The sequence below is a fragment of the Streptococcus mitis genome (genome assembly GCF_009496285.1).
In the GTDB taxonomy this organism is placed as follows: Bacteria; Bacillota; Bacilli; order Lactobacillales; family Streptococcaceae; genus Streptococcus; species Streptococcus mitis_BP.
Genome location: NZ_WIJK01000004.1, coordinates 57,672 through 102,423, shown reverse-complemented (window position 1 = coordinate 102,423; position 44,752 = coordinate 57,672). Strand labels below are relative to the sequence as shown.

Genomic DNA, 44,752 nt, shown 5'->3' with positions numbered 1-44,752 from the left:
TTATAATCAGGTTTTTCTTTGTGAAACATAGGGATTACCTCACAACTCTTCTTACCTCTATTATACGACTTTACACAAAGAAAAGCCCTTAGAAACTTGACTTCCAAGGACTTTGTCTTCAATCTGACTCTTTATCAAGACAACCTTGATAAAGAGTTTTTGTGACAAAATTTTATTTTTTAATCTAGGGAAGATTCATTGTTAGTGGGTTGCCCCACCCACTAATTTTATGTCCTTATCTTTATAATCTACGATAGCACCAATCGCAGCTTCGATACCTCTGACGATATCAGGTAAACTCATAGATGCTGTATTAGGTTTATTGATCACCTGTTCTGTCATATAAGGAATATGCATAAAACCTGCTCTCATATGTGGAAACTTTTTATCTGCTAAATAGAGAGCCTGGTACATCAAATGATTACAAACAAAGGTTCCTGCTGTATTGGACACTGTAGCTGGTAGCCCTTCCTCTTTTACAGCTTGTACCATTGCTTTAATAGGGAGTGTGCTAAAATAGGCAGCTTCTCCATCTAGTCGAATAGGTGTGTCTATCGGCTGATTTCCTTGGTTATCTGGAATTCTAGCATCATCTTGATTGATAGCGACTCTCTCAGGTGTTAGACTCGCTCTTCCACCTGCCTGGCCGATGCAGAACACTACATCTGGCTGATATCGTTCAATTTCTGTTTCTAAAATCTCTGCTGATTTATAAAAGACCGTTGGGATTTCTGCCCAATAAACCTCAGCCCCATGGATTTCTTTCGGTAATAATTTAACAGCTTCCAAGGCTGGATTAACCTTTTCACCACCAAAAGGATCAAAACCTGTAACTAATATTTTCATTTTATTTCCTTTGCTAAAATGCCAAAAAGTACATCAAAAATACATGTATGATAATCATGATAATAGCTACTCCTACTTGCGCTTTGATAACGCCATTTGGATCTTTCATATCCAAAAGTACTACAGGTAAGGTATTGAAATTGGCAGCCATTGGGCTTAATAAAGTTCCACAACAACCTGCTGTCATAGCAAGAGCACCTGCCACGATTGGATCAGCTCCCAAGGCAAATACAAAGGGAACACCAATTCCAGCAGTAATAACAGTAAAGGCAGCAAAGGCGTTACCCATTATCATGGAGAATAGAACCATCCCAAGGACATAAGCTACCACACCCATAAAACGACTGCCCGATGGAACTAAACCACTTATCAAGTGAGAAATCAGGTCTCCAACTCCTGCTACGGTAAATATTGCCCCTAAAGCACCTAAAAGTTGAGGCACAATCCCACTGGTTGAAACTTGTTGCACCATGCGATTGTTTTCTGCTAACAAACTTCTAGGAGAACTCTTAGTAATCAATAAAAGAGAGATGGTTGCGAAAAATGCAGCAAGACTGATAGCAATCTTACTAAACTCAGGGATCATTTTTGCTAATACCAAAGCAATCAAAGCCATTAACATGACTGGAATAAAAATTTTATTCTTTAGTCGTTTAGCTTCAATATTTGCCTTGACTTCATCCAGAGACGGTAAGGTGCCGATACGAACCTGTTTAAAGAGAGTTAGCAGGGCTAATAGCACTACGATAACTCCAATACAGACAGAAGGTAGATAGGAACCACCGATAAAACTGATGCCCAATAAAGCCCAAAACCCAGCCGTTCCACATCGAACTGGGTTTGTTTTGTCTTTATAGCTACAATAGGCCGTGTGAAGGAATTGACAACCAATCACAATATAGGTCAACTCTAATAACTGTCTTGCTAGATTGGTCATTCTTCTTTCCCTTTACTAACCTTATTTGCTAGCAGTTTTCTATCAAACAGGTAATTGTAAATCCCAACTATAAATAGGGCAATTCCTGCAACTATAAGCGAAGCTGAAGCAATTCCTGCATAATTACTTTCGTAACCTAATTGGTCCAGTGTGCCCCCTATCAAGAGGACACCACCTGCACCAACGAAAGTGTTTTGAGCAAAGAAATTTGCGAAATTATCATTTGCTGCTGCACGCGCTTTTAGCGCTTCGCTCTCCTGCTCCGTTAATTTTCTACCTAATTGTGACTCTGCTGCTGCTTGTCCCATGGGTTCAACCAAAGGCCTTACAAACTGCGAATGTCCTCCTAGACGAATGGCAAAGAAACCATCGAGTTCCCGAAAAAAGAAATACACTGTATAAAAACTTCCAACTGTTAGTCCCTTTATCTTTTGAATCAAGTCAATCGAACGTTGCTTGAGGCCAAAAGTTTCAGATAAACCTACTAGTGGCAAGGTTACCATAAAAATCGTCAGAACTCGTTGATTACTAAATTCTTTTCCCAAAATTTCCAAGAACTCAACAAGAGAAACTCCAGAAACTAGAGCTGTAACTAAACTAGCTAAGACTACCGTTGCAATGGTATCTAATTTATAGACAAAACCAATCACAATGATAAATATCCCTATTAGTTTAATCCATTCCATATAGGCCCCTTTATTCCAAAAGTACTAGTCTGTTTTATTTGACATGACTTTCTAATTCTTTTTGGTATTTATTGTTTGATTCCAATTTTTCTTTTTGCCATTTTTCAAGAGCTGCTTGATATTCTTTAGCAGTTACAATCTCTTTTTGCAATTTCATTCCCTTGAAGATGTATGGATCACCCTTAATACCTACTTGTGAGTATGGTTTAGAGAATGGAACGACATTGCTGACAACTGGTGAACCACCTGATGAAGCTGTTGGCATCAAGAGAGAACTATCAGTAAGCCAAGCTTGAGCTTTAGCATATTTTTCATATCTCTTATCTAAGTCATTTTTCTCAGAAACTGCATCATCCAAGAGTTTCTTATATTCGTCCAAACCTAGTTGAGCTACTACTTCCTTGTCTTTTCCTTTAGTAATACCAAGGTGTTTCATAGCGGAACCAGTCTTAGGATCCATAATATTGAGATAACTTGCTGGGTCTTGATAGCTTGGAGCCCATCCAGTACTGTTCAAGTCATAGTCTTTTTGAGCAGGAACACGCGCTTGAGATGTAATGCTTTCCTTCTCGTTATCAGTCATCTGAAGAACATCGATCACGACATTTTCAGAACCAAGAGTTGACTCGATTGATTGCTTGAAGGAATTGCTTTGTTGAACGGCAATGGTATCTGTCTGTTCAACTGGGACATCCAAGTGAATTGGGAAGGTTACACCTTTTGCTTCCAATTCTTTCTTAGCTTTTTCAAATGAAGCTTTGGCTTTGTCAGGATTGTAGATGGTATCTTTTCCGTCTACAAGCTCAACACCTTTCCATTGGTCTCCATAGTTGACCAATTCTTTTTGAGCAATATCACCAAAGTTTTTACCACCAGATTGAACGAAATTGTCTGGTACTAAGCTATTACGAATAATCTTATCTGCACCATCTTCACCGTTAAGCTGGGCAGCATAAGAATGACGGTTGAAGGCAAAGTTGATGGCTTGACGGAAGTCCTTGTTCAACATCGCTTCTTTTGTAGAAGTTTTCTGTTCTTCACTTGTTTTCGCTGTCTTATTGAAAGATTGACGGTTTACGTTAAAGGTAAAGTAGTAACTAGTTGAATCCTGTGGACTATATGTAATTTTATCCCCGTATTGCTCCAAAGTAGAAGCAAAGTTTGAGCTACTTGGGAAGAGGCGAGCTGTTGTGTAAACACCCGAAGAGAAGCTACGGATCAAGGATTCTTGGTCTGATCCATCATAGTAAGTTAATTTAACTTTCTCGATTTTAACCTTCTCTTTATCCCAATAATTTGGATTCTTTTCATATTCGATTAAAGATTTTGAAGTCAATGTCTTCAAAATATATGGACCGTTATAAAGAATACCAGCTGGACTGACCGTTCCATAATTTTTACCAGAAGCTTTGAGGAATTCTTCATTTACTGGCAACATAGTTGCTGAAGTTACTTTTGAATTCCAGAAAGTTTCAGGTGCGTTTAGAGTGTACTCAACAGTATAATCATCCACTGCCTTAACTCCAACTGTTGAGAAGTCGTTCGTCTCACCAGTCATATATTCATTCAAGCCCTTAATTGAGTTTTGAATAAGAGTGACACCGTCTGATTTGCCATCAGCTACGTGTTTCAACCCTGTAACAAAATCATGCGCAGTTACTTCAGCGTATTCTTCACCTTCTGACGTGTACCATTTAACCCCTTTACGAAGTTTATAAGTATAAGTCAAACCGTCTTGTGAGACACTCCAATCCTCAGCGAGGGAAGGAATCAAATTCCCATATTCATCGTTTTCCAACAAACCATCAACAACGTTACCGATGATATCAGTTGTTGAAGTACGAGTTGCGATACTGTAGTCCAAAGATGATGGGTCTACTCCATAGACATAAGAGAAAGTTGTAGGCGCATCTGCTTCCTTGTCAGCTTTACCACAAGCTACAAGAAGGACTGCTGTACTCAGGACCACTCCTGCTGTTAACATCCACTTTTTCGTTTTCATAAAGATCTCCTTTAATAATTTTTAATCTACTTTTACAATCCAACCTTCTGGTGCTTCAATGTCACCAAATTGAATACCTGTCAATTCATCATATAGTTTACGAGTCACTGGACCAACCTCTGTTTCACTGTAGAAAACGTGGAAGTCATCACCATGTTGGATTCCTCCAATTGGTGAGATAACTGCCGCAGTACCGCAGGCACCTGCTTCTACAAATCGATCCAGACTATCAATTGGTACATCTCCCTCAACAGGCTTCAAGCCCAAACGATGCTCTGCCAAGTAAAGCAATGAGTACTTGGTAATCGATGGCAAGATTGATGGACTCAGTGGGGTTACAAACTCATTATCAGCTGTAATTCCAAAGAAGTTTGCTGAACCAACTTCTTCAATCTTAGTATGGGTTGATGGGTCTAGATAAATAACATCTGAGAAATGACGGGATTTAGCCATTTTTCCTGGCAAAAGACTAGCTGCATAGTTCCCACCGACCTTGGCAGCCCCTGTTCCATTTGGTGCAGCACGGTCATACTCATCTTGAATCAAGAAGTTTGTTGGAACCAATCCACCCTTAAAGTAATTTCCAACTGGCATCGCAAAGATGGTAAAAATATACTCCTCAGCTGGTTTTACCCCAATGATATCTCCAACACCAATCAAGAGTGGACGAAGATAAAGGGTTCCACCAGTTCCATAAGGTGGTACATATTCCTCATTAGCACGAACAACGGCTTTACAAGCCTCTACAAACATTTCTGTTGGAACTTGTGGCATCAAGAGACGATCACAGGTACGTTGCAGACGTTTAGCGTTTTCATCTGGACGGAAGAGTTGAATACTGCCATCCTTTGTACGATAGGCTTTCAATCCTTCAAATGCTTGTTGTCCATAGTGAAGGCTTGGAGATGATTCTGAAATATGCAAGGTTGCATCTTCTGTTAATTCTCCTTGAGACCATTGTCCATTTTTAAAATTAGCGATATAACGATAAGGTAGTTTCATATAGGAAAAACCGAGATTTTCCCAATCGATCGTAACTGTCATGACAATCTCCTTTATTCTAATCAAGCTCTGTGTTCTATTCTACACTATTCTCCTAAAAATTCAAGTATTATTTGTAATTTTCTGAAAATTTTACTTATAAAAAATCAGTCACTAGGACCGATTTTTAATTTTCTTTGTCTTCTTTAAAGATTTCTTTGAGATAAGCATCAAAAACTTCTTCATCAGAAATGCTATCTGAGATAAAGCTTCCATTGCTTGTACGTTCTGATAGATTCAAATCTTGTAGGATTGATTCGTAAATCGTTCCATTATTTGATTGAATCACAAGTGTTTGTTCTCCATCTTCTACTTCTGTACTAAAGAGATCTCCAACAAATCCTTGTTCTGAGACCGCTCCAGCCAAGAATACGCGATGGGGTTTACTCTTTAATTCTCTCAAGACTTGAAGGCCACGATTGGCACGACTGGTTGCTGGAATTTCCTCTGTTGAAACACGTTTCAAGCTTCCACGTTGCGTCAAAAGATAGAAAGATGAAGTATTGCAGATAAAGGCTGCTTGTATCACATCATCTGCTTTCAAGTTCATGGCTTTGACACCTGCAGCTTTGGCACCAATAACTGGCACTTCTTCGATGTTAAAGCGGAGGGCATAACCGTTTCGACTGATCAACAGAACATCATCCAATTTAATCGGAGCTACTGCTACAATCTGGTCAGTATCATTTTTCAACTTAGCGTACTTGACAGATTTAGAACGATAGGTTCTCCATGGAGAGAATTCTTTGCGTTCTACCCGTTTGATTTGTCCAAGTCGTGTTGCTGCAAAATAAGTTGTCGCATCATCAAATTGATCCACAACTTCTACATAGAGCACTTCTTCATTGGTTTCAAAGTTTGTAATAGACTGGCTCAAATGCTCTCCGATATCCTTCCAACGAATATCTGCCAACTCATGGACTGGTCGATAAATGACATTCCCAAGCGTTGTAAAGATTAAAAGATGCTGGGTAGTTTTCACATTTTGAACGAATAGCAATCGGTCATCATCCCGTTTACCAATTTCTTCTAAGGTTGAAGCTGCAAAGGAACGAGGGCTAGTACGCTTGATATAACCTGCCCTAGTCACGCTGACATAAGTATCTTCTTCAGCAATCAGACTTGCTGTATCAATCTCAATGACTTTAGCTGTATCTTCTAAAGTACTCAATCGAGGTGTCGCAAATTTCTTCTTGACCTCACGAAGCTCTTTTTTCATGAGATTGTACATAGTTCGTTCATCACCGATGATAGCTGCAAGCATGGCAATCTTTTCACGGAGTTCTGCTTCTTCTTCTTGCAAGACAACAACGTCTGTATTGGTCAAACGATACAATTGCAAGGTAACAATGGCCTCAGCCTGTTCTTCTGTAAAATCATAGCTGACCTTGAGGTTTTCCTTAGCGTCAGCCTTGTTCTCAGAAGCACGGATAAGGGCAATAACTTCATCCAGGATAGAGATGACACGAATCAAACCTTCCACGATATGGAGACGTTTTTCAGCCTTTTCCTTGTCAAAGCGAGAACGCGCCAAAATCACTTCACGACGGTGGGCAATATAGCTAGACAAGATTGGTACAATCCCAACCTGACGAGGGGTGAAATTGTCAATCGCAACCATATTGAAATTGTAGTTGATTTGTAGGTCAGTATACTTGAAAAGATAGTTAAGAACAAGCTCGGTATTCGCATCTTTCTTAAGTTCAATAGCGATGCGAAGACCATCACGGTCAGACTCATCACGAACCTCAGCGATACCTGCCACCTTGTTATTGACACGAACTTCATCGATTTTCTTGACTAAGTTAGCCTTATTAATCTCATAGGGAATCTCAGTGATAACGATTTGTTCCTTACCACCTTTAAGCTTCTCAATTTCCGTTTTGGAACGAACAACCACGCGCCCTTTACCAGTTTCATAGGCCTTTTTGATTTCATCACGGCCTTGGATAATCGCACCTGTAGGGAAATCCGGCCCAGGCAAGAATTCCATCAACTTATCAACCTTGGCAGTCGGATGGTCAATCATATAAACCGTAGCATCAATGACCTCAGCCAAATTATGCGGCGGAATATCTGTGGCATAACCAGCTGAAATCCCAGTTGAACCATTGACTAAAAGGTTTGGAAAGGCTGCTGGTAAGACAGTTGGCTCTTTCTCGGTATCGTCAAAGTTCCAAGCAAAGGGAACTGTCTTTTTCTCGATATCTTGAAGGAGATATCCTGCAATCTCAGACAAACGTGCCTCAGTATAACGCATAGCCGCAGGTGGATCTCCGTCCATGGAACCGTTATTCCCGTGCATTTCAACCAGAATCTCACGGTTTTTCCAATCCTGAGACATACGGACCATGGCATCATAGATAGAAGAATCCCCGTGTGGGTGGAAATTACCCATGATGTTCCCGACAGACTTAGCCGACTTACGGTAGCTCTTGTCAAAGGTATTACCATCTTTATTCATTGAATAAAGAATACGACGTTGAACCGGCTTCAATCCATCACGAATATCTGGCAAAGCCCGGTCTTGAATGATGTATTTGGAGTAGCGACCAAAGCGCTCTCCCATGATGTCCTCCAGGGACATGTTTTGAATGTTACTCATATAGGATACAAAGCCCGTAAAATGCAAAGTGAAAATAGGAAATTCTTAAAGCGAGCGACGCTCTCAAGAGAATTTATCTTTTTCACACAGCATTTAGGGCGTGTTCAACTCCTTTCAAAGAATGTAGAGTAGATTTTATAGAAAAGAATTTCAGTTACTTTATATAACTAAACTATCCTTTCTGTAGTTTAAAGTTATGAATTATGTTCTTTATTTTCTTAGTGATTTAGAAGTTTTTCCTCAGCATACTTAATCATCTTCTCAGCTACTTCCCTATCGTATTCAAAGCCCATCTTGTTAGCAAGATATTGAGCTTCTTGGTGGAAAAATTCCATGGTTGCTAATAAAGACTGAGTGATTTTATCTAAACTTGAGAAATCAAGAAGAGCAGAGAATTCCTTCTCCTTCTCAGCAGGCAAGTAGTTAAAGAGGTACTTGTAGTTCTTACCGATGTCGACTACTCCTCTATCACTTGCTACCTGCCAAGCTAAGATTTTCAAGAGTTCTTGCTGGCAAATATTGTAGAGATGATCCGTTGCATAAATGACTTGATTGCGACAAATGCCCTTGACTACATAGGCAGAAACCCACCAAAATTCATTGCAGGCTTTTTTAAAATCCTTCTCAGTAGCTGGACTTGTCCAGTAACGCTGAGGATTTGAAGAATATGGCGCAAACAAGCCCTTAGTGTCCTCTAGCACCGTGAAATCCGCTTCGCTTTCTACCCACTCCTTGATATGCACTTTAGGACATAGAGTCAAATCAATACGGTTACCATCTTCAAAGAGCATGAGGTAGAGACGACGGTTACCTAGGATATTATGTTGCTCAATGTTACACGTACCAAACTGGTCTATCCAAGATAAATCTGAAATCAACTCGTCCAGATTCTCTACAATATAGACAATATCATAGTCTTGAAATTCATCTTTTGGAGCTTGATCCTCTGTTCTTGAGCCAGACAGAGCCACAGCATCAACCTGTAACTTTTTAGCTATTTGTAAAATCAGGTCAAGCATTTCTGTTTCTGTTCTCATTTTAATACCTTATTAGTTATTATTTTTTGAGTGTTGTAAAAAACATGTCTATAAAGTAGGCTATCTACTAGATTCTTTCATTATCAAATTCTAAACCTATTTTTGATATGAGCTTTATAACTTTTTTCACCTAGCTATTAAAATTTTTCACCTTGTACTATAAACCGATCTAAATATTAAATAATCACTAACAATTAGTTGATTTACTAAGTTAGTAATCATAAAGAAGTATTTTCTCTCGATACAATAACTTGTTAGTCATTAAAAACATGAGAAAAATTAGGAACAATAAAATCACATGAAGAAGATTACGCATTATACGACATTATCTATAACAATATACATATCTATCTTCCCTGGAGTCATTATAGGTTCTTTTCGTTGTTTTCAATAAATTAGAAACTTTTAAGAAAATCAGTTCCGCCATTTCATCACAACACGAAAGCAACTCATCAAGACTTTCTTCTGCTTTATAATAACAATCTTGGTCACAAGCTAATGGGTGAAAGCGTGGCACTATGAAAAAATTATGCTTCTTCAAAAATCTTGTTCTTACATTTAATTCTCCATCGATTGTTTGTAGCATACCGTTTTCAGTAAATCTTTTAGTATTATAACTTGTTATAGAATAATAATCACCATCAGAATAAGCGTAGTCTTTAGCAATACTATTCGATTCGCAATCATCTGCATCCCCTCTTATCTTTGCCGGAACATCTCCATCAACCTCAATCATAATAAACTTATTCCAATACCCTGGAGAATTAAAAGCCACCAATCTGTTGATTTTTAGTTCATAAGATAACGTTGAATTAGCTATTCTCATAAGTATTTTTCCGTCTTCAAATTGTAATCTGGATATATCTTCATAAGAGGATCCTCTGACCTTCCGGATAGGTGAAACTTCTAAATAATTGAAATCTTCAAAGAAATTTGTTAAACGATCAATTATTACTTTTTGGTCATTATATACTTTAAAGTTCTTATTATCACAATCTGGAAAAGATTCATAAAATCTATTATCAAAGAAAATTGAGGAAGCTAAATGGGGGATTGGTTTATCTTTAGAATTAACTTCTACTTGTTTATTATCAAAATTTTGATTTTCTCCTCCTCCACTTACTTCTTTATTTTGAGAGTTAGAATTCACAACTTGATTAGCTTCTATCAGATGATTCATAGTAGCAATGTCAGCTATTGTAAAATTAGACGCTTTTTTAACTTCTTCAATCAAGAGTTTGTTCAATTCATCCATCAATTCAAAAAACAGAACAATATCAAAGTCTTGGCTACCAATCATTGTTTTGAGATGATTTTTAAATTCTTCATAACCCTTATATTCACTATTCAATGTATACCGAATTTTTATAAGCTCTTCAAAAACTTGATTTTCCTTCCAGACTTTGGATATACCATCATAACTCGGATTTTCGCCATGTCTCTCGAATATATATTTTTCAAAATCATTTACTACATTTTGAATTTTTCGGCGTTCAAGTTTTTCATCTATTCCCAGCCCCTCTAAAAGCTTGTCCAAATCCATTCCAGTAAAATCAAAGAAAAAAGATATCAATTTTTGTTTATCCATATATTTTTCTCCCTAAAACACCATCTCCCCACTCTCTTCCAGCGTAAACTTGACATTATCCTCAATCCACTTACGGCGTGGTTCGACCTTGTCACCCATGAGGACATTGACGCGACGTTCTGCGCGTGCTAGGTCTTCAATCGTAACACGGATGAGGGTACGAGTTTCTGGGTTCATGGTTGTTTCCCAGAGTTGGTCCGCATTCATCTCACCAAGACCTTTATAGCGTTGAAGTGTAGCGCCTTTACCAAACTGCTTACGGAGTTCTTCCAGTTCTCCGTCTGTCCAAGCATAAGCCACTTCTTCCTTCTTGCCTTTACCTTTGGACATCTTGTAAAGAGGCGGAAGGGCGATATAGACATGTCCTGCCTCGACTAGTGGACGCATATAGCGATAAAAGAAGGTTAAGAGGAGGGTTTGAATGTGGGCACCATCGGTGTCCGCATCGGTCATGATAATGATCTTATCATAGTTAGCATCTTCAAGAGAAAAGTCTGCTCCAACACCTGCACCGATGGTATAAATCATGGTATTGATTTCTTCATTTTTGAGGATATCTGCCATCTTAGCCTTGGCTGTATTGATAACCTTACCACGAAGAGGCAAGATAGCTTGGAACTTACGGTCACGGCCTTGCTTAGCAGAACCACCGGCAGAGTCACCCTCGACTAGGTAGAGTTCATTCTTAGCTGGATTTTTAGACTGGGCTGGGGTTAATTTCCCAGAAAGCAATCCCTTATCTTTCTTATTTTTCTTACCATTACGACTCTCATCACGCGCCTTACGTGCTGCTTCACGAGCATCACGCGCCTTGATTGCCTTACGAATCAGATTTGAAGCTAACTCACCGTTTTCCATAAGGAAGAAGGTCAACTTATCTGCCACAATCCCATCCACAACTGGACGAGCAAGTGGACTTCCTAGTTTATCCTTAGTCTGTCCTTCAAACTGCAAATGTTCTTCAGGAACTAGGATAGAAAGTACAGCTGCCAATCCTTCACGATAATCTGACCCTTCAAGATTTTTATCTTTTTCTTTGAGAAGACCTGTCTTACGTGCATAGTCATTCATAACCTTGGTAATAGCAGACTTAAGTCCTGTCTCATGCGTTCCACCGTCTTTAGTACGAACGTTATTAACAAAGGACAAGATGTTATCTGAAAATCCATCATTATATTGGAGGGCTACTTCTACTTGGAAACCATTATCTTCGCCTTCAAAGTAAAGGACTGGCGTCAAGGTTTCCTTGTCTTCATTGAGGTAAGAAACAAAGTCTTGTACCCCATTCTCATAATGGAATTCAATTGCTTCATCTGTTCGTTTGTCCGTTAATGACAAGGTTACATTTTTCAAGAGAAAGGCTGACTCATTGAGACGCTCTGAAATGGTATTGTACTTGAAGTCTGTCGTAGAAAAGATACTAGCATCCGGCATAAAGGTCACTTTGGTACCTGTTTTAGACTTAGGTGCCGTTCCAACCTTTTCAAGAGTGGTTACTGGCTTCCCACCATTTTCAAAGCGTTGCTTGTAGACTGCACCATCACGAGTGATTTCTACTTCGAGCCAGCTAGAGAGGGCATTCACAACAGAAGAACCAACCCCGTGGAGACCGCCAGAAGTCTTGTAACCACCTTGACCGAATTTTCCTCCAGCGTGGAGAATGGTAAAGATGACCTCAACCGTTGGAATCCCCATAGCGTGCATCCCAGTCGGCATCCCACGTCCGTGGTCTTGAACCGTTAAACTTCCATCTTTATTAATCGTTACATCAATGCGATCACCAAATCCAGATAAGGCTTCATCGACTGCATTATCGACAATTTCCCAAACAAGGTGATGTAGCCCAGCACCGTCAGTCGATCCGATATACATCCCTGGACGTTTACGGACTGCATCCAACCCTTCTAGCACCTGAATGGCGTCATCATTATAATTGTTAATATTGATTTCCTTTTTTGACACAAGGAACCTCCTATTTGTTCATCTTTTCTATTTTACAGGTTTTCTAAGGATTTTGCAAAATTTTCAAGTTAAAAGCCTATTCACAAGTCCTATTTAGTAAAAAAATCACTCATTCCCGCCCTAAAAAAAGAAACCAAGACGAGAGTCTCAGTTTTCTTTTCCTTTAACTTGACTTGTTGCAATATCTTCACCAAACCATTTTTGGCTAATTTCTTGGAATTTTCCTTCTTGATAGAGTTCCACAAAAGCCTCATTCAAATTGGCTAATAAGGTCTTATCCGCTGGTCTTACTCCGACCGCAAATGACTCACTCTCAAAACCGGCTGGAAAAATCTCATATTGGTCCAAGATTCCTTCCGTTTTAAGATAATAGTTGGCATAAACACGGTCAATTAAAAGAGCATCAATCCGATCATTTTGCAGGTCAATCAAGGCTTCTGTAAAACTTTGATATTGGTTTGCCTTCTTATCTTTTACAATATTTTTTAAGAGTTCCGGTTGAGCTTCAAAATCTATATAACCAGAGGAACCTGCTTGGGCTCCCAAAACCTTGCCTGTCATATCAGACACTGATTGGATATTTTGCGATTTTTTAGAAACGAGAACCTGCTGATTCTCCATATAAGGAATGGTAAAAGCTACTTTCTCACGGCGTTCATCAGTCGCCGAATATCCATTCCAGATTGCATCAATGGTCCCGTTTTGAAGTTCGGTTTCCTTCATATCCCAATCAATGGGTTGAAACTGTACCTTGAAACCAAGTTTCTCAGAAACAGCTTGGGCTAAATCAATATCAAATCCAGCATACTGACCATTTTTTTCTTCAAACCCCATGGGAACAAAGGTATTGTCAAATCCAATGGTTATCGCGCCTTGTTTTTGGTACTTGTCCCAATTATCAACTTTGGGATCACTAGCTTTTTGTGTGCATCCTACTAGGAAAAAAGCAAGTAAGAATACCAAAACAAGTGTGATTTTCTTTCGATTCATAGACACCTCCTACTTAGGCTCTACTTTGAGAATCTGATCTGCAATATTTTCTGCAAACTGGAGATCGTGGGTTACCACAATCTGAGTCATGCCTAGTTCCCGATTTTGTAGAATCAGTTTTTCAACCTCGAGACGCAACTCTGGGTCAAGGGCTGAAGTTGGTTCGTCATAACCAATCACTTCAGGATCTATCATCATAGCGCGTGCTAAGGCAACACGTTGCTTTTGACCACCAGATAATGAGTATGGATAAGCATCTGCGTGAGCTTCGAGCCCCAGACGAGCGAGTAAGTCGGTTGCCTTCTTCTTGGCATCTGCTTCAGACAGCCCCATAGTTTTGATGGGTGACAAAATCAAGTTCTCCATAACGGATAAGTGAGGAAAAAGCTGAAAATCTTGAAAAACAAAACCTAATAAGTGACGCTTTTCAAGTTCATCCAAAGGTAGGGATTCTCCATTATAAAAAATCTCACCTGAATCAATGGTTTCAAGTCCAGCTAACATTCTAAGCAAGGTTGTCTTCCCACCACCAGAAGGTCCAACGATGGCCAAAATCTGCTTTTCAGGAATTGTTAAACTGAAATTGGATAAAATTTCTTTTTTTCCAAATTTTTTGCTGATATTTCTTAACTCTAACATGGATAACCTCCTATCTATAGTAGCTGAACTTCTTCTCAAGTTTCTTAGCTATAATCGTAACAATACCAATCATGAGAAGATAGATAGCTCCTGCTAGAAACATTGGAATCAAGCTGGCATCACGATTGGCTGCAGTACGACTAGCTAGAATCAGATCAGAAATACCGAGCGCATAGACCAGTGAAGTATCCTTAACCAGACTCATAACTTCGTTAAATACACTTGGCAAAACAATCTTGGTCACTTGTGGCAAGATAATATAGCGGACGGTATCGATAGGTTTGAATTTCAAAACCTTAGCTGCCTCATATTGCCCTTGAGGAATGGTTGCAATCCCTCCACGGAATATTTCTGCAAAGTAGGCCGCATAATTAAGCGTGAAGGCAATAATTGCTGCTGGCACACGATCTAGTCGAATTCCGATACTTGGGAGAACATAGTAGATAAAAATCAACTGTAGGAGTAAGGGTGTTCCACGCATCACCCAGATATAGATGTCAATCATGTAATGGAGGGGTTTCCAATGCACCTGTAAGCAAAAAGCAACCAAAATGCCTAAAGGGATTGAAAAAAGTAAGACCAGTGCAAAAACTTGTAAGGTCATTGTCGCACCGCTCAATAAACTTGGTAATATCTCAAATAAGTAAGACATATTCCACCTCCTAAAAATAATTGTTCTCATTATAGCATAAATAAACACAAAATCAAAGAATTTCAGAAACTTTCATGAATTTTTAAAACTTTAACCTTGATTTCCGAACAATAGTGTTCATGAGAAAAATTTTCTACTTACATAAAGAATCAGATGTCACAATTTGAGAAGAGATTCCTTTCCGTTTCTCTCCTATTTCATGGTATAATAGAAGCATGATGACAATAGTATTATTAATTTTAGCTTATTTATTGGGTTCTATCCCTTCAGGACTGTGGATCGGGCAAATCTTCTTTAAGATTAATCTAAGAGAACATGGTTCTGGTAATACTGGAACGACCAATACCTTTCGTATTTTAGGTAAGAAAGCGGGTATGGCAACCTTCGTGATTGACTTTTTCAAAGGAACCATCGCAACCTTACTCCCACTTATATTTCATGTTCAAGGTGTTTCACCTCTAGTCTTTGGCCTTTTAGTTGTGATTGGGCATACCTTCCCAGTATTTGCAAGCTTTAAAGGAGGAAAAGCTGTCGCAACTAGTGCTGGAGTCATTTTCGGATTTGCTCCTCTATTTTGCCTCTATCTAGCAGTTGTCTTCTTCGGCACTCTTTATCTAGGCAGTATGATTTCTCTCTCTAGTGTTACTGCTGCCCTTGCTGCTGTACTTGGGGTGATTCTCTTTCCGCTTATCGGTTTCCTACTGCCAAGTTACGATATATTATTTGTAGTGATTATCCTAGCCCTCGCAAGCTTAATTATCATTCGCCATAAGGATAACATCAATCGTATTCAAAACAAAACTGAGAACCTAGTTCCTTGGGGACTAAATCTTACCCATCAAAAACCTAAAAAATAAAGCGTCAGTTCAAACCGACGCTTTTTTGTTTATTTAGATTTGATATAGTTGATACCATCTGCTTTCGGTGCAACAGCTTTACCAAAGAAGGCTGCTAGTACGACAATGGTCAAAAGATATGGTGCAATTTGCAAGTAAACGGCTGGAACTCCTTGCAAGAAAGGAAGTTGAGAACCGATTACTGCTAAACTTTGTGATAGTCCGAAGAAGAGACTTGAAAGCATAGCACCAACAGGATTCCATTTACCGAAGATCATAGCAGCAAGTGCGATAAATCCAGGCCCAACGATGGTTGTAACTGAGAAGTTAACGGAAATTGACTGAGCGTAGATAGCTCCACCGATTCCTCCAAGGAAACCTGAAATCACAACTCCAAGATATCTCATCTTGTAGACATTAATCCCCAAAGTATCTGCTGCTTGTGGATGTTCACCTACTGAACGGAGGCGAAGTCCAAAGCGAGTTTTAAAGAGGACAAACCATGCTAAGAATGAGAAGGCAATTGCTAGGTAACCAAGTAAACTTGTTGACTTGAAGAAGATATCTCCGATAACTGGGATATTAGCCAAAATAGGGAAATCAAAACGTCCAAATGTTTGCGTTAAGTTATCCGTTTGTCCCTTGTTATAAAGCACCTTCACCAAGAAGACTGCCAAGGCTGGAGCCATCAAGTTAAGTACGGTACCACTGACAACATGGTCAGCACGAAAATGAACTGTAGCTACTGCGTGAATCAGTGAAAAGATAGCTCCGACTAATCCACCAACTAGAAGAGCCAACCAAGGAGTTAATGCTCCCAAATCTTGTGCAAATTCAAGGTTAAAAACAACTCCAGAGAAGGCACCCATGACCATGATTCCTTCAAGTCCAACGTTAACAACTCCACCACGTTCAGAGAAAACGCCTCCGATACTTGTGAAAATAAGTGGTGCTGAGTAAATCAACATTGAAGAAACCATAAGGGTTAGCATTGTTGTAATCGACATCCTTATTTACCTCCTTTAAGTTGTTTTCTTGGTTTGACAAAGCGTTCGATGATGTAGTGAACGCTGACAAAGAAGATAATTGAGGCTGTAACGATACTTACAAGCTCAGATGGTACTTGAGCAGCATTCATACCAGGGGCTCCAACTTGAAGCACTCCGAACAAGAAGGCTGCAAAAAGAATTCCAATTGGTGAGTTTGCAGCAAGTAGACTGACCGCCATACCATTAAATCCGATTGCCAATGATGAACCTTGGACATAAACGTTCTGGAAGGTACCAAGACCTTCTACCGCTCCACCTAGACCTGCAAGAGCCCCTGAGATAATCATTGATAGAATAATGGTGCGTTTAGCTGAAATACCTGCATACTCAGAAGCATTTGGATTGAGACCAACTGCACGGATTTCAAAACCGAGAGTTGTCTTCTTAAGCAAGAACCAGATAACTGCAACTGCAATGATGGCAAAGAAAATCCCAATATTCATACGAGAGTTTCCAGTTAACTCAGCAAGCCAAGGTGTTTGATAAGTTGCGTTTGCACTTACTCGGATAGATGAGTCTGTACTTTGCATGATTTCTTTAGGGAAGTGGTGGATAAAGGCATTTCCCACATAAAGAACAATGTAGTTCATCATGATGGTTACGATGACTTCAGATGTTCCCAGATAGGCTCTTAAAATACCAGGAATGGCACCAACGATTCCTCCAGCCACCAACGCAATGACAACTGTCGCAAGAATCAACAATGGACGTGGTAAATCTGGATTTGAAAGAGCGAACCAGCCACTCATAACCCAACCAGCGAGTGCTTGTCCTGGAAGACCAACGTTAAAGAAGCCAGCACGACTCGCAACTGCAAATCCAAGAGCAATCAAGACTAATGGCCCCATTGCACGGAAAATTTCACCGATTCCACGAACACTACCAAAGGCTGTGTAGAACAACTCTTCATAACCCCAAATAGCATCATAGCCAAAAATCCACATGACGATGGCTCCAAGCAAGATTCCAAGGATAACAGAAATCAAGGGAACCGAAATTTGTTGTAATTTTTTAGACATCACTCTTCTCCTTTTTCCAATTCACCACCAGCCATCAAGACACCAAGTTCTTGCTTGTTGGTGGTTTCTGGCGTTACAATCCCTTGAATCTTACCATCATGGATAACAGCGATTCTATCTGAGACATTTAGAATCTCATCTAGTTCAAAGCTGACTACAAGGACAGCTTTCCCATTATCACGTTCTTGAATCAAGCGTTTGTGAATGTACTCAATGGCACCGACGTCCAAACCACGAGTTGGTTGGCTAACGATGAGGAGATCCGGATTTCGATCAATCTCCCGAGCGATGATTGCTTTTTGTTGATTTCCTCCAGAAAGGGCAGAAGCTGGAACAATCTCACTAGCAGCACGAACATCAAACTCCTGCATTAACTTTTTCGCATAGTCAAGGATATTCGTATAATTTAAAATTCCCTTCTTGCTAAGAGGTTCTTTATAGTAGGTTTGAAGAGCGATATTTTCAGAAATCATCATTTCCAAGACCAAACCATCACGGTGACGGTCTTCCGGAACGTGACCAACGCTCAGTTCAGTAATTTGACGTGGATGCAATCCTACAATGGACTGGCCTTTCAATTCCACACTACCAGACTCAATCTTACGAAGTCCTGTGATAGCTTGGATCAATTCAGACTGACCATTTCCATCAATACCGGCAATTCCGACAATCTCACCAGCTCGAACATCGAGTGAAAGATTTTTAACAGCAGGAACGCCACGGTTTTCATGAACAAGCAAGTCTTTGATGGAAAGAACGACTTCTTTAGGTTGTGGTGCTTGCTTCTCAGTTTTGAAGGAGACAGAACGTCCCACCATCATCTCAGCCAAGTCAGCGTTAGTCGCACCCGCAATTTCAACTGTTTCGATTGATTTCCCACGACGGATAACTGTAACGCGGTCAGAAACCGCACGAATTTCATCCAACTTGTGAGTAATCAAGATAATTGATTTGCCTTCTTTGACCAAGTTCTTCATGATAGCCATCAACTCATCGATTTCTGATGGCGTTAAAACAGCAGTCGGTTCGTCAAAGATGAGAATATCGGCACCACGATAAAGTGTCTTCAAAATTTCAACACGTTGTTGAGCCCCAACAGAGATATCTGCTACTTTGGCAGAAGGATCTACAGCTAGTCCATAACGCTCTGATAATTCAAGAATTTCTCGACTTGCTCGAGCAATATCTAGAACTCCATTTTTGGTTAATTCGCTTCCCAAAATGATATTTTCAGCAACAGTGAAAGCCTCTACCAACATAAAGTGCTGGTGAACCATCCCAATTCCTAGGCTAGCTGCTTTTGATGGCGAGTCTAGTTTTACAACTTGACCGTTAACCACAATTTCACCACTAGTTGGTTCTAGAAGCCCTGCAAGCATGTTCATAAGAGTGGACTTACCAGCTCCATTTTCTCCTAAAAGTGCATGAATTTCACCTTTACGAAGTTCAAGGTTAATCTTGTCGTTAGCGACAAATTCACCAAAAACTTTGGTAATTTCACGCATCTCAATGACATTTTCGTGTGCCATGTGCTCTTCCTTTCAGAGTTTTATTTTGTTTCAATAAAACCTGCTAAAGAAACTTAGCAAGCTCTATTGAGACAAAACAATTTGTCTCAATTCTTAAAGAAGCGGCCACAGGCCGCTCCCCTAAGAAATGACTTTCATCCATTATTTTTCAGGAACTTTTACACTTCCATCAAGGATTTTAGCTTTTGCATCTTCAACAGCTTTTTTACCTTCTTCAGAAAGGTTAGTTGTTACTAGATCAACCCCTTTATCCTTCAATGAGTAAACGATCACTTGACCGCCAGGGAATTCACCTTTTTCAGTTTTGTTTGCAATATCTTGAACTGTTGTTCCGACTTGTTTCAAAGTAGAAGCAAGTACGAAGTTTGATTCTTTACCATCTTTAGAAGTATATTTACCTTCTTCAACTTGGTCACGGTCTACACCGATAACCCAAACTTTTTCGCCTTCGTTTTTGCTTTCATTCAAAGATTTAGCTTCTGAGAAGACACCTGCACCAGTACCACCAGCTGCTTGGTAGATTACGTCTGCACCTGCAGCGTATTGAGCTGCAGCGATTGTTTTACCTTTAGCGGCATCACCAAATGAACCAGCGTAGTCTACTTGTACTTTGATAGATGGGTCAACTGACTCAACACCAGCTTTGAAACCAGCTGCGAAACGAGAAATAACTTCAGATTCCATACCACCTACAAAACCAACTTGTTTTGTTTTAGTAGTTTTAGCTGCTGCTACACCTGCAAGGTAAGCTGCTTCATTATCAGCAAATGTTACACTTGCTACGTTCTTTTGATCTTTAATCACATCATCAATCAAAACATAGTTCAAGTCTGCATGTTCTTTCGCTGCTTCTTCAACCGCATTGTGAAGGGCAAAACCAACACCATAAATCAAGTTGTAGCTTCCTGCTGCTTGGTTCAAGTTGTTAGCGTAGTCAGCTTCACTTGTTGATTGGAAGTATGTGTAGCCTTTATCTTTTGCAAGATTGTGCTCTTTACCCCAAGCTTGAAGACCTTCCCAAGCTGATTGGTTGAATGATTTATCATCAACACCACCAGTATCTGTAACGATAGCTGCTTTAGTCTTCAAATCAGAAGATGAAGATGCTGCGTTACGAGAAGAGCGATTACCACATGCAGCAAGTCCAAATGCTGCTACTGCAACTAGACCAAGGCCTAGCCATTGTTTCTTGTTCATTACTGAACCTCCTAAATAAGATGCGCAACGAAGTTGCAAGTATGGATTGATTGGTCACAAGGACCTTGTCACTCAGAGAGTGACACAGACTATTGCAAGTCTGTAAATGAGTATGGAAGTAATTCCCCGACCGTCATCTCGACCGTCGTTTTATCTTTGGCGACTAGAGTCACCTTTAGATCTGGTTTAAAAAATTCGACCATAACCTGTCGGCAAGCACCGCAAGGCGAAATAGGTTTCTCAGTTTCCCCATAAACAATCAATTCTGAAAACTCTCGTTGTCCTTCAGAAACTGCCTTAAAGATAGCTGTCCTTTCGCCACAGTTAGTCAAGGGATAGCTAGCATTTTCAATGTTAACCCCTGTATAGATACTTCCGTCCTCGGCTACCAAAACAGCGCCAATCGGAAAATGTGAGTAGGGAACGTAAGCTTTTTTACTAGTTTCAATCGCTAAATCAATCAACTCAGTAGTCGCCATCTGCTAACTCTCCTTTTAAGATTGCTACACCAGAAGATGTTCCAATACGAGTAGCTCCAGCTTCAACAAAGGCTACTGCATCTGCATAAGAACGTGCGCCTCCAGCAGCCTTAACCCCCATATCAGGTCCAACTGTCTGGCGCATTAATTGAACATCTGGCAAAGTTGCTCCACCTGTTGAGAAACCTGTAGAAGTCTTGACAAAGTCTGCACCAGCTTTTTGAGCAAGTTGGCAAGCCAGAACTTTTTCTTCATCCGTTAACAAACAAGCCTCAATAATAACCTTAACCAGTTTGTCTCCACTTGCTTCAACAACTGCTCGAATATCTGACTCAACTAAATCAGCATTCCCAGACTTGAGTGCTCCGACATTGATAACCATATCAATCTCATCAGCACCATTTTGGATAGCTTCTTTGGTTTCGAAGGCTTTAACAGCAGATGTTGTGGCTCCAAGAGGGAAACCTACAACCGTACAAACCTTGACATCAGTATTTTCTAGACCAGATTTGGCATGAGCAACCCAGCACGGATTGACACAAACACTGGCAAAATCATAATCTTTGGCTTCAGATAACAAACGATCAATTTGTTCCACTGTTGCATCTTGTTTTAAAAGCGTATGATCAATGTATTTATTTAATTTCATTTCGGTTTTTCCTTAAATTAGGAGATGATTTCGATAATTTCACGCGATTTTATCACTTCATCACTTATTTTAATTTTAACATATTTTTGGAAATCTGTAACTAGTTCCGGAGAAATTTTGCCATTTGTATATACTTTTGCAACAATTTCACCCTTTCTGACAAAGTCTCCAACTTTCTTCTCAAAAACAATCCCTGTCTCATAGTCAAGGGCGTCTGTTTTCACTGCACGACCAGCACCCAATCTCATGGCAAAAAGACCAAACTCCATGGCTGGAAGTTCTGCGATAAGTCCGTCTTCTTGAGCAGGAATATCAACTATATGGTCAACTTTTACTGGACGATAGAGGTCTTCTAAATCTCCACCCTGAGCTACAACCATCTCTTCGAATTTCTGGAGTGCCTTACCATTTTCAAGATGTTCCCTTACTTCCTCGACTGTTTTTTCAACATTTGCTAAAGATAGCATAATCTGGGCTAACTCGCAGATAAAATGACTAATATCTTCACGTCCCTTACCTTGAAGAATTTCTAGTGCTTCTAGGATTTCCAAGCGGTTTCCAATGGCACGTCCCAAGGGTTGACTCATGTCCGTAATGACTGCTACTGTCTTGCGACCTACAGCTTTACCAAGATTTACCATAGTTTGAGCCAATTCACGGGCCTCGTCCACTGTTTTCATGAAGGCACCTTCACCAACAGTAACGTCAAGTAAGATGGCGTCAGCTCCAGCTGCAATCTTTTTACTCATGACTGAGCTAGCAATCAAGGGAATAGTATCAACCGTTGCCGTCACATCACGAAGGGCATAGAGCAATTTATCAGCCTTAACCAGTTGATCAGACTGGCCAATAACTGAGACCCCAATCTCTTGAACTTGTTTGATAAATTCATCCTGACTTCGTTCAATCTGAAAACCTTTGATGGATTCTAGCTTATCAATGGTCCCACCAGTATGACCCAGACCTCGACCACTCATCTTAGCCACTGGAACATCAAAACTAGCTACCAAGGGTGCTAAAATTAAGGTAACCTTATCTCCCACTCCACCAGTAGAGTGTTTATCAACCTTTATTCCCTCAATAGCTGATAAATCAAATTCTTGACCTGTCTTCACCATGTTCATAGTTAAGTCAAAAATCTCATCGATAGTCATTCCCTGAAAATATACTGCCATAGCAAAAGCCGCCATCTGGTAGTCAGGGACGATTCCAGATACATAACCTTCAATCAGCCATTGGATCTCACTGGAGCTTAGTTCTTGGCCGTCTCTTTTTTTCTGGATTAGATCTACTGCTCTCATTCTTTCACACTTCTAAGGATATAATATCCCTTATCTTTCTTTACAACCTCACAATTGCCAAAAACTTCTTCCATCTTACTTTTGGCACTAGGAGCTCCTTGTTTTTTCTGGATGACGATCGTCAAATCTCCACCATCTACTAAAAAGTCTATACTTTTCTCGATGATTTCGTGGACTACTTGCTTACCTGCACGTATAGGTGGATTGGAAATGACATGGTCAAATTGCCCTTCCACCTGCTCATAAATATTAGACTGGAAGATAGTCGCTTGAACCTTGTTTTTTACTGCATTTTGCTGGGCTAAATCCAAAGCACGATTATTGATATCCACCATCGTTGCTTGGACACCATAAGCCTTAACCAAAGACAAGCCTATCGGACCATAGCCACAACCAACATCAAGAATTTTTTCATCTTTTTCGACATCTAGACATCTTAGTAATAACTGACTTCCAAAGTCAATCATTTTTTTACTAAAGACACCCGCATCTGTCAAAAAGGTCATCTTTTGCCCAAGTAGCTCAACTCTAAGCTCATGAACATCATGGGCTGCATCTGGATTTTCTGCATAATACATTTTACTCATGACACTATTTTACCATAATTTGACTTAAATTGTAAATCGTTTACAAAGGTATCAAGCCCTTTAATCACATTGTATTTTCTCAAAAATAATATAAATTCGGATTAACATTAGGGACCTAGTAAAAAGCTCCCAACTGCCATGGTAATCGGAAAAGCAAAAATGCAAGCAAGACCAAAAAAGAAGAGCCAACACTTTCGTTTAAAGAAAGCTAGCACAAGGTAGCCAAGACCTATGAGGGGTAATAAGATAAACAAAACAAAAGTGGTCCAGTTATAGCTCTGAGTTCCTATCGTAAAGGAGAAATTCACCCAGTTTGGTGATAACCATAAAACAACTACAAATAGGCTGGACAAAACCAGCGTCTTTTCTCTTAATCCAGCTTTCATCTTAGTACCTCCTTTATAGGTTTTCCCCCTTATACTTTAACAAAGAAAGCGCTTTTTCTCAATCTCTATCAATTATTGGAAACGAATGACAAGTCATTGGGAGCTACTAGGTATCACAGTCAGGATAAAACAACAAATTTATTGTCTATAATCAGATGCATTATGATTACTATTGCTTTACCTTCAAATACTTAATTATCAACAGGATTCCCAATAAGATGTTTAGATAAAAGCCCAACTGATAAGTTTGTGTCAGGATTTCCAAACTTGTCCACAGTCGTATCAAATCTTCTATTGACATGCGGAATAAATAACCCTCTGTAGCAATCCACAAAATCAAAAATAGATAACTACCAGCAGCAAGGAATTTTGTCCAACCTTTCCTTAACAACCATGCAATGAGGAGTGAACAAATGAAAATAGTTGTTACAATGGCATAATCCATTAAAAATGTAAAACCGTAATAAATTTCCACAAAACGTCTACCATTATCCACATTGACTCCTTTTATAAAAGGTAAAGCAAAACTTAAAATAAAACAGAGTTCCAATATGTAATTTTTTAAGATTTTCATAGTACACCTCCTATGAGTTGTGAACTAAAAAGCCCCCTTTATTAGCTGATAAAATCAGGAGAAAGCAGCTCCTACTTCATCAATAAATTGTTCATTCTCTATCTACTTATAGTATATACTACTGACTTATCACATTCAAGAAACCGCTTTATTTTTTTAGCTTTTTATGGTATGATAGACAAAATATCTAGGGGAAAACAAATGACCAACGAATTTTTACATTTTGAAAGGATAAACCGCGAAACTTGGCAATCCTTGCATCGCAAAACAACTCCTCCCTTGACCGAGGAAGAGTTAGATTCTATTAAGAGTTTCAATGACCAGATTAGCCTTCAAGACGTTACAGATATCTATCTGCCACTAGCACATCTGATTCAGATTTACAAACGTTCCAAAGAAGACCTTGCCTTCTCAAAAGGCATTTTCCTACAAAGAGAGAGCAAAAAACAGCCCTTTATTATTGGAGTTTCAGGAAGTGTTGCCGTAGGTAAGTCAACTACTAGTCGGCTCTTGCAAATTTTGCTGTCCCGTATCGTTCCTGGAGCAAGTGTTGAACTAGTTACTACAGATGGGTTTTTATACTCAAATAGTGTCTTAATTGAGCAAGATATCCTTAATCGTAAAGGTTTTCCTGAGAGCTACGATATGGAAGCTTTGCTTAATTTTCTAGACCAACTCAAAAATGGTCAGGATGTTGATATACCTGTTTATTCCCATGAAATTTATGATATAGTGCCGGGTCAAAAACAACGAGTAGAAGCTGCTGATTTTGTCATTGTTGAGGGAATCAATGTTTTCCAAAACCCTCATAATGATCGTCTCTATATTACTGATTTCTTTGATTTTTCAATCTATGTTGATGCCGCTGTCGAAGACATTGAAAGTTGGTATTTGGATCGATTCTTAAAACTCCTTAGCTTTGCTCAAGATGATCCAAGTAGCTATTACTACCGTTTCACTCAACTTCCTCTTAGTGAAGTCAAGGATTTTGCTCACCAAGTTTGGACCAGTATCAACCTCACCAATCTCCAGAATTACATTGAACCGACACGAAATCGTGCCGAGGTCATTCTCCATAAATCTAAAAATCACGAAATTGATGAAATTTACTTAAAAAAATAATTTTCCCTTGTCAAAACGTAAGTTTTCAGATATAATGGTATAGTTAGTAAAAATGGAGGTAAGAACATTGGCAAACATTAAATCAGCTATCAAACGCGCTGAATTGAACGTTAAACAAAACGAAAAGAACTCAGCTCAAAAATCAGCTATGCGTACTGCTATCAAAGCTTTTGAAGCAAACCCATCTGAAGAACTTTACCGTGCTGCCAGCTCAGCTATCGATAAAGCAGAAACTAAAGGTTTGATCCACAAAAACAAAGCAAGCCGTGATAAAGCACGTCTTGCAGCTAAACTTGGTTAATCTTTAACTGCATACAAAATGAGCTCTTCGGAGCTTTTTTTGTGCACATTTTCTGGAGGTCATTATGAAAATAGCCATTATCGGATATTCAGGATCAGGTAAATCTACTCTTGCTGAAAAACTATCTAAGCACTACTCCATCCCAAAACTTCACATGGACACACTTCAATTTCAGCCAGGCTGGGTAGACAGTGACCGTGACTGGATGCTTAAGGAAATGAAGGACTTTTTATCCAAAAACAAAAATTGGGTCATTGATGGCAACTACTCTTGGTGTTGCTATGAGGAAAGAATGGAGCAAGCTGACCAGATCATCTTTTTAAATTTCTCGGCTTGGACTTGTTTGCTAAGAGCCTTTAAGCGCTATTTAAAATATAGAGGAAAAGTCAGAGAAAGTATGGCTGCAGGATGTCCCGAGCAATTCAACTGGGAATTTATCCGTTGGATTCTCTGGGATGGACGAACAAAAAATGCTAAAGATAGATACCAATACTTAAACAATACTTACCCAGAAAAGATGCGTATTCTCCATTCTCAAGCAGAGATTGATTCTTTTTTGCGATCTTTAAAAAAGTAAACAATATAGTAGCATTTCATTAAAATCAGCATGTACTTATTGACTAAAAAAGGAAGATTTTCATCCAGAAAATCTTCCTTTTTTCCTTTTATTCAACAATTAAAAATAACTCGAGCAATTTATAAATCAACAATATAGTAGATTGAATTTAGAACAGTACACTACAACTGCTAAAAATATTTCTAGAAATTAGTTTGACTTTTCTAATCTCTCTGTTCACATCTTATTTCAATCCACTATAATATTCCCCTAGAAATGAAGAGAATCTTGTTCATAGTTTCTGAGTTCGTAATACAAAAAAACTTCTCCGATATTACCTTCGATAACTAAATCAGCTTGGCTATCTTGAGGAGTGCTGGACTTGTTGATAACGACAAGATTTGACCCTGAAAAATAATTGATTAGGCTAGCTGCAGGATAAACGACTAAAGAAGTTCCACCAATGATCAATAAATCTGCTTGCTGAATGGCTCGAGCTGCTCGACTAAATACGTCCATATCTAGTGATTCCTCATAAAGGGTTACATTAGGTTTGACTACCTTGCCACAATCTAAGCAGTGGGGAACTGGACCTTCAAGTGCCAAAAATGCATTCAAATCATAAAAGCGATGACAGCCCAAACAGTAATTACGATCTGCACTACCATGCAGTTTCAAAACTTTTTCAGAACCCGCCATTTCATGGAGACTATCGATATTTTGCGTCACAATCGCCTTTAATTTACCAGTCTTTTCCAAAAATGCTAGATAAATATGTGCTAAATTTGGCTTGGCATCTGGATAGACGAGATACTTTTTGTAGAAATCAAAAAAATCCTCTGGATAGCGTTCAAACATGGTGCGTGAAACCAGTTGCTCGGCAGTAAAATGGCTCCCCAACTTAAGACTATAAACACCATCAGAACTTCGAAAATCAGGAATATTAGACTCTGTTGAAACCCCTGCACCACCGAAAAAGACAATTCTTTGACTTTTATCTATCAGTTTCTGTAATTGTTCAATCTTATCCATTTCACCCCTCCTTAAGTTTTTTGTTCTAAAAAAGTTGAAAGCCTTGACTTCTTGTCAACTTGGCTTCCAACTTTATTTGATTATGATTAAGATATTAAACTGACTAGTCTAGGTCCTTTGACATAATTTGACTTTCTTCAAAGTCCTTATTCTCATCTATTTATAGGATTGAAGCAATGAACATGCTTATCATTTTGAGAACAAGAGTAATCACATGAATGGAATCTAACTTTAGTCTGCAATCAAGGTTTCTAGACCAACTTTCATCATATCTGTGAAAGTATTTTGGCGCTCTTCTGCAGTTGTATCTTCATCTGGATTAACCAAACTATCTGAAATAGTCATGATAGCAAGAGCATCAACATGGTGTTGGGCAGCAAGATAGTACAGCGCAGCTGCTTCCATTTCTACAGCCTTGACTCCCCATTTACCAAGTTCGATATTTTTTTCAAAGTAGTTTGAGTAGAAAACATCTGAAGACAAGACATTACCAACGTGAGTGGTCATACCAAGATCTTTGGCAATATGATAGGCTTTATCAAGTAAATCAAAGCTAGAGATTTGTGGAAAATCATATTGAGGCCAGTCATTGCGGATGATGTTTGAGTTGGTTGCAGCTGCTTGTGCCAAAACTAATTCACGAACATGAACATCCTCATTCAAAGAACCAGCAGTTCCGACACGGATCAATTTTTTCACACCGTAATCGACAATCAATTCACGCGCATAGATGGAGATTGATGGCATTCCCATCCCTGTTCCCATGACAGATACACGATGGCCCTTGTAAGTCCCAGTGTAACCAAACATGTTACGGACTTCGTTAAAGCAAACAGCATCTTCTAAAAAGTTCTCAGCGATAAATTTCGCACGAAGAGGATCTCCAGGAAGAAGAATTTTATCAGCAATTTCACCCTGCTTAGCAGCAATATGGATAGACATAGTTTATGATACAAAGAGCGACCAGAAAGCGACTGAAAATTAGGAATCTGACGAGAAATCCTGATTTCACAGTCAGATTATCTATTTTCCGAGCTTTCCGCTCGTGTTCAAATCTGAACACACGCTCTACCTTTCTTTTTTGATATACAAGACAGGCGACAGAGAACAAAGTAAAAATAGGAAACTGGCGACGCATTGTAAATGCTAGACAGTTTATCTTTTTTACACAGTTCTCCGCCCGTATTCAGTTCAGCGAATACAGTTAACCCATCCTTTCTTTATTTTACATTGTTTGACTATAGTTTAGTCTGAGCGATTTTGTTAAATATTATAAATAGTTTTTTTCTGAATGACCTAAAGTTATTCTTAAAAAGGCAAATGGCAAAGTGTAAATTGCTTTGTTGTATTGCGAGACCGTTTCATTATAGTATAATTTTTGATTAGCAACTAGCACTTCTGACTCTTTGATCTCAGCAATCAGATCCTTTATACTTTGATCAGCGGTAACACTCGTATCTCTTTCAATTTCTTCTATAATTTTATTCTTCGTTTCCTCTACTTTAGTTGAGTATTCGTGTTTAGAAGAATTTCCAGATTCACCATAAAATTTACGCTTAGATTCTGAATGATTGGCTTTATTTTCGTCGTTAGTAAAATTGTTGACAGACTTTTTTTCTTCTAACAATTCTGAAACATTTTTCCTAACAGACATTTTTAACTCATGGTCAACAATCTTATCTGTCAATTCACGAAGTTGTACAATTAACTTTTCCACGTACTCTTCTTTAATTTCAATTGCACTGTATGAAGATTTAATTAACTCTTTTAAGGTAACAACTTTATGGTACTGTAATATAAACACTATTACAATATAGCTTAAAACTGCAAATACGATAGATGCTCCTTGAAAGGGTTCATAGTCTATTTCACTACCACTTGTGTCTATGGCAGAAAATATAATCAACCAAATAAAAGTTAGGAGAGCAACTATAAAAACTCCACGAATGATACGAAATAATGGATTATTCATCAAATTTGACATCAATTAATCCTTTTACAATTCTGCAAGAATCGCTTTCAGCAAGCCTTTAAAGTCGCCTTTGACACGTTCGGTCACTTCTACCACTTCTTCGTGGTTGAGTTCTTCTTGGAAACCAGCAGCAAAGTTGGTAATACATGAAATACCAAGAACCTTCAAGCCAGAGTGTGCTGCAACGATAACTTCAGGAACGGTTGACATTCCGACAGCGTCTGCACCAAGTGTCTTATAAGCACGGATTTCAGCTGGAGTTTCATAAGTTGGACCAGTTACACCGATATAAACACCGTCATCAAGTTTAACACCAAGCTTTTCAGCAACTGCATGAGCTGTAGCACGATATTCTGGAGTGTAGGCTTTTGACATGTCTGGGAATCGTGGACCGAAGTCATCCAAGTTTTCACCGATTAGAGGGTTTTGGCCTGTCATATTGATGTGGTCAGTGATAGCCATCAAAGTACCAGGACCAAAGCCGATACCTCCAGCAGCGTTGGTTACAATCACACCTTCACAGCCCAAAACTTTCATGACACGAACTGGGAAAGTCACGACTTCAAGCGGATTTCCTTCATAGAAATGGAAACGTCCTTGAAGGGCTAAGACTTTACGTCCTGCAAGTTCACCGTACACCAATTTTCCAGCGTGTCCAACAACAGTCGAACGTCCCCAGTTTGGAATGTCAACGTAGTCTACAACAACTGGATTGTCGATTTCTTCAGCTAATTCTCCAAGTCCTGAACCAAGAATCAAGCCGAACTCCGGCGCTTCAACTCCCTTTTCTTTCAAGAAAGCAGCTGTTTCATTGATTTTTGCTAATAATGTCATTATCTATCTCCTTCTTATTGTTTTAAAAAATGACCGATTTTGTCAAAGGTTTTTGCATTTCGAATAGTAATATTACGATAGAAAGGTAACTTTAGTAGTTGTTTGTGATAGGCTGTTTTAGCGTAGGTCTCCTCTGACAATTTGCCCCAGAAAACAGCTACTTTGCCAAAATGGAGCACTTCTTCTCCTAGCTTCAAAGCGAGCAACTTCTCTTCTACGAATTTCCTATCCAAGCCCTCAGTGTAAAAGAGGACATCCTTTCGAGCCATCTCATGGTTCCACCAATCGGGAAGGTTTCTAAGCTCCTCTTCGTAATCTTCTTGACTTAACAAGGAAAAATGTTGGATAAATGGATATTGTTCTTTAAAGAAATCCTGTAACCTCTCAACCAACTGAGTTCTAGTCATGCTAGTATCAAAGAAAATATTGCCACTATTGATGTAGATTTCAACATTTTCTAATCCCAACTCTGTCAATTCTTGACGCAGTTGGGCCATAACCACCTTATGTTTCCCACCGACATTGATCCCTCTAACCAGTAATGCAAAGCGAGTCATCTTAAACCAATTTATCTAAGAAACTTTCACCAATCATAGCCTTATCAACGCCAAAGTTATCAGCGATTGTTGCCGAAATATCAGCAAAATGACCAATTGGTAAGTGTCCATTTCCTTTTAGTGATGGGCTGTAGGCCAAAAGTGGAATGTATTCACGAGTATGGTCAGTACCCGCATAGGTTGGATCGTTCCCATGGTCAGCAGTAATCAAAAGAAGATCATCTTCTCTCATTGCTGCCATAATTTCTGGCAAGCGCTCATCAAACTCATGCAAGCAATCACGGTAACCGTGTGGATCACGACGGTGTCCATAAAGAGCATCAAAGTCGACCAAGTTTGTGAATGAGAAGCCTTCTTTGAAATCCTCAGATTTCATTGCTTTAATCAAATTATCAATACCATGGCTGTTTGATTTATTGTGGCCCATGTCATTGTTGATACCAGCACCGTTAAAGATATCGTTAATCTTACCAACCGCATAAGTATCAATGCCAGCTTCATTCAATTTGTCCAAAACAGTTGGCGCAAATGGTGAAACAGCCAAGTCACGACGATTGGCAGTACGTGTAAAGTTTCCTGGCTCTCCAACGTATGGACGGGCAATGATACGTCCTAGAAGAGCTGGGCGCTCAAGGGTAATAGAACGAGCGTATTCGCAAATACGGTACAATTCATCCAAAGGAATAATGTCTTCGTGGGCTGCGATTTGAAGAACTGGGTCAGCTGATGTATAGATAATCAACTCGCCAGTTTCCATTTGGCGTGGTCCAAAGTCATCGATAACAGCAGTTCCTGAGTAAGGTTTGTTTGCTTCACGAATGACCTTGCGACCTGAAAATTCTTCAATCTTTGTAAGGATTTCTTCTGGGAATCCATTCCAGAAAGTATCGAAAGGCTCAGTAATATTTAGCCCCATGATTTCCCAGTGACCGGTCATTGTGTCTTTACCTAATGACACTTCCTCAAGTTTAGTGTAGTAACCGCTAGGATTTTCCTCTACTGGAACCGTTTTAAGGGCTGTTTCACGTTCAATATTCCCAAGACCAATCTTAGCCATGTTAGGAACATGCAAACCAACTGATTTTGAAATATGGCCTAGTGTATCAGAAGCTCCATCTGGAACCCCTGCATTGACAAAGTTATTAGCATCTGGTGCTGCACCGATTCCTACAGAATCGAGTACTACCAAGTGAATACGTTTAAATTTTGACATCGTTTGCCTCCTTTATTTCCCTTTTGTTGAAGTTAAAACCTGAACGCCAGCTTGCCCTGCTACAATCACTTTATCAACCATTTGATTAAATAAACCGTGCTCAACAATACCGACCTGAAGATCCAGTTGATGACCAAAAGCAATCGGATCTTCAATAACACCTAAATCAAGATCAATGATGAAATTTTTCATATCCGTCACAAAGCGTTGGCCATCTTTTTCACGAAAACTTGGCTTGTAACCAGCTTTTTCAAAACGACGGAAAACCTGTTCTGCTCCGTATTGGACAACTTCGACAGGTAGTTTGAAAGCGCCCAGTTTCTCAACCATTTTGCTCTCATCTACCACCCAGATATACTGTTTGGTTGGTGTCGCAACTACTTTTTCCATTAGAAGCGCACCACCGCCTCCTTTGATACCATTAAACTGGCGATCTACCTCATCAGCTCCATCAACAGTCACATCAACCTCATCCACCTCGTCAATCGACTTAAGTGGGATATTCAATCCTTGTGCCTGTTTTGTCGTTACACTCGAGGTCGTTACGGCTGTAATTTGAAGTCCTTCTTCTTTAATTCTACGTCCGATCTCCTCTACGAAATAATAGGCAGTCGAGCCTGTTCCAAGTCCTACAACCATTCCGTCGGTTACGAACTCAGCAGCCTTGATGCCTGCTATTTTTTTCAGATTTTCCACTTAAACACCTCCAAACAAAAAGCTACTTTTATTATAACATGAATACGCTTTAAATTCATCCTTGCACTAGAAAAACCCGAACATTTTATTTCGGGTTTCTGATTCTTATTTAACCATGTCAGGATCGTAGTCATAAAATCCTGTGTCAAGGAAACGATTTTTGGGATGGAGTTTACGGACTTGCTCGTCCAACAAGAAGGCTTGGTCATGCGTAAAGCTTCCCTCTTGAATCAAGCTACGGGCTTGGATGAAGAGTTTTGCAATCTCAACAAAATCTTGCCCTGGAGTATAAAGTCCCTCTAGTTTCCAATGAGTGAAACCATGCTCTACCAACTCTGGCAATTTGGTCATCAAATCAAGGTCGTTATTGGCAAAAATGTGAGTTCCATGATTGTCTTCAAAAATTGAGTAATGGCTATCTGGATCACTAGGCTCTGCTAAGAACAAGTCACGTTGACGAGATTTTTCATCATCAATCTGTGTGAAATTATAGTAGTTTTGCAAGAGTGGACGCTTAGAATGGTGGATAACACTAGCACCATAAACCAAAACTTCTGCTGGAATTTCTAAAATTTCAGGCATTTTGAAAAGTTCAGCAGACGGGATTTCACGCGCCAAAACTGCTTCTGACGCTCCTGCTTTTTGTCCCCAGAAATTAATCTGACGGCTGCTAGTTACCATGGTTGAGGCATCATATATGGTTTTAAAAGAATAACCATCGCGATTGACAACATAAAAGACACCTGCGTCCCCAACTGTGATATAGTCCGTTTTGATTTCTTCTAAAAAGTCCAAGAAGGGCTTGATACGGTCCATCATATCTTGGTGCATAAGAGCATTGACCGCAACGATCAATTCCTTACCGGCATCATGAACAATTTTTGCGATTTCACGCAATTCTTCATGACTAAAGGTAGTTGGCAAACGAAGACCAAAATCTTTCTCACCGACATAAATGCGGTCGACACCAGCTTCAAGTAGCTGTTTTACTTGTTCAATACTTTCAGCAGTTACTGTAATAATAATCTTTTCCATAGAGAAAATTATACCACATTTCTGCAAAATCAGCTATATAGAAAAGTGGGTCTTATGACTTAAAAATTAAAAAAGTGAACTGCATCAATAACAGTTCACTTTTTCGTTTTATGCTTGTGTCTTTTCAACAAGTCGTCCGTCATTCATCACATAAATACGGTCAACCTTATCTAGTAAGCGAGTATCATGTGTAATCATGACAACTCCCCTGCCTTGCTCATGTGCAATTGAAGCCAGCATATCCGTCACTTGGTAAGCTCTTTGGGTATCAAGACTGGCTGTCGGTTCGTCAGCAAGTACGATACTGGGATTGTTATAAAGAGCTCTGGCAATTGCTGCTCGTTGGCGTTCTCCACCAGAGAGAGCTTTGGGGTAGTGATTTTGAACCTTTTCCAAATCCAACAAACTAAATAACTCTTGTCGGTTACTTTTTTCTGATTTCTTTTTATCCAAACGGTCAATTAAATCTAATTGCTCCTTAACAGTTAAAAAGGGAATCAGATTTGAAGCCTGTAATATAAAACCAAATTCCTTAAACCGAAGATCTGTTTTCTCTTTTTCAGTCAAATTACCCGTTTCTGTTCCCTTTACTAAAATCTTCCCACCTGAAGGCTCCTGCAACTGTCCTAAGGTGGTCAAAAAGGTTGTTTTACCTGATCCAGAAGGCCCCACAATCGCTACAAACTCCCCAGCGTTTAGCTGAAAATTGGTCTCATGGAGAGCTGTAACTTTCATATTGCCTTCGCCATAAGTTTTTGTCACTTGAATCATCTCAATTAATGTCGTCATATCATTCTCCTTATCATTCTGCAATGGCTGTAATTGGATCTACTTTAAGTAGACGCGGAAGCGAAATGACGCCACCTAGTAGTGCCATCAAGCAAATGACCAGGCTTAACACAAAGTATGCCAACCAACTAGGGTAGAAAAAGAATGTTGCAGGTAAGACTAAAATGACAGCCCAAATAGCTAATAAAGCCAATCCAATACCCAAACCAGATAGAAGAAAAATCTGACAGAAAAGGGACCATACGATGGATTTTATCTGAATCCCTTGCGCTCGCATAATGCCATAGAGGCCTAATTTTTGAATAGTAATGATGTAGATAAAAATTCCTACAATCAGACCTGTAATGACAATCAAAGATAGAATCATTCCTGAGAATACATTGACTTGAGGGGTATAGCCAGGAATTTTCGAAATCATTTTTTGAATAGAAATCTGCTTCAAACCATCGCCAGTCACTTCTACATCATTTTGTAATACCAGTGCAGAGATAGATCGATTAGCTTTTGTTGTTCCTTGTAAATTCCAATACGTTGTTAAACTTGTAAAGATAACAGGTTCCGTGAAAAATTTATTTTCTCTGGTCAAACCTACAATCTTAAAACTTGTCTCACTTCCGTTGAGTTGAATAGCGTCCCCGAGTTTGATGCCGTAATTTTCAAAAGACTGATCCACTACCACTTCTTGGTCATTTTCTGGGTAACGCCCTTCAATCAAGGTTGGCGAGATAAAACTGTCCCACTCTTGACCAAAAATAGAGACATTCATCTTGTCACTACTATTAACAAGGTTTGTCACCGCAAACATGTAGCTTAGGGGAACAGCATCCCCAGACACTTTATCTTTGTAGTCTTTTTCTGGTATAAAGGATGCAGTCAAATTATCATTTGCATAATCGGATAGCACAACTCCTGTTGCTTGCCAATTATCAATAGCAGCCCTGTTATTTCGAACAAGCCCAAGAGCCAAACTGGTCATAAAAAAGACCATAAAAGCAATGAGAAAAATGGTTGTTAGAATTAAACTGTATCGCAGTTTATTCTGTAAAATTTCTTTGATAGCAAGATACATGCCAATCTCCTTTAAGTATTCTGTTGTCGAGGGAACAAATCTCCTCTTCACCATAGCACTAAAGATAGAAAACTATCTCGTCATGAACAACTAGAATCAATTTAAAAGAATCCTGTCCTTACTTCAAAATTGAATTTATTTGCATCTGTGTATGATTTTTATTCGTTTTAACCATCAAATTTCCCCTCGTTGAAATAAGAGAAAAATAATAAAGTTTAAACGGTTTACTCATCCTATCACCTTTGGGTAAGAGTGTCAAGAAATTTGTTTCATCATTTGAAAACAGACTTTATTCTTTTTGTAACCTTACTGTAATAATTTTTTTCTTGAAAAATGGTAAAATGAAAGAGTACTGTTAAGGAGAGAATCATGCCCGTAAGAAAATATCAATCGTATGAGTTTGAAGAAGAGGAAACTCAAACAACGCTATACCAAGACTATGTTCCAGAAACAACTTCCGTTGCTAGTTTGAAGGAAGTTCTTTTCTTTGTAAACATTGCTTGTTTTTGCGTCTTTTTAGCCTTGTTTAGCTTTATCTTTTTAGCCCTCAAGTTTAATACAGTTCTGGCTTTTAGCCTAGCAATTGCCTTGAGTTTAGCGGCATCAAACTTTCAACGCTCAATGATTAAGAAGAAATTTTATTAGATTCAAAAGGTCGGGATTTTTATCCCGACCTATTTTTTATAGGATAGCTAAAAGGCTGCGACTAGAAAAGCGATACTTGGTCTACCGCTTTCTAAGTCACAGCCTTTTTTTATTTATTTTTACGCTTGGATGGTGTTTGGATGGCGATTTTTACTTCAAAAATCGTACCATGTGGTTTGTTATCCTTAACACTAATGGTTCCTTTTAAGGCATCGACAATCTGCTTTGCTAAGGATAAACCTAGCCCAAAGCCACCTTTTTGGCGAGTACGAGCTTTGTCAACTCGATAAAAGCGATCAAAAATTTTCTTTTTATCTGCTGCAGAAATACCAATTCCATCATCAGCTACTGACAAATAGAGATTACGCTCCGTCGTAGCAATGACAAAATGAATACCTCCTTCTTCTTCTGTGTACTTGACAGCATTGTCAAACAAGATAGTCATCAGTTGCTTAAGAAGAAGCTTGTCTGTTATGATGGTCCGATGAATACGATTTTCAAAATGAAAAACGCGGTTATTTTCAGATGCGATCATCTCATAGTTGGTAAAGGTTGTGTTAAAGAAGTCTGGCTGTACCTCTCCTAGTTCAGGATTGATACCATCATCACGACGGGCTAAATTTAGGAGATTGGTTGTTAAAAAGCGCATGTTCCGAACTTCTTCTAAACTAGAAGCAATACTCTCGCTAGATTCCATAATAGTAGCTTCCGGCTTTCGAAAAAGAGTTTCTAGACGATTTTGGAGAACAGCAAGTGGAGTACGTAGCTCATGACTGGCATTTTCGACAAAACTCTGCTGCTTCTGCATACTTTCAAGCAAGGGTTTGACACTAACTCGAGCAAGATAAAGACTAGCTATGAGTGATAAAATCCAGAAGCTGGCCATGACTACTACGATTAACTGCTCATGATTTTGACTGATTTGCTCTAGCTGACTGGTATTAATCAAAACAGCTGCATACTTAATATTGGTCGAGACAGATTCAATATTCATCTCAGTCAGAATCACTCGATAAATCTCATCCTGCCCGTAACTATTCTGGACATGAAGCTGTCTAATGTGATTCAAATCCTTTTTATTAAATGTAACCCTATCAAGACCTAAAAAGCGATTTCCAGCTACTAGTTGATTTAAACTAGAGTCCAATAAAATTACTTCCGTATTAGAACTGACTGTAGGTTTGCTATTTGAAGGCGGCCCTACCGATTCACTATTCAAATCTTTTACATCTTCTGTTGCACGGTTGACAGCCAACTGGATAACATCCTGAGGATTAGCACTGAGTGACAAGAGCTTCTCATCAACTGAGGTATAAAGACTCGAGTGCATAACCTGCAAGATAATCAAAGTCATAGCGGAGAAAATCAGAGTAAATACTCCAAAGTTACGAATAAAGTAACTAAAATCCTCCTCATACCAATTCTTTTTAATTTTTTTAAACATGTTTTAAAATATACCCAACACTACGCAAGGTTTGGAGGTTTTCAGCAAAGACTGAGCCCTTTAATTTCTTACGAACTTTTGATACATAGACTTCTACCACGGAGATGGTTGTGTCACTGTCAAATCCCCACAAACGGTCAAAAATTTGTGTTTTTGGCAAGATTACATTTTGGTTTTGGAGGAAATAAACCAAAAGATCAAATTCTTTACCTAATAGTTCAACAACAGTATCATTGACTTTAACCTCATTGGTAGAGAGATTGACAGTCAAATCACCATAGGAAAGGGTATTTTCATTGAACTTACCAGAACGTTTAAGCAGGGCCTGAATACGCATCTTGAGTTCTTCTAGATAAAATGGTTTTGTCAGATAATCATCTGCCCCAAGCTCAAATCCGTGTCCCTTATCATCTAGACTTTCCTTGGCTGTCATGATCAGAACAGGAGTCGAAATGCCTTTTTCACGCAATTCTTTTAAAACTTGGAACCCATTTTTTTCAGGCAACATCAAGTCCAATAGAATCAAATCATAAACACCACTTTCAGCCTCATAAAGACCTTCTTCTCCATCAAAAACCTGCATGACATCTGCAAAATCATCCAAGAAATCAAAGACTGAATTTGACAGGCCTAGGTCATCTTCCACTAATAGAATTTTGATCATCAAAAATTCCTCCTTATTATACCTATTATAGCAAAAATATCTTAAAAAAAACTCAACTTCCCTTGTTTTTCCAAGAGAAAGTTGAGTTTTTGTCATCTATTTAGACTAGAATCTTTTAAGCTTTGCTATATTGAGCTACAACTGCTTCAACTGCTGCTTTTTCACGCTTGATCAATTCAACGCGTGCTGCGATTTCCTTGATTCCCATACCGATGTTACGGCTAAGGGCAAGGTCAGAAAGTTGTGGCTCAAAGAAGGCCTTGTATTCTGTCAAGCGTTGCTCTGTCTTAAATACATGGGCAGGCAGAATAACAAAGCTATCAAAGCTCATATCTCCACCAAGAGCAGCCTTAATCCAATCCCAGTTTTCACGCGCCCAAGCCCAAACTGGTTCCTGAGTTGCCTTATGACCTAAGAACTGATAATACCATGCAGACAAATCTTGAGGTTTCACCACAAATTTATCCTTCCAAGAAGCAATCAAGGTTTGGATATTATCCGTATCTGTACTGTAGGCAAGAGCAGCTGCCAATTGGCGTTTAAAGGCGGCATCTGTGGCATGAGTATAAAGATCGAGATAAGTTGCGACCAATTCCTTAGTCTCATGGTGTTTCATTTCATTGATGAGAACTTGTGAACGAATAGCTGCTGGAAGTCCTGAAAGATTATCCTTGTGGGCTTCGAAAATTTGGCTAGCAACTTGACTGGCTTCCTCGTCATTTGAACGAATCATCATGGAAATTGTCAATTGACGAACCAATTCATCTTCATCAGATTCACCCTCTTTAGCTTCAAAGCCAAGACGATCATAGTTGTAACGAGCCAGTTTAGCAATAAGGGCTTTAAAGGCTTTTTCTGTCTCAGTTCCTTCATCGATAAAGCGATCAAGCGCTCCGATAACTTGTGAAACTGCTGAAACAACGAGATAAGATTCTTCTTGTGCTAATTGATCCACTACTGGAAGCAAGTCTGCATAAGAAATGTGTCCTGCTTCAGCTAGTAAACGACGTTCTTGGACGATTTGAAGCTTACTTGTGTTATCAAGTGTCTCTAAGTCAGCAAGAACAGCATCTAACAATTCGCCTTGATAGTCCGTAATGTAGTGGGCAGTATTTTCAGTGTTAAGACGAAGAGCTGTTTTGTTTTCAGCAAGAAGAGCTGCATAACCTGGAATTTCGATGCTCTCAGTTTCGAGAGTATCTGGCAAGCCTTTCCAGTTACTGTTAAGTGGCACTACCCAGAGACGATTCTTGTCTTCATGTTCACCGATGAAGAATTGTTTTTGTGAAATCTTCAAAACATCATTTTCAACTGTGGCAGTAAGGACTGGATAACCAGGTTGCTCCAACCAAGAATCCATGAAGGCTGCTACATCACGACCAGATGCTTGTCCAAGTGCATTCCAAAGATCACGGCCAATGGTATTTCCGTATTGGTGTTTTTCAAAGTAAGCATGCAAACCTTTAGCAAAATCAGCATCTCCTAACCAACGGCGAAGCATGTGCATGAGACGGCTTCCTTTGGCATAAACGATAGCACCATCGAAGAGCGTATTGATTTCATCTGGGTGGCTAACTTCAACGTGGACAGATTGAACGCCATCTGTCGCATCACGTTTAAGAGCGGCTGGCACTCCACTTGTTTGGAAGTCTTCAAAGATATTCCAACTTGGCTCGATGGCATCCACACAGACGTATTCCATCATGTTCGCGAAGCTTTCATTGAGCCAGAGGTCATCCCACCACTTCATAGTCACAAGGTTACCGAACCATTGGTGAGCAAGCTCGTGGGCAATGACGAGTGCTACCTGTTGACGGCTAGCAAAGGTTGAGTTTTCATCAACAACCAAGTAAACTTCACGGTATGTCACAAGTCCCCAGTTTTCCATAGCACCAGCTGAGAAGTCAGGAAGGGCGATGTGAAGAGATTGAGGAATTGGGTACTTAACTCCATAGTAGTCTTCGTAAAACTCGATTGAGCGAACAGCAATATCTAGTGAGAAATCAAGGTTTGAAAGTGGATGGGCCTTGGTTGAGTAAACACCTACCAAAGTACCATTTTTAGTTTTAGCAGTTACCCCTTGCAAATCACCAGCAACGAAAGCTAGCAAGTAAGAAGACATACGTGGAGTTGTTTCAAATTTCCAGATACCTGACTCTTTGCGGTTTTCAACGTCAATTTCTGGCATGTTAGACAAGGCAAGTTCACCTTCAGCTTGGTCAAAACGAAGTGCTAAGTCAAAGGTTGCTTTTGCTTCTGGCTCATCCACACACGGGAAGGCTTCGCGAGCAAAGTGGCTCTCAAACTGAGTAGACAAGACTTCCTTCTTAACTCCATCAACTGTGTAGTAAGATGGGTAGATTCCTGTCATGTTGTCTGTGATTTTCCCTGAAAAAGCGATGACCAAATCAACTGAACCTGCTTCTGCAAGTTCGATATGAAGGGCTTCGTTTTCGTTATCAACTGTGAATGGGCGAGCTTGACCTGCTACTTCTACAGAAGCGATTTCTAAGTCCTTTTGGTGAAGGGAAATTCGGTCACTTTTAGCTTGACCAGTAATGGTTACTTTTCCTGAAAACGTCTTAGTCTCACGACTCAAGTCTAAAAATAAATCATAATGTTCAGGAACAAATTGTTTAATATAATGTTCTACTGCTTGCATCATTTTCTCCTATTCTATATTTCTGAGCAAATGCTCTAGTTCAAACATACCTATTTTATCATATTTTAAGTCAGAAAAAAGCTTTGGACAGTGATTTCCAAAACTTTCTTCCTACTAGCAGTCTAGAGAGGGTAGACCTTGCGAAATTCTTCCAAAACAATCTTGCTGTCAGGTGTAAAATCCAGACCTGCTTCTCCTAACCAGTCTTTGAAAAAATCTTCATGAACCTGACCCAATAGGCTAAAGATTTGTCTCCCTCACCTTCCTTGTGGGCATGGTCGGCTGAAACCTGATGGAAAGGCTGAACGGAAACCTTTGTAATTTCAATAATGCAGATAGCTTGATCCTTACTGTCTAAAATAACATCAAAGGTCCCTTCTTGGGGAAGGAGTTCGTCCTCTACTGCGTAAAGGTCGTAAGCTGAGGCGGTTGCCGTCTTTTCACCTTTTAAAACCAAGTCTGCCAAGAGATCGGCTTCCACTCCAAAAGCCCAGGCGTCGATTTCATCTCCGATCAAGGGATTGATTTTCTTGTAGGTATTCCACATTTCTTGCGGTGTCATGGGTTGCTCCTTTGTATTTTTTTACTTTCTTCTTTTACACGTTTGAGATGATCTGGATGGTCAATCTCTAAATTAAAAATCTCCGGAATAGAACTGTAGTGGATAATGCACTCAATCCCCATCTGATTCATTTTTTGTATGAAAGAAGGATTCAGATAGCCTGCCACGGCGAAATCTATCTTTTTCGTCCTTGCTTTATCCTGCATCTGTCTCAGCATTTCTAACATTATTGGACTTTCCATATCGTGCCATTGACTATTTCTCACAGTGGCAAAAATAAATGAAGTCAAATCATTCATTCCAATTACAATCTTTGAAATACCAGTTTCCAGTATCCTGTCCAAGTCAAAATAAGCTGACGGTAATTCAATCATTGTTCCAATTTTTCCAGTGAAACCATGCTGACGCAATACTCTAATAGCTTGTTTTAACTGTTCAGCATCATTGACAAAAGGAAAAATAACAGACAGATTGGGATTAGTTTGATAAACTTCTGTAACGACATGTGCCTCAGCCTGAAATTCATCTGGACATGCCAGTAAACGCCTAGTACCTCTATATCCAAATAATGGGTGGCGTTCGTCAAAATACTCTTTAGTCCCGTCTAGACTATTTGCTTCTGCATTTGTTAACTCTGAAAAGCGATACCAGACCTCTTCATCTGAGTATAAATGGCAAATAGTGTCTAGATAATCTTTTACAAATTGCTGACAATTTGGTAATAGTATGTTTTGGTTTATTTCTCTCAACAAGTATTCCCCACGAATCATACCGATATGGTGAAATAGTTGAGGATAAACTTTTTCAACAATTTGTTCTCCACTAAGAGCCAGTTGATTTTGCATGTCCATTCACCTCGTCTTAAAAGATACAATATCAGATATCATTATATGACGCTTTCATCTAGTTCAAAAGCTTCATAAGGTTCAACTAACTCATATCCTAAAAATTCTGCTACTTTTTTGGAAGCCTCGTTATGAGCATCCCAAAGAGGAAACATATCTCTATTTAAACTCTCTAGAATCATTGCAGCACCAAGCTTTTTAGCAAATCCATTTCCTTGTTCGTTTGGTCTAGTTGCAACTTCCACTTCAACTGCTCCACGGTAAACTAACCCTGAGGAAATCCCAGCAATCAGTTCTTTATTTTTAAGAACCACAAAGCCAAATCCACCTTTTAAAGAAAAATCCTGATAGGACTCAAAATCTCCCTTTAAATCTTGTGACCATTCTTCCTCAGAAAGGCAGTTATAAATACGATTATCAATAGGTACAATATTGTAACCTTCCTCTATATGACTAACTAGATCATTAGAAATTCAACTTGAAAATTTGCCTTATCCTTAAAAGAATAGCGAGTAAAAGAAATTAACCCAACTTGCCGATGCAGAAAATCTTGCCACTTAGTGTCTTCTGATATAATAATCTTATAATCTAAACCATATTGCCTAACAAAATCTTCCCAAAATCTGGAATTCAACTCCCCTGCTAGGTATAGAAAATTCCCAATATCATAAAAACTTGTTGTCCCATCACTGTTTCGGTATACAGTTCCAATTTGAGATTTAAGACCATAGAGAACCATATTTTTCTTCCATGTTTTAAATAGTTCCATTATCCCCCATCTTTACCTTCCAATTTCTATATCTTGTCAGTTCTAATTCAGGAAATCCTTGTAACTCCGCCTTCACCTTCAATACTAAGGGTGAGGCATTTTCTTCGGTAATCTGCTCGATAGGAAGCCAAATTGCATTTGCTGAATCGTTACTTCCATCAAGAACTTCATGAGGAAGGGATTTTTGAGAACGTTCTAAATCAAGTACGATATCATAAAAGGCCATGATATGATGTACTGCGAAGTCTTGCCCTTCTTCTTGAACCAGTACATCATAAATCCTAGGATTGCAATAACGGATAAGCGTATAGCCCGTCTCTTCCAAAACTTCTCTCTTGAGGGTTTCTGTCAACCCCTCACCGATTTCCTGACTACCACCCGGTAAATCAAAACGATGCTGATAAGGCCCTCTCATTTTCTCAATGCAAAGTAATTTCCTGTCTTGAAGACAGACTCCGTATACACCAAAGTGATTTTTGATTTCCATTTTCCACTCTTTCTAACAATCCAAGATTGAAAACTTATATCATCCCTTAAATGGAAAGAGGCTAAAGATTTCATTCTCCTTGATATACTTCTTTAGTATCTCTATATTCTCTTCGATTTTTGCTTGGATATTTGTCTCTTCACAAGTTGACTCAGTAATAAAGAGGTGAATTTTCAATAAATCTGTCAAGTATAGCAAACGGTGTTCCATTTCTGATTCAGGACTTGGAGCTTGCTCGATTTTTGCAAGCTTTTGCTCCAAGCTGTCGCCATTCAAAAATCTCTGATGAACTCTCCTTCTTATTTTTTGAGTAGATTCCTCCCCTTGTTCTAACGGGGATAAAAGAAGTTTTTTATAGACGAATACCTGATTTTCTTTTTCTCTTTCCAGATAGGCCAATAAAATCAGAGAGCTATCAACAAAGGTCCAAGTGTTATAATTCCCTTCAAATGGAACTTGTATGATCCTATCTAATAATTCCTTAGCTATTTCCTCTTGACCATCCAGATAAAGTAAATAGGTCAGATGATTCAGCGATTCGAGATAGCTAGCTTGGGTCTTCTTATGCTTTTTTAAAATTTTATCTATATAGAGATGTAGGTCTGGATGATTTTCCACTAGCTCAATTACTTCTGGTAGCTTCATCTGAATTCCTTTCTATTTTCTTCTATCTTCCCAAAAATTTAAAACTATTTTAGTCAATTAATCCAGCTCCGCTCGACTGAACAAGTCTTTCATAGCTTCAATATCATCGCAAAACTCTTTAAAGCCAAGAGCAAATCTAGACAAGGCGTCTACCTTGGAAGAATAGGCACAAAACATACTTCCTTCAGGATCAAAGTCGATAGCATCGCTTAATTCCGGCATTTTTTCCTCCAAAAATACCAAAGCCAAGGATGCCCAATCG

Annotated in this window: 44 protein-coding genes and 2 pseudogenes (1 of these 46 running past the window's edge); 5 read left to right on the top strand and 41 right to left on the bottom strand. The window is 39.2% G+C overall.

Features of this window, described 5'->3' with window-relative positions; translation table 11 throughout:
• Positions 1-201: 201 nt before the first annotated feature.
• The 12 genes from pcp to GEZ89_RS02400 all read right to left on the bottom strand — a co-directional run bounded on the left by pcp (position 202) and on the right by GEZ89_RS02400 (position 14,985).
• A complete protein-coding gene (pcp, locus tag GEZ89_RS02455) occupies positions 202-846 on the bottom strand; it encodes a pyroglutamyl-peptidase I (protein WP_153224840.1) in 645 nt (214 codons plus the stop codon).
• 13 nt (positions 847-859) lie between these two features.
• Entirely contained in the window at positions 860-1,783 is a 924-nt protein-coding gene (locus GEZ89_RS02450) for a DUF979 domain-containing protein (protein ID WP_153224839.1), read from the bottom strand.
• Positions 1,780-2,469, bottom strand: coding sequence for a DUF969 domain-containing protein (locus GEZ89_RS02445; protein WP_153224838.1), 690 nt, complete (start codon positions 2,467-2,469; stop codon positions 1,780-1,782). The genes GEZ89_RS02450 and GEZ89_RS02445 overlap by 4 nt, the downstream gene beginning before the upstream one ends.
• Positions 2,470-2,503: 34 nt before the next feature.
• Positions 2,504-4,471: a peptide ABC transporter substrate-binding protein gene (locus tag GEZ89_RS02440; RefSeq protein WP_049503894.1), complete on the bottom strand. Its 1,968-nt coding sequence runs from the start codon at positions 4,469-4,471 to the stop codon at positions 2,504-2,506.
• Between the two features lie 21 nt (positions 4,472-4,492).
• Positions 4,493-5,515, bottom strand: a complete 1,023-nt coding sequence (locus GEZ89_RS02435) for a branched-chain amino acid aminotransferase (RefSeq protein ID WP_000219010.1) — start codon at positions 5,513-5,515, stop codon at positions 4,493-4,495.
• A gap of 124 nt (positions 5,516-5,639) precedes the next feature.
• The gene (gene parC / locus GEZ89_RS02430; RefSeq protein WP_153224837.1) at positions 5,640-8,117 is read right to left on the bottom strand and encodes a DNA topoisomerase IV subunit A; all 2,478 of its coding nucleotides are present in this window, start codon (positions 8,115-8,117) and stop codon (positions 5,640-5,642) included.
• A 218-nt stretch (positions 8,118-8,335) separates the two neighbouring features.
• Positions 8,336-9,154 (bottom strand): aminoglycoside 6-adenylyltransferase, encoded by an 819-nt coding sequence (locus GEZ89_RS02425; RefSeq protein ID WP_075231940.1) that lies wholly within the window; start codon positions 9,152-9,154, stop codon positions 8,336-8,338.
• 325 nt (positions 9,155-9,479) lie between these two features.
• Positions 9,480-10,742, bottom strand: coding sequence for a hypothetical protein (locus tag GEZ89_RS02420; protein WP_075231941.1), 1,263 nt, complete (start codon positions 10,740-10,742; stop codon positions 9,480-9,482).
• 12 nt (positions 10,743-10,754) lie between these two features.
• Complete coding sequence (gene parE / locus GEZ89_RS02415) at positions 10,755-12,704, bottom strand: DNA topoisomerase IV subunit B (RefSeq protein ID WP_322741469.1); 1,950 nt, start codon at positions 12,702-12,704, stop codon at positions 10,755-10,757.
• Between the two features lie 147 nt (positions 12,705-12,851).
• The gene (locus tag GEZ89_RS02410; protein ID WP_153224836.1) at positions 12,852-13,694 is read right to left on the bottom strand and encodes an amino acid ABC transporter substrate-binding protein; all 843 of its coding nucleotides are present in this window, start codon (positions 13,692-13,694) and stop codon (positions 12,852-12,854) included.
• 9 nt (positions 13,695-13,703) lie between these two features.
• Entirely contained in the window at positions 13,704-14,333 is a 630-nt protein-coding gene (locus GEZ89_RS02405) for an amino acid ABC transporter ATP-binding protein (RefSeq protein WP_075231944.1), read from the bottom strand.
• 10 nt (positions 14,334-14,343) lie between these two features.
• Complete coding sequence (locus tag GEZ89_RS02400) at positions 14,344-14,985, bottom strand: amino acid ABC transporter permease (RefSeq protein ID WP_153224835.1); 642 nt, start codon at positions 14,983-14,985, stop codon at positions 14,344-14,346.
• 215 nt (positions 14,986-15,200) lie between these two features.
• Here GEZ89_RS02400 and plsY point away from each other — a divergent pair, with 215 nt between their 5' ends.
• The gene (gene plsY / locus GEZ89_RS02395) at positions 15,201-15,842 is read left to right on the top strand and encodes a glycerol-3-phosphate 1-O-acyltransferase PlsY (protein WP_153224834.1); all 642 of its coding nucleotides are present in this window, start codon (positions 15,201-15,203) and stop codon (positions 15,840-15,842) included.
• Positions 15,843-15,871: 29 nt separating this feature from the next.
• Here plsY and GEZ89_RS02390 read toward each other — a convergent pair whose 3' ends face one another.
• The 10 genes from GEZ89_RS02390 to GEZ89_RS02345 all read right to left on the bottom strand — a co-directional run bounded on the left by GEZ89_RS02390 (position 15,872) and on the right by GEZ89_RS02345 (position 24,591).
• The gene (locus GEZ89_RS02390; protein ID WP_045763741.1) at positions 15,872-16,828 is read right to left on the bottom strand and encodes an ABC transporter permease; all 957 of its coding nucleotides are present in this window, start codon (positions 16,826-16,828) and stop codon (positions 15,872-15,874) included.
• Positions 16,829-16,830: 2 nt separating this feature from the next.
• Positions 16,831-17,889, bottom strand: coding sequence for an ABC transporter permease (locus GEZ89_RS02385; RefSeq protein ID WP_153224833.1), 1,059 nt, complete (start codon positions 17,887-17,889; stop codon positions 16,831-16,833).
• A complete protein-coding gene (locus tag GEZ89_RS02380) occupies positions 17,889-19,418 on the bottom strand; it encodes an ABC transporter ATP-binding protein (RefSeq protein WP_153224832.1) in 1,530 nt (509 codons plus the stop codon). Before GEZ89_RS02380 ends, GEZ89_RS02385 begins: the two co-directional genes overlap by 1 nt.
• A gap of 141 nt (positions 19,419-19,559) precedes the next feature.
• Positions 19,560-20,615 (bottom strand): BMP family lipoprotein, encoded by a 1,056-nt coding sequence (locus GEZ89_RS02375; RefSeq protein ID WP_045763743.1) that lies wholly within the window; start codon positions 20,613-20,615, stop codon positions 19,560-19,562.
• An 89-nt stretch (positions 20,616-20,704) separates the two neighbouring features.
• Positions 20,705-21,094, bottom strand: a complete 390-nt coding sequence (locus GEZ89_RS02370) for a cytidine deaminase (protein WP_153224831.1) — start codon at positions 21,092-21,094, stop codon at positions 20,705-20,707.
• Positions 21,081-21,743 carry a deoxyribose-phosphate aldolase gene (deoC, locus tag GEZ89_RS02365; protein WP_153224830.1) on the bottom strand — a complete coding sequence of 221 codons (663 nt, stop codon included), beginning with the start codon at positions 21,741-21,743 and terminating at the stop codon, positions 21,081-21,083. Before deoC ends, GEZ89_RS02370 begins: the two co-directional genes overlap by 14 nt.
• A gap of 17 nt (positions 21,744-21,760) precedes the next feature.
• Complete coding sequence (locus GEZ89_RS02360) at positions 21,761-23,044, bottom strand: pyrimidine-nucleoside phosphorylase (RefSeq protein WP_153224829.1); 1,284 nt, start codon at positions 23,042-23,044, stop codon at positions 21,761-21,763.
• Positions 23,041-23,631: a class I SAM-dependent methyltransferase gene (locus GEZ89_RS02355; RefSeq protein WP_153224828.1), complete on the bottom strand. Its 591-nt coding sequence runs from the start codon at positions 23,629-23,631 to the stop codon at positions 23,041-23,043. The genes GEZ89_RS02360 and GEZ89_RS02355 overlap by 4 nt, the downstream gene beginning before the upstream one ends.
• Positions 23,632-23,738: 107 nt before the next feature.
• A complete protein-coding gene (locus GEZ89_RS02350) occupies positions 23,739-24,017 on the bottom strand; it encodes a 1,4-dihydroxy-2-naphthoate prenyltransferase (RefSeq protein WP_153224827.1) in 279 nt (92 codons plus the stop codon).
• A 169-nt stretch (positions 24,018-24,186) separates the two neighbouring features.
• Entirely contained in the window at positions 24,187-24,591 is a 405-nt protein-coding gene (locus tag GEZ89_RS02345) for a hypothetical protein (RefSeq protein WP_153224826.1), read from the bottom strand.
• 201 nt (positions 24,592-24,792) lie between these two features.
• On the opposite strand from GEZ89_RS02345, the gene coaA reads away from it, so the two are divergent.
• From coaA to GEZ89_RS02330, 3 genes are all read left to right on the top strand, one after another.
• Positions 24,793-25,713: a type I pantothenate kinase gene (gene coaA, locus GEZ89_RS02340; RefSeq protein WP_194251818.1), complete on the top strand. Its 921-nt coding sequence runs from the start codon at positions 24,793-24,795 to the stop codon at positions 25,711-25,713.
• 52 nt (positions 25,714-25,765) lie between these two features.
• Complete coding sequence (gene rpsT, locus GEZ89_RS02335) at positions 25,766-26,014, top strand: 30S ribosomal protein S20 (protein ID WP_029689628.1); 249 nt, start codon at positions 25,766-25,768, stop codon at positions 26,012-26,014.
• Positions 26,015-26,078: 64 nt separating this feature from the next.
• Entirely contained in the window at positions 26,079-26,591 is a 513-nt protein-coding gene (locus GEZ89_RS02330) for a DNA topology modulation protein (protein WP_153224824.1), read from the top strand.
• A gap of 249 nt (positions 26,592-26,840) precedes the next feature.
• Here the strand turns inward: GEZ89_RS02330 and GEZ89_RS02325 are convergent, their stop codons facing one another.
• From GEZ89_RS02325 to GEZ89_RS02280, 10 genes are all read right to left on the bottom strand, one after another.
• On the bottom strand, positions 26,841-27,602 hold the full coding sequence (locus GEZ89_RS02325; protein WP_153224823.1) for an NAD-dependent protein deacylase: 762 nt from the start codon (positions 27,600-27,602) through the stop codon (positions 26,841-26,843).
• Between the two features lie 231 nt (positions 27,603-27,833).
• Positions 27,834-28,544, bottom strand: a complete 711-nt coding sequence (gene deoD, locus GEZ89_RS02320; RefSeq protein ID WP_153224822.1) for a purine-nucleoside phosphorylase — start codon at positions 28,542-28,544, stop codon at positions 27,834-27,836.
• A gap of 328 nt (positions 28,545-28,872) precedes the next feature.
• On the bottom strand, positions 28,873-29,586 hold the full coding sequence (locus GEZ89_RS02315) for a LemA family protein (RefSeq protein ID WP_075231958.1): 714 nt from the start codon (positions 29,584-29,586) through the stop codon (positions 28,873-28,875).
• Between the two features lie 12 nt (positions 29,587-29,598).
• On the bottom strand, positions 29,599-30,408 hold the full coding sequence (locus GEZ89_RS02310; RefSeq protein WP_153224821.1) for a purine-nucleoside phosphorylase: 810 nt from the start codon (positions 30,406-30,408) through the stop codon (positions 29,599-29,601).
• Positions 30,409-30,422: 14 nt separating this feature from the next.
• Positions 30,423-30,965 (bottom strand): DUF1697 domain-containing protein, encoded by a 543-nt coding sequence (locus GEZ89_RS02305; protein WP_153224820.1) that lies wholly within the window; start codon positions 30,963-30,965, stop codon positions 30,423-30,425.
• Position 30,966: 1 nt separating this feature from the next.
• Positions 30,967-32,178, bottom strand: a complete 1,212-nt coding sequence (locus GEZ89_RS02300) for a phosphopentomutase (protein ID WP_153224819.1) — start codon at positions 32,176-32,178, stop codon at positions 30,967-30,969.
• Positions 32,179-32,190: 12 nt separating this feature from the next.
• The gene (gene rpiA, locus GEZ89_RS02295; RefSeq protein ID WP_045763755.1) at positions 32,191-32,874 is read right to left on the bottom strand and encodes a ribose-5-phosphate isomerase RpiA; all 684 of its coding nucleotides are present in this window, start codon (positions 32,872-32,874) and stop codon (positions 32,191-32,193) included.
• Positions 32,875-32,979: 105 nt separating this feature from the next.
• Positions 32,980-33,909 (bottom strand): peptidase U32 family protein, encoded by a 930-nt coding sequence (locus tag GEZ89_RS02290; protein ID WP_153224818.1) that lies wholly within the window; start codon positions 33,907-33,909, stop codon positions 32,980-32,982.
• Positions 33,910-34,017: 108 nt separating this feature from the next.
• On the bottom strand, positions 34,018-34,698 hold the full coding sequence (locus tag GEZ89_RS02285; protein ID WP_153224817.1) for an ABC transporter ATP-binding protein: 681 nt from the start codon (positions 34,696-34,698) through the stop codon (positions 34,018-34,020).
• 13 nt (positions 34,699-34,711) lie between these two features.
• The gene (locus GEZ89_RS02280; RefSeq protein ID WP_153224816.1) at positions 34,712-35,767 is read right to left on the bottom strand and encodes an ABC transporter permease; all 1,056 of its coding nucleotides are present in this window, start codon (positions 35,765-35,767) and stop codon (positions 34,712-34,714) included.
• A gap of 369 nt (positions 35,768-36,136) precedes the next feature.
• Here GEZ89_RS02280 and GEZ89_RS02275 point away from each other — a divergent pair, with 369 nt between their 5' ends.
• Positions 36,137-36,412: a DUF3270 family protein gene (locus GEZ89_RS02275; protein ID WP_049548330.1), complete on the top strand. Its 276-nt coding sequence runs from the start codon at positions 36,137-36,139 to the stop codon at positions 36,410-36,412.
• 109 nt (positions 36,413-36,521) lie between these two features.
• Here the strand turns inward: GEZ89_RS02275 and GEZ89_RS02270 are convergent, their stop codons facing one another.
• The 9 genes and pseudogenes from GEZ89_RS02270 to GEZ89_RS02230 form a co-directional block, all read right to left on the bottom strand.
• Positions 36,522-37,856, bottom strand: coding sequence for a sensor histidine kinase (locus GEZ89_RS02270; protein WP_153224815.1), 1,335 nt, complete (start codon positions 37,854-37,856; stop codon positions 36,522-36,524).
• Positions 37,849-38,520 carry a two-component system response regulator CiaR gene (gene ciaR / locus GEZ89_RS02265; protein ID WP_075231911.1) on the bottom strand — a complete coding sequence of 224 codons (672 nt, stop codon included), beginning with the start codon at positions 38,518-38,520 and terminating at the stop codon, positions 37,849-37,851. The genes GEZ89_RS02270 and ciaR overlap by 8 nt, the downstream gene beginning before the upstream one ends.
• A gap of 115 nt (positions 38,521-38,635) precedes the next feature.
• Positions 38,636-41,182: a M1 family metallopeptidase gene (locus GEZ89_RS02260; RefSeq protein ID WP_153224814.1), complete on the bottom strand. Its 2,547-nt coding sequence runs from the start codon at positions 41,180-41,182 to the stop codon at positions 38,636-38,638.
• 122 nt (positions 41,183-41,304) lie between these two features.
• Positions 41,305-41,744, bottom strand: a pseudogene (locus GEZ89_RS02255) (ASCH domain-containing protein).
• Positions 41,741-42,589, bottom strand: coding sequence for a putative PEP-binding protein (locus tag GEZ89_RS02250; protein WP_153224813.1), 849 nt, complete (start codon positions 42,587-42,589; stop codon positions 41,741-41,743). Before GEZ89_RS02250 ends, GEZ89_RS02255 begins: the two are co-directional and overlap by 4 nt.
• A 41-nt stretch (positions 42,590-42,630) precedes the next feature.
• Positions 42,631-43,358: pseudogene (locus GEZ89_RS02245) on the bottom strand (GNAT family N-acetyltransferase).
• Positions 43,345-43,845, bottom strand: a complete 501-nt coding sequence (locus GEZ89_RS02240) for an NUDIX hydrolase (RefSeq protein WP_153224812.1) — start codon at positions 43,843-43,845, stop codon at positions 43,345-43,347. The pseudogene GEZ89_RS02245 and the gene GEZ89_RS02240 overlap by 14 nt, the downstream one beginning before the upstream one ends.
• Positions 43,846-43,884: 39 nt before the next feature.
• Positions 43,885-44,490 carry a DUF6707 family protein gene (locus GEZ89_RS02235; protein WP_153224811.1) on the bottom strand — a complete coding sequence of 202 codons (606 nt, stop codon included), beginning with the start codon at positions 44,488-44,490 and terminating at the stop codon, positions 43,885-43,887.
• Positions 44,491-44,547: 57 nt separating this feature from the next.
• Positions 44,548-44,752, bottom strand: the 3' portion of a protein-coding gene (locus GEZ89_RS02230) for an Imm51 family immunity protein (RefSeq protein ID WP_153224810.1). Its footprint extends 167 nt past the window's final position; 205 of the gene's 372 nt are visible here — the last part of the coding sequence; the start codon falls outside the window, past its right edge — the gene reads right to left on this strand; the stop codon is at positions 44,548-44,550.

Coding starts and splice junctions, on each gene's coding strand:
- GEZ89_RS02385 (WP_153224833.1), bottom strand. CDS start 17,889: ATGTCTAAAAAATTACAACAAATTTCGGTTCCCTTGATTTCTGTTATC.
- GEZ89_RS02435 (WP_000219010.1), bottom strand. CDS start 5,515: ATGACAGTTACGATCGATTGGGAAAATCTCGGTTTTTCCTATATGAAA.
- GEZ89_RS02345 (WP_153224826.1), bottom strand. CDS start 24,591: ATGAAAATCTTAAAAAATTACATATTGGAACTCTGTTTTATTTTAAGT.
- deoD (WP_153224822.1), bottom strand. CDS start 28,544: ATGTCTATCCATATTGCTGCTAAGCAGGGTGAAATTGCTGATAAAATT.
- GEZ89_RS02420 (WP_075231941.1), bottom strand. CDS start 10,742: ATGGATAAACAAAAATTGATATCTTTTTTCTTTGATTTTACTGGAATG.
- GEZ89_RS02425 (WP_075231940.1), bottom strand. CDS start 9,154: ATGAGAACAGAAACAGAAATGCTTGACCTGATTTTACAAATAGCTAAA.
- GEZ89_RS02275 (WP_049548330.1), top strand. CDS start 36,137: ATGCCCGTAAGAAAATATCAATCGTATGAGTTTGAAGAAGAGGAAACT.
- GEZ89_RS02290 (WP_153224818.1), bottom strand. CDS start 33,909: ATGGAAAAGATTATTATTACAGTAACTGCTGAAAGTATTGAACAAGTA.
- GEZ89_RS02440 (WP_049503894.1), bottom strand. CDS start 4,471: ATGAAAACGAAAAAGTGGATGTTAACAGCAGGAGTGGTCCTGAGTACA.
- GEZ89_RS02315 (WP_075231958.1), bottom strand. CDS start 29,586: ATGTCAAATTTGATGAATAATCCATTATTTCGTATCATTCGTGGAGTT.
- GEZ89_RS02350 (WP_153224827.1), bottom strand. CDS start 24,017: ATGAAAGCTGGATTAAGAGAAAAGACGCTGGTTTTGTCCAGCCTATTT.
- GEZ89_RS02410 (WP_153224836.1), bottom strand. CDS start 13,694: ATGAATCGAAAGAAAATCACACTTGTTTTGGTATTCTTACTTGCTTTT.
- GEZ89_RS02285 (WP_153224817.1), bottom strand. CDS start 34,698: ATGACGACATTAATTGAGATGATTCAAGTGACAAAAACTTATGGCGAA.
- GEZ89_RS02445 (WP_153224838.1), bottom strand. CDS start 2,469: ATGGAATGGATTAAACTAATAGGGATATTTATCATTGTGATTGGTTTT.
- pcp (WP_153224840.1), bottom strand. CDS start 846: ATGAAAATATTAGTTACAGGTTTTGATCCTTTTGGTGGTGAAAAGGTT.
- deoC (WP_153224830.1), bottom strand. CDS start 21,743: ATGAAATTAAATAAATACATTGATCATACGCTTTTAAAACAAGATGCA.
- GEZ89_RS02250 (WP_153224813.1), bottom strand. CDS start 42,589: ATGCAAAATCAACTGGCTCTTAGTGGAGAACAAATTGTTGAAAAAGTT.
- GEZ89_RS02310 (WP_153224821.1), bottom strand. CDS start 30,408: ATGACATTATTAGCAAAAATCAATGAAACAGCTGCTTTCTTGAAAGAA.
- GEZ89_RS02360 (WP_153224829.1), bottom strand. CDS start 23,044: ATGAGAGCAGTAGATCTAATCCAGAAAAAAAGAGACGGCCAAGAACTA.
- rpsT (WP_029689628.1), top strand. CDS start 25,766: ATGGAGGTAAGAACATTGGCAAACATTAAATCAGCTATCAAACGCGCT.
- plsY (WP_153224834.1), top strand. CDS start 15,201: ATGATGACAATAGTATTATTAATTTTAGCTTATTTATTGGGTTCTATC.
- GEZ89_RS02235 (WP_153224811.1), bottom strand. CDS start 44,490: ATGAAGCTACCAGAAGTAATTGAGCTAGTGGAAAATCATCCAGACCTA.
- GEZ89_RS02240 (WP_153224812.1), bottom strand. CDS start 43,845: ATGGAAATCAAAAATCACTTTGGTGTATACGGAGTCTGTCTTCAAGAC.
- ciaR (WP_075231911.1), bottom strand. CDS start 38,520: ATGATCAAAATTCTATTAGTGGAAGATGACCTAGGCCTGTCAAATTCA.
- GEZ89_RS02370 (WP_153224831.1), bottom strand. CDS start 21,094: ATGGCGACTACTGAGTTGATTGATTTAGCGATTGAAACTAGTAAAAAA.
- GEZ89_RS02380 (WP_153224832.1), bottom strand. CDS start 19,418: ATGGCACACGAAAATGTCATTGAGATGCGTGAAATTACCAAAGTTTTT.
- coaA (WP_194251818.1), top strand. CDS start 24,793: ATGACCAACGAATTTTTACATTTTGAAAGGATAAACCGCGAAACTTGG.
- GEZ89_RS02355 (WP_153224828.1), bottom strand. CDS start 23,631: ATGAGTAAAATGTATTATGCAGAAAATCCAGATGCAGCCCATGATGTT.
- GEZ89_RS02270 (WP_153224815.1), bottom strand. CDS start 37,856: ATGTTTAAAAAAATTAAAAAGAATTGGTATGAGGAGGATTTTAGTTAC.
- GEZ89_RS02305 (WP_153224820.1), bottom strand. CDS start 30,965: ATGACTCGCTTTGCATTACTGGTTAGAGGGATCAATGTCGGTGGGAAA.
- GEZ89_RS02375 (WP_045763743.1), bottom strand. CDS start 20,615: ATGAACAAGAAACAATGGCTAGGCCTTGGTCTAGTTGCAGTAGCAGCA.
- GEZ89_RS02390 (WP_045763741.1), bottom strand. CDS start 16,828: ATGTCGATTACAACAATGCTAACCCTTATGGTTTCTTCAATGTTGATT.
- GEZ89_RS02260 (WP_153224814.1), bottom strand. CDS start 41,182: ATGCAAGCAGTAGAACATTATATTAAACAATTTGTTCCTGAACATTAT.
- parC (WP_153224837.1), bottom strand. CDS start 8,117: ATGAGTAACATTCAAAACATGTCCCTGGAGGACATCATGGGAGAGCGC.
- GEZ89_RS02450 (WP_153224839.1), bottom strand. CDS start 1,783: ATGACCAATCTAGCAAGACAGTTATTAGAGTTGACCTATATTGTGATT.
- GEZ89_RS02405 (WP_075231944.1), bottom strand. CDS start 14,333: ATGTTAGAGTTAAGAAATATCAGCAAAAAATTTGGAAAAAAAGAAATT.
- GEZ89_RS02400 (WP_153224835.1), bottom strand. CDS start 14,985: ATGTCTTACTTATTTGAGATATTACCAAGTTTATTGAGCGGTGCGACA.
- GEZ89_RS02300 (WP_153224819.1), bottom strand. CDS start 32,178: ATGTCAAAATTTAAACGTATTCACTTGGTAGTACTCGATTCTGTAGGA.
- GEZ89_RS02280 (WP_153224816.1), bottom strand. CDS start 35,767: ATGTATCTTGCTATCAAAGAAATTTTACAGAATAAACTGCGATACAGT.
- GEZ89_RS02325 (WP_153224823.1), bottom strand. CDS start 27,602: ATGGATAAGATTGAACAATTACAGAAACTGATAGATAAAAGTCAAAGA.
- GEZ89_RS02330 (WP_153224824.1), top strand. CDS start 26,079: ATGAAAATAGCCATTATCGGATATTCAGGATCAGGTAAATCTACTCTT.